Source organism: Gammaproteobacteria bacterium, from assembly GCA_030680605.1.
Classification (GTDB): domain Bacteria; phylum Pseudomonadota; class Gammaproteobacteria; order SURF-13; family SURF-13; genus JAQBXX01.
This window is the reverse complement of sequence record JAUXUQ010000001.1, coordinates 115,343-171,580: the sequence shown is the minus strand read 5'-3', so window position 1 is coordinate 171,580 and position 56,238 is coordinate 115,343. Positions and strand designations below refer to the sequence as shown.

The window sequence follows — 56,238 nt, the reverse complement described above, 5'->3', positions numbered from 1 at the left end:
GCATGGCAGGGTGAGGCCAGGCAGGACATCAGCGCCGCACAACTCTACCGGCGCCTGCGCGCCTGCAATCCGTCGCCCTTCGCAGGTCTCGCCCTGTATGGGGCCAGTGCCATCATCAGTTCATCACCGGAGCGGCTGGTCAAGGTGCAGGATGGCGTCATCGAGACCCGGCCTATCGCGGGCACACAGCCAAGGCGGGAAAATCACGCGCTGGACCAGCCGGACACCAGCGCGCTGCTGCATCATCCAAAAGAGCGCGCCGAGCACATCATGCTGATTGATCTGGAGCGCAATGACCTTGGTCGCGTCTGTGTGCCGGGGAGCGTGCAGGTAGATGAACTCATGAGCATTGAAAGCTACGCCCACGTACATCATATAGTCTCTGCTGTGCGTGGGCGGCTACGTCCCTCCATTACGCCGGGCGAGGTGATGCGTGCCATGTTTCCCGGCGGCACCATCACGGGTTGCCCGAAGGTGCGTTGTATGGAGATCATCGCCGAGCTGGAGCGCACACCGCGCGGCGCATACACCGGCGCCATGGGCTACCTCAACCACAACGGCGACATGGACTTCAATATATTGATACGTACCCTGGTCAAGACGGATACCGCCATCAGCCTGCGGGCCGGTGCCGGTATCGTCGCCGACTCGAATCCACAACGGGAGCTGGAAGAGACGCGCGCCAAGGCGCGCGGCCTGCTGCACGCACTGGGTGGCGCGCCATGATGCTGGTCAATGGCATACCTGCAGCACAGGTAAGCGCGCAGGATCGCGGCTTGCATTATGGCGATGGCGTATTCGAGACGCTGGCCGTGCGCGAGGGCAGGCCGCTGCTGTGGCAGAGACATATGCAGCGGCTGCACGCGGGGTGCGCCAGGCTCGGCATTCCTGCACCCGCAGATACATTACTTGCGGCTGAGGCAGAACAGGTCTGTGCCGGTGCTGTACATGCTGTGCTGAAAATTATTGTGACACGGGGTGAGGGCGCACGCGGCTACCGCACCGTGCCGCCGGTGCATGCAACGCGGCTGGTCGCGTTATATCCATGGCCCGACTGGCCGGAAGCAAACGCACAGCACGGGGTACGGGCGCGAGTGTGTGATACCCGTCTGGCACGCAATCCGGCGCTGGCCGGTATCAAGCATTTAAATCGTCTGGAGCAGGTGCTTGCCCGCAACGAATGGCAGGATGCCGGCATTGCCGAGGGGCTGATGCTCGACACCACAGATCACGTGATCGAAGGCACCATGAGTAATCTGTTTGTGGTGATGCACAATCGGCTCCGGACGCCGGAGATCGACAGCTGCGGTATCGCAGGCATCATGCGCGGTGCGATTGTAGAGCTTGCTGCCCGTCATTCCATCGCCTGCGAAATTACCGCACTCAGCCTGCAACAGCTGCGTGAGGCCGATGAAATATTTCTCTGCAACAGCCTCATGGCGGTGTGGCCGGTGCGTGAGCTTGATGGTGTACACTACGCGCCGGGGCCGCTCACGCAGCGTGTTGCGGCCTATGTGAATGAAATGATGAAATCATGCCAGGCAGACTTCTGAAATTATTGAGCGCCACCCTGCTCGTGCTGTTACTCGCTGCTGCTGTGGCGGGGGGCATGGCCTACCGTAATTTCATAAGTACGCCGCTCAACATAGAGGGTTCGGGTCTGACGTATGAAGTTGCAGTCGGCATGACACTGAAGATAATCGCACAGGATTTGCAACAACGCGGGGTGTTGTCACATGCACCGTATCTTGTTTGGTTGTCCTATCTTGGCAGCAAACAACACAGTGTGCGGGCGGGCGAGTACGTGCTGGAGCCTGGTACGACGCCGCCGCAACTGCTGGAGCAGCTGGCGCTGGGCAAGGTGACTGGTCATGCCCTCACGCTGGTGGAGGGCTGGACCTTTCGTCAGGTGCTGGAGGCCGTGGCACGTAACGAGAAGCTGGAGCACACGCTGACTGGACTATCGGATGCAGAGGTCATGTCGCGGCTGGGATTTTCTGGACAGCACCCTGAGGGACGCTTTTACCCGGATACCTATCACTTCCCCAAGGGAGCCAGCGATGCCGATTTTCTGAAGCGCGCGTATCGCGCGATGGAGCGACATCTGCAGGCAGCATGGGAGGGCCGCAGTGCAGACCTGCCCTTGAATACACCGGAGGAGGCCCTGATACTTGCCTCCATCGTGGAAAAGGAAACGGGTCTCGCCAGTGAACGACCACTGGTTGCAGGTGTATTCGTGAGGCGCATGCGTATCGGCATGGCGTTACAAACCGATCCGACCGTCATATATGGGTTGGGCGACAGTTTCGACGGCAACCTGCGACGCAGTGATCTGACAGCCGACACACCTTACAATACCTATACCCGCGGTGGCTTGCCCCCAACACCCATCGCCATGCCGGGGCTGGACGCTATCCGTGCCGTGCTTCATCCGGCCGAGGGTGACGCACTGTTCTTCGTCGCACGCGGGGATGGCGGGCATGTATTTTCCGCTACACTGGCAGAACACAATCGTGCAGTGTACAAATATCAAATCAATGGCGCAGCGCGCAAAAAGGCGGCACAGGAATGACGGCTCGATTTATTACTGTGGAAGGCATAGAGGGCGCCGGCAAAAGCAGCAATATCGCCTTCATCAAGCAACAATTGCTGGCTGCCAACAAAGATATCGTTGTCACACGTGAGCCCGGCGGTACGCCGCTCGGTGAGCAGATTCGTGACGTACTGCTCAGCCACCGCAATGACGGCATGGCGGTGGATACCGAACTGCTGTTGATGTTTGCCGCGCGCGCCGAGCATCTCGCCTGCGTGATTCGTCCGGCACTCGATGCCGGGCAATGGGTATTGTGCGACCGCTTCACCGAAGCCACCTATGCCTATCAGGGTGGGGGCCGGGGCATTCCGGAGCAGCGTATCGCTGCCCTGGAAGAATGGTTGCAGGGGCCGCTGCGACCAGATTTGACGCTGCTGCTCGATGTACCACCTGCACTGGGGCTGGAGCGTGCGGGCCGCCGTAATGTCAATCTGGATCGCTTCGAGAGCGAACAGCTGGCCTTTTTCGAGCGTGTGCGCGCCGACTATCTGCGCCAGGCCGAGTTGTACCGTGACCGCTACTGCGTGATTGATGCCGCACAGGAGTTGAGCGTCGTGCAGGCGTGTATCAGTCAGGCGCTGGATGGGATTCTGCATGCCTGAGGATAAGGTCGCACAGGCGTTGCGACCACTGCCCTGGCAGCAGGTGCTGTGGGCAGACATGCAGGCACGCAAGTCACTATTGCGGCTGCCACATGCGTTGCTGATGTGTGGTATCGAAGGAGTCGGCAAGCGCCACTTCGCAGATATTTTTACCCAGGCGCTGTTGTGTACCCGGCCCGGCCCCGAAGGCCAGGCCTGTCAGGTCTGTGATGCCTGCCACTGGTTCCAGGCCGGCACGCATCCGGACTATCGACTGCTGGCGCCGGCAGAGGAGGGCCGCGCCATACTGATCGACCAGATTCGCGAATTGAATGCCTACTTTGCGCTCAAGAGCCATCACGGTGGATACAAAATAGCAGTCATAGAACCCGCCGACAGCATGAACGGTGCTGCCGCCAATGCCCTGCTCAAAACCCTGGAAGAGCCTGCTCCGTACACACTGCTGCTTTTAATTACCCAGCGGCCCAGTCGGCTGCCAGCCACGGTTCGCAGTCGCTGTCAGAGATTGACAATCACACCGCCCCCGGCACAACAGGCCTTGCCTTGGCTGCGCGAACGGCTGGATACGGCAGCTGATGCGGCGCTGTTACTGACGCTGGCCGGAGGTGCTCCGCTCCGGGCACTTGATCTTGCGCAGGGTGACATTTGCGGACAACGTATCACACTGCTAGAGGATCTGGAGAGTATGCAGCAGGGGCAGAGTGATCCGGTGATCTGTGCGGCTGCATGGATGGAGCGGGGGGCGGCCTCCTCGCTGGAGTGGCTGTATGGCTATATCATCGACATGATTCGTCTGCAATCTGTGCCTCAACCACCACGGCTGAGAAATCCGGATATGCGCGACCGGCTGCAGCGTATTGCGGCGCGTATCGGGCAGTTTACACTGTATCAGCACCTCGACTGCGCAGTTGAGGGGTTACGGCTGCTGTCGACGCAGGTCAACTCCCAGGTGCTGCTTGAGGAAATTCTGGTCGGGTGGGCGCCGATGACCACAAAACCAGCTGTTGCCTAGGTGGCATATGTTAGTAGCCATGCTCATTTGCAGCTATAGTTGGGAGTGGCGGCGCGTTGAGGTAGCATATGATGATGGAGATCACAAAACCCGCAGTGCCTGCAGTGGGCCGACAAGGCATCATGTCTTTGTCGCTTAAAGACAAAGGCTCGCTGTACGCTGCTTACATGCCATTCATAAAAAACGGCGGGTTGTTTATACCAACCCCTAAAACCTATCAACTGGGTGACGAGGTATTCATCCTGCTTACGCTCATGGATGAGAGTGAGAAGATTCCGGTCGCAGGACGTATCATCTGGTCTACGCCGAAGGGCGCACAGGGTAATCGCCCTGCAGGGATAGGGGTGCAGTTCAGTGACATGGATGGTGGCGCCACGCGTAACAAGATTGAGGGTTATCTGGGCGGGTTGTTGCAGGCCGAACGCGCAACGCACACCTTGTAAGCTGCTGGCATGCTGACTGATTCCCACTGCCATCTCGACCGGCTGGATCTTGCCGCGCTGGGTGCAGATCTTGAACATGTGCTTCAAGCTGCCCAACAACAGGGCGTGGAGCGCATGCTGAGCGTCTGCGTCAATCTTGAGACTTTTCCCGCTGTGCTGTCCATCGCAGAACGCTATCCCTACATCTATGCCTCAGTCGGGGTGCATCCCGATGAGCGTGAATGCCACGAACCATCCGTGGATGAACTGTGTGAACTCGCGCAGCATCCCAAGATCGTTGCCATCGGTGAAACGGGGCTGGATTACTTCCACTGCAAGGGCGATGTCGGCTGGCAGCAGGAGCGGTTCCGCACTCACATCCGGGCGGCGCTGCGCGCGGGCAAGCCATTGATCGTACACAGCCGTGAAGCCAAGGCAGACACTATCCGAATTCTCCAGGAGGAAGGCGCCGAGCGGATTGGCGGCGTAATGCATTGCTTCACCGAAGACTGGGAAATGGCCCAACAAGCACTGTGCCTCAACTTCTATATCTCTTTCTCAGGCATCGTCACCTTCAAGAATGCGCAACAACTGCGCGATGTGGCCCTGAAAATGCCGTTGGACCGCATGCTGATAGAGACAGACTCCCCGTATCTCGCGCCGGTACCCCATCGCGGCAAAACCAACCAACCCGCTTACGTGAAGCACGTGGCTGAATGTATAGCCGGTCTGCGCTCGCTACCTCCATCTGCGGTAGAGGAGGCCACATCTGCCAACTTTACCGCCTTGTTTAAATCTGCCCAGATGGCGCAAGAGCTTTAAAGCTGAACTTTCAGCCCCGCTACGGGACAGAGCATGTGGGCTGGGCACAATCAACATCTGGCAATATCAAGGAGAATCACATGAAGCTGCTTAAAACTACGCTGATGAGTACTACACTAATCCTGTCCGGTGCCGTATACGCCGGTCCGGGCCACGGCACAGATGGGCACGAAGGCATGGTGGACATGCAAGGTATGAGTCATGACAAGATGTCAGAAGGCACGGTCAAGAAGATCAATCCTGACGCAGGTAAAATCATGATTGAACATGGCCCTCTGTACACCCTCAATATGCCGGCCATGACCATGGTGTTCCTCGTGCAGGATAGATCACTGCTTGATCAGGTGAGCGTGGGCGACAAGATTAACTTCATTGCCGAAAATATCGACGGCAAACCGACAGTCACCAAGCTCGAACCTGCAAAATAAAAAACCCATGCGCATTTCAGGCGGCTCAGAGACTACTTGATAGCCATAACTGTTCCTCTTGAGAAGGGCGGAAATGGCCCGGTAAGAGTCTGAAACTGTTCCGCGAAGTCCTGAATTGACTTCGCATAATGTATATTATGTTAAATTATAAAGCAGGTGAGAAATCACCGCTAAGCCTTTTGGTGGTCTGCTGTGTCAGAGGCCGCTACCTTACCCTCTCCCCAACTCTAGAGAACAGCAGCCCAAGGTCATGCGCAGAGAACGACGTAGGATCAGGGTTTTCGGCCCTACGATAGGTGGGTCTCGGGAATAGCGGATGATTGCGCTTGGCGGGTGCAGCTACACCGCTAGCGAGATAGTGACCTGAGGGGGGTTATACCTGAATTATATTTAGACTTACTTTTTTGGCGCCTGCTTTCTTCTGGGAACTGTTCTTTTACGAACTGGCCTCACATTTCTTTTTGCAGCATCATTGCGCGCTGCAAGCTTATGCTTAGATATTAATTCCTCAGCTAAAATGAGATCAGCATTGATAATTCCTGCTGCTTTGGCAACTGCAATTTTTGCTTCAGTAGAATGCAGATCAGTTGGTACAGATAACAACTCCCGAATGGCCTCTGACAGCGCAGCCTCTGCTGTATGTTTAAGTTTTGTACCTTTAGAGTTTTTATAAAGCGCTAGGAAGGCATCAACAATTGGCTTAACAAGGGCCGCTTCAATTCCGCTAGGCATGTTATCTCCTAAAGAATCCTAAAGAGATGCGTCAGTTTTGACCGTAGGTTTGCATAATATATAGGTATTTAAGGAAGTTAGCAGCCCCTAATAAAAAATGGCCAACAGGCGGGTAACCGGTGCGTTCTGCGAGCGTGACGTATCTCCTCAAGCATCTTGCTATGCCGTGCAGGTGCAGGCGAAGTGCGGATCAAACGACAGTCGCAGGGGTATAAGGCGTACAATGTGGGGCTGTATTTAGCTGCTGCTCATGCGGCCAAGGCAACGCACCCATGGAGATTGGCAAAGCAGCACCCTACTCCGGCCTGACCCCGGATTGCGTGCTGGATGCGCTGGAGAGTGTCGGCTTCAGAGGTGACGGCCGTCTTCTCGCACTGAACAGCTATGAAAATCGTGTTTATCAGGTGGGGATGGAGGACGGGGTTACGCGGGTGGCGAAATTCTACCGCCCCGAGCGCTGGACGGATGCCGCCATCCTCGAAGAACACGCCTTCGTGCAGGAGCTCACCGGGCACGAGATTCCCGTTGTCGCACCGCTGGCGCTGGCCGACGGCAAGACGCTGCACAACTTCGGCGACTTTCGTTTTGCCGTCTATCCGCGACAAAGTGGCCGCGCGCCGGAGTTCGATGATGGAACCACCTTGGAATGGATGGGGCGCTTCATCGGGCGTATACATGCGGTCGGCCGTGTGCGGCCATTTCAGGCTCGACCCACCCTGGATATTGTGAGCTTTGGCGAAGAGCCACGCGACTATCTGCTGTCACAGGCGTTTATACCCGATGATCTTATGGCTGCCTGGCAAAGCATCATAGAACAGGCGTTGGAGGGTGTGCGCCGCTGTTACGAGCGTGCGGGCAAACTAGAGTATTTACGGCTGCATGGTGACTGCTATGCGGGCAACGTACTGTGGGCGGCTGACGGACCGCATTTCGTCGATTTTGATGACAGCCGCATGGGGCCCGCCGTGCAGGATTTGTGGATGCTGCTTTCCGGTGATCGCGCCTCGATGCAGCGCCAACTCGCTGACGTGCTGGCCGGCTACGAGGGTTTCAGCGAATTTGATCTCCGCGAGCTGCATCTGCTTGAGGCCTTGCGCACACTGCGCCTGATCCATTATGCGGCATGGCTGGCGCGGCGCTGGGACGACCCCGCCTTTCCCGTGGCCTTCCCCTGGTTCAATACCCAGCGCTACTGGCAGGATCGTATTCTGGAGTTGCGCGAGCAAGTGGCACTCATGGATGAGGCACCGCTCATGCATGTGTAAACAGGTATGAGCGCAAATGACGCAAAAATGGTGTAGGATTTATACCAGCGTTTTGAAGTGCATCTGATTTCAGCTTAATCAAGGAAAACATCATGTTCTTAAAGCACAAAAAAACATGCGATATGGTAGAGATTATCGATGTGGATGCTCTCTTCGATCCGTGCAAATCGTCGTTACGTGGACGCTTTCACGCCGGTGAAGAAATGCCAGAGCCAGAATTATTTGACAAGAGTGATCTCGTATTTCCTTCCGACGAGAAATTACCACGCTGCTGGATAGATCCGCAATACCGCAGCGCGGCCATCATGTGATAGGAGGTGTTTGCATGTCCTCCAGGGTGTTTTTCATTGAAAAGGCAGTCATCATTGCGTGACGGCCATACGTAGTACATTTGATCACCTTCCCTTTCGCGCTGCTACCCACCCGGCCTGCGGACATAAATCAGCACTACCAGTATCACGAGGGAAATAATCCAGATCACAATATAGGCCCTGGTAGACTGGTGCGCCTTCGCCTTCTCCACCCAGGTGCGGGGTCGCAATCCCTGCGCCAGAAAACGATCTTTGCCACCAGATTTACGCAGACCACGTTCACTGCCAGCAATATGCCAGCACAGAAGGCAGGCCGGTTGTGAGTGACAACACAGCGGCGGCTCCTGATGCCAGTGCGAGCGCGATAGAATCCAGGCCCACAGCCGTGCGTGACAGCAGCTCATGGCTATAGATGCTTGAGGAAGACAGCACGCCAATCAGGATTGACATACCGATGGCCAGCCCCAGCCCGGCCGCGTTGGTGAGTGGGAACGCCTGATCAGGTGGGGTATCGCCCGCACCAATGAGCACGGCGACATTATCTTCTATCAATCCGATCGCAGCTACGACCGTTGAAAAGATTACCAGCAGTAAATAGTTGCGATTCAGGCGTGCATTTTTTTCGATCTCCTCATCTAGGGACTCGCGTGATGCAATTACGGAGCGTGTTTTTTCCTCGTCGGCATTGACTGGCGGACGCGGCAAATAGGCCTCAACCGGTGAGAGCGTGATCCGTAAAAGCCCCCGCACAAAGGAGTATACCGATTGCAGGCATGCCCTAGATGCCCATGTTGGACAAGGTGTTGCTGATGGTGTTGGCGATACTCACCAGGCGCGGGTGCGATTGCTCGAATTCACGCACAGAGGCCATCAAGCCATCGGTGGATAGCTTGGACAGATGCGGATTACGCACCTCCCTTACGGCCTCGTGTGAAGAAATATCAGCAAACCCCGCAATACTTTCAGCCTGCTCAGGGTGTGTTTTCGAAAGCTCCGTGATCTCGCTTTTAAGATCGGCGACCAGTTTTAGAAGGTCTTCCCTGCTGCCTTCATGCGCCAGTGTGGCCTGTCGGATTCTGTTTTCGATTCTGCTGATAGTGTCCTGAAGCATTGGTGCGCACTCCACGGGTTTCGCTGCGGACGCAGCGTTCTAGGAGTCATTATACCGATGTACGGCACGTTGCGTAACGTACGCTGTCGCTATTGCTTGCTTTATTTATCCTTGGCTGATGTTGGGCTTCACTAGTTCAGCCCAACCTGCCGTGCTAATTACAAGGATAGCAAGGGAACCCCTGAAAACCTGTAGTGTAGCGTGGCCGCCAAGGTATTTGCAGAGAAAATACCACCCCGCCCCACCCCCGACTGCTTTCGGAGTGCCCGTATTGGCCAATGTTGTGTTGGGCCGTAAACTTATGTCGCGCGATGAGCCATGGACGATGTGGGTGTACTGGCCTAGAATGAATCACTGGCAATGGATTATGTGGCGTTTGCGAGTGGGCAATTGGCCCGTAGCGAAGCAGTCTTTCGATCAACCTCAAGGTGGAGACTTAATCATGGAGAAATCACGTATTATTGCGGTACTGGCTGCCCTGCTGCTATTCCCGCCCCTTGCATGGTCAGATGAGGGACATCACCCCGACAACGATAAAAAACCCGCACCTGCCATGACAGATCAGAACCAACAGATGCAGATGGGCAGGATGCAGGAAAGTATGCTCAGGATGCATGAACAGATGCATAAAATCATGCAGTCCAGCGATGCCAAGGAACGCGATAAACTTATGCAAGAACATTCGAAGATGGTGCAGGACAACATGCGTATGATGCAGGGAATGATGGGCGGAGGAATGATGGGCGGAGGAATGATGGGTCGGGATGTGGGTGACAGCAAGATGGGCGGCGGGATGAAAGCTCAGTAAACACATACTGCACGCCGTAATACGCCGCGTAGTACCCATCTACGCCATGACATGGCAGACGGCGCAAGATTTGTTATAGGGGTAGCGGGCTGAACGTACTTTATATGATGGGTACACTGCTTATCCATCAATGCGAGCGTCTTGCGTCAGACAGAACCGCTCCCGGCTACTACGCCGCAGTCGGCTCTTGCTCCATTGCGGCGGTGTAACGGCCTTGGCGGGCGGCGCTGTTCAGGCGCGCGCGTTTATACAGCGCCTGCTGCACGAGGTCGCGGTTCTTCGCATCCCCGTGCCAGGCTGCCAGTGCTGGTGCCTGCAGGGCGCGTCCATAGGAAAAGCTCAAGACCCAAGGTTGCTTCACCGTGCCGATATTCATGGCATTGAGATTGGCAGTGGCCATTTGCTCGCTTTGGCCGCCGGAGAGAAAATTGATGCTCGGCATTGCCGCCGGCACCGTGCGCCGCAGGCAAGCCAGTGTTGCGGTCGCGACGTCGTCAGGCGTGGCCTGCTTCGCGCAATCGACACCGGGTACGACCATGTTGGGTTTGAGTAGCATGAGTTCCAGCGTGATGCGCTGTTGGTGAAGTGCATGGAACACGGTGTGCAACACCTCCTCACTGATTCGTGCGCAGGTCGCGATGTCGTGGTTGCCATCCATCAAAACCTCAGGCTCCACGATCGGCACCAGACCCTGTGCCTGACAAACTGCGGCATAGCGTGCCAGTGCCACCGCGTTCGCGGCGATCCCCTCCGGCGTGGGAATACCGACGCCGATGGGAATCACCGCACGCCACTTTGCAAAACGAGCGCCGAATTTCCTGTACTCTGCGAGTCGATCCGCCAGACCGTCAAGTCCCTGGGTGACTTTCTCGCCGGAAAACTCCGGCAATGCTACTGTGCCTTTATCCACTTTAATGCCGGGGACTATGCCCTGCTCCGTGAGCAGTTGCGGTAACGGTACACCCGTAGCGTTCGTTTGTTTCAGGGTTTCCTCGAACAGAATCACACCGCCTATGAATTCGCCAAGCCCGTGAGTGGTAAATAGTATTTCACGGTAATCGCGCCGACTATCCTCGGTGCAGGGCACACTCACGCTCTTGAAGCGTTTCTCGATGGTGCCAGTACTTTCGTCAGCGGCGAGTATCCCTTTGCCGGGCGCCGCCAATTCTGCCACAGTACGTTCCATTTCCTGGATAAATTTTTTCATATATGCCTTCTGGTACCGCTGGCTTTCGTCCAAGCATGCGTGCTGGTTACAGTGATTACTGTAGACGTTACGCTAGTGAACCCCTGTCACCTTCCGTTATGAACCCCGAGTAACCGAGTGATCCATTGGGGTGACCCTGCCCTTACACCGCTCAGATTTGTTTTGGTGCTCACGCACGGCCCGGCATCACCTCCGGGATGTGCTGTTTTCTCAGCTTGAAGTGCAGGTAAATGACAGCACTTAAAATCGCAGCAAAAAAACACCATACTGAAAAAAAGGCGACGGTATAGAATTCGTAGGCTACCATAAAAAGAAGCAGCGCCAGAACCCCGAAGACATTTACTATCCTGTGGCTCGAAAAGAACGAGCCAACGCACGTGGCCGCCAGGTAAAGAACCATCACCGGAACAGTATAAAAATGCAGTGAAACATAAACAATGTGCTCAGCAGCATTCGAGGTGACGGGATATCTGGCGATCATGTAAAGCAGGTATAAGCCGACTGCGACCCCGATGAACTGGAATACCCGTATCACTTTTTTACGCCAAGCCACATTTTCCACCAACCCGATGGAGAAAGGCACTAATATGGGCCACAAAACGTGCGAAAACAGCGTAAACGCATATGTCATGCTCACATTGAGCAAGGGAGCGTCGAATCGAAATGCGAGCCATAGCATACCCTCGATGATTTGCTGAACCCCGAATAAAAGTGGGATTAGCGCAAGCGGGATCTCCCTCTTTCGCTCCACCTTGGTTACAGTTGCCACACCAAGTATGGACAAAGAAGCTCCAGCGATAAAGCTTACCGTTGCCGAAAAGCACATTGAACAGGGCTCCTTGCTGGCGTTACCGTGATTGAGGGGTAACCCATCCAGTTAAGCAGCTTCTGGACAGCTTGGAAATAAGACGGAAAATCCTTCAAACCCAAACATGCCGACGCTCACCCGCTTGTCTGCCCGCTGCGCCGGCACCCCAATCATCCGGAGGCGGTGGGTTTAAGCCATTTCTGCGCAAAAACCTCAGCCGGTTCGGGGTGACCAAAGTAATAGCCCTGCGCCTCATCGCAACCCAGCGCCAGCAGGCTTTGCATTTGCGCCTCTTCCTCCACTCCTTCGGCAACCGTCCTGAGGCCGAGGGCGCGTGCCATGGCGATGATGGTGGCAACGATGGTGTAATCATTGCTGTCCTTTATCATGTCGCGCACAAAAGACATGTCAATCTTGAGCTTGTCCACCGGGAGGTGTTTGAGATACATAAGCGACGAGTGGCCGGTGCCGAAATCGTCTATTGAGAGCGAAAATCCCGCCGTCTTCAGAGCCCCCATCATCCCGATTGCCCGCTCCGGATTTTCCATCAGCCCACTCTCTGTGAGTTCCAGCGCAAGACAATTTGGTGTCAGCCCCGCCGCACGCACGATGACCCTTGTCTTGCTGACAAACTCGGCCTCTTCAAGCTGTTGTGCGGCGATATTGATGGCGAGCCGTCCGGGGGAATTCAGGCCGGTCTCCCGGACGGCTTTATTGACGGCGAGCTGCCCGGGGAAACTCAGGCCGGTCTCTTGCCAGGCCTTCAACTGGCGGCATGCCTCCTTCAGCACCCACTCTCCGAGCACCCCCATCATGCGCCGCTCTTCGGCAACCGGGATGAATTTCGCCGGGCTCACCCAGCCCCATTCGGGATCATTCCAGCGCAACAAGGCCTCGGCACTGGAGATGGCTTTTGTTTGCAGATTCACTATCGGCTGGTAATAGAGCTGTAACTGCCCAGCCTTCAGGGCGCGGCCCAGCCGCTGGGCAAGCTCCATGCGCTCGGCCAGTCCCGCGCTCATCTCCGGCTGATAGAAGCGGTAGCCGCCGCCTGCTGCCTTGGCGCGGTACATGGCAATGTCGGCCAGTTTAAGCAGGTCATCGGACGACTTTCCATCCTCAGGATAGAAGGCGATGCCGATGCTCGTCCCCACCGAAAAAGACTGCCCCCTCAACGTAAAGGGATCACCAAGCGCTTGCTGCAAACGTTCGGCGATTTGGACGGTGGAAGACTGATCGGATTCACCGGCAATGATGACGAACTCATCGCCGCCAAAGCGAGTAAGCGTGTCTGCCTGGCGCAGCACCCCCTGGAAGCGCCGCGCGACCTCGGTCAGCACTAGGTCGCCGGCATCGTGCCCCATGGTGTCGTTGATCTCCTTGAAGCGGTTGAGATCCATAAACAGGATAGCCACCCGCTGCCCGTGCCGTTCGGCATTGGCCAAAGTCTGATTCAGGCGATCCATGAACAGCGCCCGGTTGGGCAGCCCGGTCAGCGGGTCGTAGAAGGCGAGATGCTCGATGCGCGCCTCCTGATCCTTGCGTTCGGCGATATCGCTCATGATGCCGATGTAGTGGGTGACCACCCCTTTTTCATTGCGCACGGCGGCAAGCGACATCCACACGGGATGAATCTCGCCCGATTTGCGCCGGTTCCAGACTTCCCCTTGCCAGTGGCCATCTTTGGTAACGTGTTCCCATATCGCACGGAAGAAGGCCGTATCATGCCGTCCGGATCTCAGGATGCTTAACGTGTTCCCGATCACTGCTTCGGGCGCATAACCCGTCATCCGCGTGAAGGCCTGATTCGCGGTGATGACGCGCCGCTCCGTGTCCGTGATGACCACGGCATCGATGCTTTGCTCGAATACCACGGCGGCAAGGCGCAACTCCTCTTCGGCCCGCCTGCGCGCCGTGATGTCCTGGATGAGGGCTGCAAATACCGGTCGGGTTTCGTTGCGGGCGAAATGTATTCTTACCTCGACCGGATATAGGCTGCCATCTTTGCGCTTGTGCATGGTCTCAAACATTGTCAGGTCGGATATCCCCTGGCGCAGCGGCGTAACCAGATCCTCAAAGTTTTGCCGAGTGAGCAGTGGTTTGATATCCAGCGGTGTATGTGCTTTCATTTCCTCCATGGTATAGCCGAGATTGCGCAGTGCCCCTTGGTTGACTTGCAGAAAATTCAGCGTGTCGGCATCGAAGACGTAAATCTCGTTGGAGGAGCTATCGAGAATGCGGCCCAGGCGCGCGAGCATATCCTCTGTCTGTTTGTGCTCGGTGAAGTCCTCCACGACCACCAGCAGGCGTGCCGCTTCTGCAAGCTGGATTCCCGTGATGGTGAGGTGCAGCTGTTTTTTGCCCAGCACGCCATCAATGCCGTGCAAGGCCATCCTGCCGGCGAGGACGGCTTGCGCCTGTTGGCGCAAGCCGGGCAGTGGCAGGATGTCTTCGAGTTCGCGCCCGGAGACGTCCTCCCCGTCCTTCAGTCCGGATATCTCGCGGAAGGAGCGATTGACGCTTTGTACCTTGAGGGCGTTGTCTAGCACGATCAACCCAACGGGCAGGTTGGTAATGATGTCTTCGGCGTAGTGCTTGAGATCGAGGATGGCGCGCCGGTCGGCCTGGATATAGGTATCAATGGCAATCCCCATGTCCAGGAATACAATCTTCTGCAGCGCGTGGTAGGTGGCGAGAAACTTGTCCGGGTCGTCGCCAAGCAAGCGCCACAGTTCGGGCAGCAGCCCGGTAAGATACTTTCTGTAGGCGCCGAGGTACCATTTGGGTTCGAGTCCGATGCGCTGATGGGTGGCGCCTACGCGCAGACGGCTGAGGATATATTCGGAGTCATAGTGGCCTGCAGTCAGCTCGGTGAAGTAGGCCTCCTGGGACTGTTTCAGGCGTTTTATAGTATGGGGGTCGGAGATGAGGTGGTGGGTTTCCTCGAACTGGAGCAGCAGGGCGTAAAAATCGTCCACGAACCGCTGCGACGCATTTTGTAGACGTGGGTACAGCTCCGTGAGCAGTTTGACATCGGTCTGCTCGAACTCCAGGAATGCCTTGCGCTGGGCGATCTCTTGCGCGTCCATCCCGATCTCGCGGAGCAGCGTGGTGATGACTTCGTCTGTGGGCAATCGTTTCTTCATCGTGCCGTGACCCGGTTACTTATTCAAACGCATCGCGTCGGTTTCAGTGGTGGACAGGCAGTTTGTGTTTCGTTTCAAGGTGCCTGACAAAAGATCAGTAACTAATTGTTTTGGCTGGTGCCCGGGGCCGGGGTCGAACCGGCACAGCCGTAAGGCCGAGGGATTTTAAGTCCCTTGCGTCTACCAATTTCGCCACCCGGGCTTTATGGTGAGCAGTATACAACTGTACAGGATCGCCTGCCGGATGGGCAGACCAGCGCCTGACTACGCTGGCTACCTGGACCATGGCTTGAAGGGGAACTGCGTGCACCGAGGAAGTTGGAGGCTGAGGTCGGAATCGAACCGGCGTACGCGGCTTTGCAGGCCGCTGCATGACCACTCTGCCACCCAGCCGTGACGTGTTCCAGGCAGAGTAAGGCCTGTAAACCATCAAATCATGGAGCGGGAAACGAGATTCGAACTCGCGACCCCAACCTTGGCAAGGTTGTGCTCTACCACTGAGCTATTCCCGCGTCAATGAAGCTCGCTATTGTAACCGGCGTGCACCTGCTGTCAAGAAAAGGTAGCGATCAGCCTGCTTTCAGGCTGCGCCAGGCCGCATGCAAATAGACCAGCATGGACCAGAGGGTCAGCCCTGCTGCCAGATACAGCAACACCAGCCCTGCCGGGTAGACAGGAAGCCCTGCCAGGGGGCTACGGTAGAGTAGTAACACCAAGGCCAGCATCTGGGCGATGGTCTTGAGTTTCCCTATCATCGATACCGCAACGGAGGTACGCTGACCCAGTTCGGCCATCCACTCCCGCAGGGCAGAAATGGCGATCTCACGGCCGATGATGACAGCAGCGGGAATGGCGAGCCAGGGGGTGGGGTCGGTCTGCACCAGCAGGATGAGGGCGACCGCGACCATGAGCTTGTCTGCTACCGGGTCGAGGAAGGTACCGAGGGCCGATATCTGCCCCAGCCTGCGTGCGAGGTAGCCGTCGAGGATATCCGTGATGGCCGCCAGGGCAAAAATGGCCGCGCTTACCATGCGGGCGCCTTCAAAGGGCAGGTAAAAGACCAGTACGAATACCGGTATCAGGCCGATGCGCATGAAGGTCAGAATATTGGGCAGGTTCACATCACACCTCAGTGGAATACGTCATAGATTTTTTGTGCCAGTTGCTTGCTGATGCCGGGCACGTGGCTGAGGTCATCTACACCTGCCCGGGCCAGCCCTTGCAGCCCGCCGAACTGGCTCAGCAGCACGCGCCGCCGGCGTGGGCCTATGCCGGGTATCCCCTCCAGCGCCGAGGTGGTGCGCGTTTTGCCCCGCTGCTGGCGATGACCGGTGATGGCAAAGCGGTGCGCCTCATCACGCAGTTGCTGAATCAGGTGCAGGGCCGGTGCATCGGGGGCCAGCCGCAGTGGGGTGCGCCGGTTGGGCAGCAGCAGGGATTCCAGCCCGGGCTTGCGCCCCTCCCCCTTGGCTACGCCCACAACCGTCACGTCGGTGATCTGGAGCTCCTTGAGTACATTCACGGCCTCGGCCAGATGTCCTTTGCCGCCGTCGATAAACAGTATATCAGGTGGCGTGCCCTCACCCTGGGCCAGCCGTGTATAGCGGCGCAGCAGGGCCTGCTGCATGGCGGCGTAGTCGTCACCGGGGGTAATGCCCTCGATGTTAAACCGCCGGTAGGCGGACTTCAGCGGCCCCTGGCCATCAAACACAACGCAGGAAGCCACGGTGGCCTCCCCTTGGGTGTGGCTGATATCAAAGCATTCGATGCGCTGCGGGGTTTGTTTGAGCTGCAAGGCGGTACGCAATGCCTCAAAGCGTTCGCTCAGGTGGCCTTTGCTGGCCAGTTGTTGTGCCAACGCCTGCTCGGCGTTGGTGAGGGCCAGCTGCAGCCAGCGTGCCCGCTCACCGCGCACACGGCTCGAAAGGGTCACGCGTCGCCCGGAACGGGCGCTCAGGGCCTGCTGCACGAGATCTGCGTCCTCCACGGCCGGTAGCGTGATGATGCCGCCGGGGATGATCTGTTGCCCGTCACCGGCGCTTGTCTCGCCCGCGAGATAATACTGGGGCAGGAAGGCGGCAAGCAGTTCGGCCGCCGTGGCGCCCGCAGGCAGACGCGGGAAAAAGGCCTTGTTGCCGAGTGCGCGGCCGGCACGGATAAAAAACAGTTCGACACAGCCCACGCCATTTTTTACCAACGCCGCAATCACATCGAGATCGCCCTTCTCACCGCTGACATACTGATGCTCCTGTACCTGTTTCAGATGAGTAATCTGGTCGCGGTAGTGTGCCGCCTGCTCAAACTCCATCCGGGTCGCGGCTGCTTCCATGCGTGTTGCCAGTTCGCTGATGACCTCGTGGTTTTTGCCTTGCAGAAACATGGTTGTGTGGCGCACGTCCTCGGCATAGTCCTCTTTACTTATCAGACCGACGCAGGGGCCGGTGCAGCGCTTGATCTGGTGTTGCAGGCAGGGTCGTGAACGATTGCGGTAGAAGCTGTCCTCACACTGGCGCACCTGAAACAGCTTTTGCAGCAAATGCAGACTCTCTCTCGCGCCAAGCGCACTGGGATAAGGGCCAAAATAACGCCCCGCTGCACGCCGCGCACCCCGGTGCAATGCGAGGCGCGGGTATTCATGCTTGTCGGAGAGAAATATGTACGGGTAGCTTTTGTCGTCACGCAGCAGGATGTTGTAACGTGGCTTGAGCGACTTGATGAGGGTGCTTTCCAGTATCAGTGCTTCGGTCTCCGTGTGGGTAACGGTGATCTCTATGCCTTGTATGTGTGCCACCATGGCCTGGGTTTTTGCAGTATGCGGCGTTACGGCTTGGCTGCGAAAATAGCTGGTGAGGCGCTGTTTAAGATTGCGTGCCTTACCTACATACAATACCCCGCCGCTAGCATCGAGCATGCGGTAGACGCCGGGCCTGTTGGTGACGCTCTTGAGAAATGCGCGCGCATCGAAGGCAGTGGGTGTGTTTGCCATGGCGGCGGCAGGCTCAGGCCGGGGGCCAGATTCCACGCGTATTACTACCCATAAATAACATTAGAATATTATTATAACTATTTATAATTTATAGTAAAATACAGAAAATAACCCGTGCTGATCGCCAAACGGCACGTATCAGGTGAACACACCGCAAAGACCATTACGGCGCCGACAATTGCAGCCTATAATCATCGCACTCTAACACTTGGAATTAAAGCATGAAGATCGCCGCCTCCTCTGTCCGCCCTAATACCTTGCTCGACTATCAGGGCCGACTCTGGCGCGTGTCACGCGTTGAGCACGTCAAGCCCGGCAAGGGTGGAGCCTTCGCTCAAGTGGAGATGAAGGACATTGAGGCAGGTACAAAGCTGAATGAGCGGTTTCGCGCCGAGGATAAGGTGGACGAGGTTGATCTGGAGGCCCGCAAAATGGCGTATTCCTACGAAGAAAATGACGTGCTGGTGTTTATGGACAATGAGAGTTTTGAGCAGATCAGTGTGCCCATGGAATTCATGGGGCAGCAAGTCGGATACTTGCTGCCCTCCACCGAGGTGCAGGTCAGGCTTTATAACGAGCGGTTGGTCTCCATAGAGCTGCCACCCAATGTCATCCTGCAGGTGGTCGAGGCGGATCCCGTGGTCAAGGGCCAGAGCGCAACCAGTTCTTATAAGCATGCGAAACTTGAGACGGGGCTGAACGTACTGGTGCCGCAGTTCGTCGATGTAGGTGACCGCATCAAGGTCAATACCGGGAGTGGCGAGTATGTCGAGCGCGCAGGCTGAGCCGGGGTTCAGCGGCGCTTGTCAAAATGTGCCTTGAGGTCGTAGCGGTAGATGAAGCCAGGCAGTGCAAGCACCAGGAATACAAAGAAGTTGATGGCGTAGAACTCCCATGTCTGGCCATGGTGTTTTCCGGTAAGCTTTAGCTCCAGCCCCATGGCTATAAACCCCACTGCGAAATACAGTGCAAGCCACTCGAGCAGACGCATCCAGGGACTTTTGACGCCATTTTTGGGTGTGAACATAAAGAATACGCGTTCGCTCAACCACGGCAGATTGGCTGCAACCACCGCCAGTAGCAGCAATACCCAGATGAATGCAGTGCTGGCTGCCATCAGGGATTAAATACCGTAATGCAGAGCGCCAGCAAGCTGCCGGGGAACAGTCCCAGCCCAAGTATGGCGAGCCCATTCAGGCTCATGGCTACACGCATGTCTAAGCCAGCCACTACGGGTGTCATGTCATCGGACTGATCAAAGTACATCAGCTTGATGATGCGCAGGTAGTAGTAGGCACCAATGACCGAGAATATCACGGCAACCACGGCCAGCCACAGCAGGTCAGCATCGACCACTGCCTGCAGCACCGCCAGCTTGGCATAAAATCCGACGGTGGGTGGCACCCCCGCCATCGAAAACATCAGGATGAGCATCATGAACGCGAACCATGGGCTGCGCTGGTTGAGGGCCTTGAAATCATCGAGTTTATCCGCCTCAAAACCTGCACGTGAAAGCAGAATGATCATGCCGAAGCCACCCATGCTCATAAGCGCATAAACTATGACATAAAACATCGATGCAGAGTAGCCGTTCAGCGTACCGCTCAGTATCCCCAGCAACAGAAAGCCGACATGCGCGATGGTGGAGTACGCCAGCATGCGCTTGATGTTGGTTTGCGCAATTGCAATGATGTTGCCGGCAGCAATGGTGAGCACGGCCACGATAATCAGCATATCCTGCCACTGGGTATGCAGCTCACCCAGGCCATCCACCAGCAGCCGCATCAGCATGGCGAAGGCGGCAATTTTGGGCGCTGTGCCTATGAATAGCGTCACCGACGTCGGTGCACCGTGATAGACATCCGGCACCCACATATGGAAAGGTACAGCACCAAGCTTGAACAGCAACCCGACCAGTACAAACACCAGGGCGAATACCAGCACGATGGAAGGTTTTGCCGGATCCTGTTCGCTGAGCAGTGCGTTGATGGCAGCGATATCAAGGCTGCCGCTGACACCGTACAACATCGACATTCCATAGAGCAGGATGCCTGAGGCGAGCGCGCCCAGCACGAAGTACTTCATCGCTGCTTCCGAGGCGACTACGGAGTCACGTTGCAGCGCCACCATGGTGTAGAGCGACAGTGAAAGCAGCTCCAGGCCAAGGTAGAGGGTGAGCAGGCTGTGGGCGGATACCAGCACCATCATGCCGAGGGTGGCAAACAGCGCCAGCACAAAGTACTCGCCCTGATAAAGCTGGCGTGATTTCAGATAGTCACGTGAGTAGATAAATACGACGAACGTAATAAGATAAATGAAGAGCTTAAGTACCACGGACATACCGTCGCTGATAAACATCCCACTGAATGTCAGTGTTGATTCGCTACTGGCCTGGCCAAGGGTCAACAGGGCGGCAACAATCAGCGTCAGCTGGGCCAGCACATAGGTGACCATGCGGTTACGCTCGGACAGAAAGGCATCGATCACCAGAATGATGCTGGCCATGCCGAGGACGAACATCTCGGGGATGGCGGGTGCGAAATCAGGGGCAGTGAATGGCATGACCGATGTGCCTCTACAGTTTCGAATGCATCATGAGTTGCAGCAGGTTCTGCATCGTGGGATGCATGATGTCCAGCAGTGGCGCAGGCCAGATGCCTACCAGCAGTACGGCGCCAGCCAGCACACCGAGTACCAGCGCCTCGCGGGCATTAATATCCTTGAGCCCTGCTACACCGTCATTGGCTATCTCGCCGAAAATAACACGCTTGACCATCCACAGGGTATAGGCCGCACCCAGAACCAGCGTCAGACCGGCGAGCAGTGCGTACCAGAAGTTTGCCTTGAATGCGCTGAGTATCACCATAAATTCGCCGACAAAACCCGAGGTGCCAGGCAGCCCTGCGTTGGCCAGCGCAAACAGCACCATCAGCGAGGCGAAGACCGGCATGGTGTTGGCCACGCCGCCATAAGCACTGATCTCACGGCTGTGCATACGGTCGTACAATACGCCTACGCAGAGGAACAGCGCGCCTGAAACAAACCCGTGCGATATCATCTGCACCAGCGCACCTTCCAGGCCCATGATGGCCCCTTGTGTGGAGCCCGTGCGTTGCAGGATATCGAAGGCGATAAAGAAACCCAGCGTCACAAACCCCATGTGGGAGATGGATGAGTAGGCAATGAGTTTTTTCATATCCTTCTGTGCCAGTGCGACAAAACCAATATAGACAATGGCAATCAGGGACAGCAGGATCATGAACCAGTCCAGTTCCCGGCTGGCGTCGGGTGTAATCGGCAGGCTGAAGCGCAGAAAACCGTAGGCGCCCATCTTCAGCATGATGGCGGCAAGTACTACCGATCCGCCGGTAGGTGCCTCGACGTGGGCGTCCGGTAGCCAGGTATGCACCGGCCACATGGGCACCTTGACCGCAAAGGCAACCAGGAAGGCTATGAAAATGAGGGTCTGTGCAGTCATGCCGATCTGCAGCTGGTGCATATCCAGTATGCCGAAACTGCCCCCGGCAAAGTACAGGTACAGGAATGCTACCAACATCAGTACCGAGCCGAGAAAGGTATATAAAAAGAACTTGATCGAGGCATACACCCGCTTGGGCCCGCCCCAGATACCAATGATCAGAAACATCGGTATCAGCATAGCTTCCCAGAAAACATAAAACAGGATGGCATCCAGGGCAGCGAAGACACCGATCATCAGCCCTTCCATGATCAGGAAGGCAGCCATGTACTGGGCCAGCTTGTAGTTGATGACCTCCCAGCCTGCTATGACGACCAATACGGTGATGAAGCTCGTCAGAAGTATCAGCGGCAGGCTGATACCGTCAATACCGAGATGGTAACGAATATCAAATGTGGGTATCCAGTTGGCCTGCTCGACAAACTGCATGGCATGCGTAGTGGCGTCGAACTGCGTATACAGCGGGAGGGTGACAACAAGGGTAAGTAGTGAGGTCAGCAGCGCCAGCACACGCGTGAACTGTATGCGCGCCTCACTTGCAGTAGCAAGCACCAGCAAGCCACCCAGGATGGGCAGCCAGACGGCCAGGCTTAGTAATGGAAACTCTGCCAACATATGACCGCCTTAGATAAAGAGTGGCCAGCCGAGCAGCAACAGCAGCCCGATAATGATGGCAAAGGCATAATGGTACAAATAGCCGGTTTGCACGTGGCGCACTACCGAAGAGAACCAGCCGACGGCACGCGCCGTGCCGTTCACCATGACGCCATCGACAACGGTAACATCGCCGGTCTGCCAGAGCAGACGGCCAAACCAACGCCCTCCCCCTGCGAAAACGGTGTCGTTAAAGTCGTCGAACCCATACTTGTTGTCCAGCACCCGATACAGCATGGAAAAACGCTGCTTGATCCTGTCTGGCAGATCGGGTCGCTTCAGGTAGAGAAACCAGGCCACTGCTATGCCAGCGAAGGCCAGCCAGACAGGTGGCTGGGTCAGGGCATGCAGCGTAAAGGCCAGCACGCCATGGTAGTCGGCACCGATCTGTTTCAGCACGTCATGCTGGGGCAATACAAAAAGTGATTCGCCGAAAAACTCTCCGAACAGCATCGGGCCCAGGTAGATGGCGCCGATGATGACTGACGGGATGGCAAGCGCGATCAGCGGCAGGATTACTACAGCCGGGCTCTCATGCACATGTTCGCGCGTGTGCGTGTCAAGGCGTGATTCGCCATGGAATACCAGAAACAGCAGGCGGAAGCTGTATAGCGCAGTAATGAATACACCTACCAGAATCGCTACATAGGCGATACCCGCGCCCGCCAGCTGTGAGGCATGTACCGCCTCCAGGATGGCATCCTTGGAGAAGAAACCCGCGAAGCCGGGGAAGCCAATTAACGCCAGCGTACCTATCAGGAAGGTCGCGTAGGTGACGGGAAGATGCTTCCTCAAGCCGCCCATTTTGCGGATGTCCTGCTCGTGGTGCAGGGCAAGGATGACAGAGCCTGCGGCCAGAAACAGCAGGGCCTTGAAGAAGGCGTGGGTCATAAGATGGAACAGCGCGCCTGCGTAGGCTGAGGCTCCGAGCGCCACTGTCATGTATCCCAGCTGTGAGAGTGTGGAATAGGCAACCACACGCTTGATGTCATTCTGCACGATGCCGAGCAGGCCCATGAAGAGCGCCGTGGTCGCCCCAATCAACAGCACGACGGTGAGTGCTGTTTCAGAGAACTCGAACAAAGGCGACATGCGGGCTACCATGAAAATACCCGCCGTGACCATGGTGGCTGCGTGTATCAGGGCTGAAATAGGTGTCGGGCCTTCCATGGAGTCTGGTAACCAGACATGCAGCGGCACCTGCGCCGATTTGCCCATGGCGCCAATGAACAGCAGAATGCAGATCACAGTCATCAACGACCATTCATGGCCGGCAATCAGTTCTATGCTCTCACCGGCCAGTTGCGGTGCCGCGCCGAATACCTGGGCGTAATCGAGCGTGTTGAAATACATCAGTATGGCAGCGATACCCAGCAGGAAGCCCAGATCACCTACGCGGTTTACCAGAAAGGCCTTGAGATTGGCGTAGATTGCCGTTTCGCGCTTGAACCAGAAACCAATCAGCAGGTAGGAAACCAGTCCTACAGCCTCCCAGCCGAAAAACAGCTGCAGGAAGTTATTGGACATGACCAGCATCAGCATGGAGAAGGTAAACAATGCGATGTAGCAGAAGAAGCGCTGATAGCCTGGATCGTCGTGCATGTAGCCGATGGTGTAGATGTGCACCATCAAGGAGACGAAGGTCACCACAACGATCATCATGGCGGTCAGCTGATCGACCAGAAAACCAATCTCGAATTTGATGCCGTCGCTCACCATCCAGATGTAGATCGCCTCGTTGAATATTGGCGCACCATCCAGGATGATGTGCTTGAAAACCAGCAGTGAAAGTATGAAGGAGATGGCGACACCGAGCGTGGTCACCCAGTGGGCGGCGCTGCGGCCTATCTGTTTGCCAAACAGGCCGGCGATGATTGCGCCGATCAGAGGCGCCAGCACGATACCGAGATAGACGTTTTTCATCCGCTACCCCTTCAGGCTGCCGATGTCTTCGACATTGATGGCGCGCCGATTACGGAACAGCACCACCAGTATTGCCAACCCTATGGCGGACTCCGCAGCAGCCACGGTAAGTATGAAAAATACAAAAATCTGCCCGGCATCGTCACCCAGATAGTGCGAGAAGGCGACAAAATTCATGTTGACGGCAAGTAACATGAGCTCGATGGCCATCAACAGGATGATGATGTTCTTACGGTTGATGAAGATGCCCGCCATGCTGATGCAGAACAGGATGGCGCCCAATATGAGGAACTCGGATAGGGCAATCATGTCCCCTGCCCTTTCTTTTCCGAAGGCATCTTGATGATCCGCACGCGGTCAGTGCTGCGCACCAGCACCTGCTGTGCCGGATCCTGTGACTTGACCTGTGGCCGACGGCGCAGGGTCAACGCTATAGCGGCGACGATGGCGACCAGCAGAATGGTGGCCGCCAGCTCAAAGGGATATACATAAACGGTATAGAGTACGTTGCCCAGCGCCTGGGTGTTGCTGTAGTCGGCAGGATGCGGCACAGGCGGCGCGATAACGTCGAGTCCGAAGTGGGCTGGGCCGACGACCAGCACCATTTCTACAACAATCAGCGTGGCTACCAGTGCCGCTACAGGCAGGTAGCGCGCAAAGCCATCGCGCAACACCGTCAGGTTGATATCCAGCATCATGATGACGAACAGGAACAGCACCATGACGGCGCCGACGTATACCAGCACCAGCGTAATCGCGAGAAACTCGGCTTCGAGCAGCAGCCAGATGGCGGCGCTGGTGAAAAACGCAAGCACCAGAAACAGCGCCGCGTACACCGGGTTGCGGACGGTAATGACCATTAGAGCTGACAGCAGCAATATGGCGGCAAAAATATAAAAAATGATGTGTTCCATGAGCGAGGCAGTTTAACTGTTTTTATGTTGGCTAGCGATAAGGCGCATCGTGGGCGCGATCAGCGGCAATGTCTTTTTCACACTTGTCCCCTATTTCGAGCAGCCTGTCCTTGGTGATGATGTGATCGCCACGCTTTTCGAAGTGATATTCGAATATGCGTGTCTCTACGATGGCGTCGACGGGGCACGACTCCTCACAGAAACCGCAGTAAATACACTTGAACAGGTCGATATCGTAACGGGTTGTGCGGCGGGTGCCGTCACTGCGTTCCGCTGTCTCTATGGTGATGCAGGCGGCCGGACATACGGCTTCACACAGCTTGCAGCCAATGCAACGCTCCTCTCCGTTCGGATAGCGTCGCAGCGCATGCAGGCCACGGAAACGCGGCGACATGGGAGTCTTCTCTTCCGGGTACTGTACCGTGATTTTTTTGCCAAACAGGTACCTGCCGGTCAGCCTCAGGCCACCCAGCAGTTCCCACAGGAAAAGACTCTTGATGTAATTGAATGCGGTTTTCATCAGTATCAGTCGAACCACCACGGCAGTTCGTATAGAACGGCGGCAGCCACTACAATCAGCCATGCAATCGTGATTGGGATAAATATCTTCCAGCCCAGCCGCATGATCTGGTCATAACGATAACGCGGGAAGGTGGCGCGGAACCACAGGAACAGGAACAACAGTACTGAAATCTTGAGCAACAGCCAAACCATGCCCGGTACCCAGGCGAACAGGCCCTCCAGAACCGGTATGCCCTGAAACGGTGACAGCCACCCACCCAGAAACATGAGGGCGGCCAACGCGGACACCAGAATCATGTTGGCGTATTCGGCAAGGAAAAATACCGCAAACGTCATGCCGGAGTACTCGACGTGAAATCCTGCGACGATTTCTGATTCTCCTTCTGCAACGTCGAAGGGTGCGCGATTGGTCTCGGCAACGCCGGCAATAAAATAAACAAGAAACAACGGTAGCAGCGGCAGCCAGAACCAGTGCGCTACGCTGCCTGCCTGTGACCGTACGATGTCGCCCAGATTGAGACTGCCTGCTGCAAGCAGTACGCCGACCAGTGCGAAGCCCATGGCGATTTCATAGGAGACAATCTGTGCCGCAGAGCGGAGTGCGCCGAGAAAGGCATATTTTGAGTTGGAAGCCCAGCCAGCGATGATGACGCCGTAAACACCCATGGAGGTGATGGCCATGATGTACAGCAGGCCGGCGTTGATATCAGAAAGCACCATGCCTTCATCAAATGGGATCACCGCCCACGCAATAAGCGCCGGTGCAAGTGTCAGGATAGGCCCGATGATAAACAGCGAGCGATTCGCCCCGGTGGGAATGATGACTTCCTTCATCAGGAGCTTGATGCCGTCGGCAATCGGTTGCAGCAGGCCGCGCGGGCCTACCCGGTTAGGCCCAATGCGTGCCTGGATATAACCGATGACTTTGCGCTCTGCCAGCGTAAGGTAAGCAACAGCGAGCGACAACGGAATCACGATCGTCAATATCTTGATGACGATCTGTAGTGTGAGGGGCGTGGCGGCCCAAAGTGTGGTCACTAATTCCATCTAGGCGGCTGGGCTGCTAAGCCCTCTCCAGTTCAACCGGGCCGAATGCGGACCCCAGTGTACTGCTGCCGGCGAGTCCGGCCGGTATCCGCACACACCGGTCTGGCACGCGTGCATCCAGTACGATAGGCAGACGTGCCCGCATGTCACCTTGGCGAGCTTGCACAAACTGTCCTTCGACGATGCTCAGTTGTGCGGCAAGCTGTGCATTGACGTAGGCTGCAGCGGGTCGCGCATCATGTGTCTGTTGCAGTGCAGTGGCGCGACGTATCAAGGCATCCACAGCGTACATCGGCACATCACCGATACGCATCAATGTGCTGTCGGCAGCGGGTAATGACTGTATTGTGGCCCTGACCCCGACGGCGCCCCTGGATGCTTGCCGGGTGGTGGCGTGTTTCACTTCCTCGGTAACTTCCTGGCAGGTGACATACTCAAAGCCATCGGCATTGAGCAGGTTGCCGAGCACACGCAGGATTTTCCATGCAGGTCTGGCCTCGCCCAGGGCGTTGACAGCGGCTTCAAAGCTTTGCCAGCGACCTTCTGCATTGACAAATGTACCCGCAGTTTCGGTAAACGGCACGGCAGGCAGCATGACGTTGGCATAGTTGTCCATGGAGGCGCTTCTGAATGCCGTCAGCGCGACCACAAAGTCCGCGCTGGTCACTGCCTGCATGGCACGCGTGGGGTCAGCACAGTCGTACTCCGGCTCAACAGACAGCAGAAGATAGGCCTTTAATTTCGCCGCCAGCATGCCCTGTGCATCCAGACCTGTTTGCGCGGCAGGCACACCCCCTGCTTCGCGGTGCGGCAGCATCCCAGCGATCCATGCGCCAGCACTGTTGCCCGCTTCCGGCAGCATGCCAAAGCCGCTGCAGCTCAACTCGGCAACCAGCTGGCCCAGGCTCTCGAGCAGGGAGAATTGCGGGTGCGCGCTGGCGATATTGCCAAGCAGCACTACACTTTTATCTGCGTCCCTGAGATTATGGGCAATGGCGAGATGGGTGGCGTCGACCTGAATATCAGTCAGCATGGATGTTAGCGTCTTGTCAGGTGCAGCCGCATCTTTCAGCAATACCTTTGCAATGCCAGCGAGTGCATGCACCATGCCGACAGGGTCGGTAACGATTTTTTCCGCCACCGGGAAACTCATCTCGTAGTCCAGCGGGTTGAGCAGCATGAGGCGCCCGCCTCGAAGGGCGGCCTTGCGCATGCGCAGTGCAGCGATGGGCTGTTCCTTGCGTACGTTAGAGCCTATCAGCAATGCGGCATCAAGCTGTTCAAGGTCTGCGATACTGCAGTTGAGAGCGGGATGCAGTGGGGCATTGTTCTGGCCGCTGAAGTCAGTCTGGCGCAGGCGATGATCAATGTTGCTCGAGCCCAGTGCGCGCATCAGCTTTTGCAGCAGATACATCTCTTCCAGGGTGGCGATTGGGCTGGCCAGTGCGCCGATCTGCGCTGCACCCTGTGACTCGGCAATGTGTTTCAGTCCTTCCACCGTGGCTTCGAGGGCCGTTGCCCAGTCGGTTTCGTGCCAGATGCCGTTGCGCTTGATCATGGGCGCACGCAGGCGGTCATCACTGTCCAGTCCCTGATAACTGAACCGGTCACGGTCAGAAATCCAGGTCTCATTGGTCTCTTCATTCTCGCGCGGGACGACACGCATGACCTGGTTGTCGCGCACATGCACGTACAGCCCGGAGCCTATCGAGTCATGCGGTGCAATGGTGGGGCGTTGCGACATCTCCCATGCTCGTGCAGCAAAGCGCGACGGTTTTGCAGTCAATGCTCCTACCGGGCACAGGTCGATAACATTGCCCGACACCTCGGATACCAGGCTTTTTTCGATATAGGTGCCGATTTCCATGTGCTCGCCCCGCCCTGTTGCACCGAGCTCCATGATGCCCGCGATCTCCTGTCCAAAGCGAACGCAGCGAGTGCAGTGGATGCAGCGCGTCATGTCGGTAGAAATAAGCGGTCCGATATCCTTATCCTTTACTACACGTTTCTTTTCCTGGTAGCGCGACACGCCAGGCCCGTAACCCATGGCGACTTCCTGTAGCTCACACTCGCCGCCCTGATCGCAGATCGGGCAGTCGAGCGGATGATTGATGAGCAGAAACTCCATCACGCCCTTTTGCGCCATGATGGCCTTGGGCGAGTGGGTGAGAATCTTCATGCCATCGGTGACCGGGGTAGCACATGCAGGCAGCGGTTTCGCGGCCTTGTCGACATCCACCAGGCACATACGGCAGTTGGCCGCAATCGAAAGCTTTTTGTGGTAGCAGAAGCGCGGAATCGGAATGCCCGCCTCATCCGAGGCCTCGATGATCATGCTGCCATCGCGAACCTGCATCAGCTTGCCGTTGATTTCAATCGTAGCCATGTGAAAAACTCAGTGCGTGCCCGGCAGACAACTGCGGTGCGCGACGTGGTGTTCAAACTCTGCCCGGAAGTGTTTTATGAAGCTCATTACCGGCAGGGCTGCCGCATCGCCCAAGGCGCAGATGGTGCGGCCCTCTATTTTGTTGGCGACGTCCACCAGCAAGTCCATGTCCTCATGTTTGCCGTTGCCATGCTCGATACGGTGAACGACGCGTGACAGCCAACCAGTGCCTTCCCGGCAGGGTGTGCATTGTCCGCAGGATTCTTCGTAATAAAAATGGGAGATGCGCGACAGTGCACGCACCATGCAGGTAGTTTCATCCATCACGATTACCGAACCGGCGCCGAGCATGGAACCTGCCTTGGAGAGGGACTCATAGTCCATATTGAGACCCATGATGGTTTCCCCCGGTAATACGGGTACCGAGGTACCCCCGGGAATGACAGCCTTGAGTTTACGGCCTTCGAGCATGCCGCCCGCCAATTTCAGCAATTCTGAGAACGGTGTGCCTAGCGGCACCTCGTAGTTGCCAGGCTTGTTCACATGGCCGGAAACGGAAAATATCTTGGGGCCGCCGTTGTTGGGTTTGCCGATCTCGAGAAACCATTGGCCGCTGTTGCGCATGATCAAAGGAATCGAGGCCAGTGTTTCGGTATTGTTGACGATAGTAGGCCGGCCATACAGCCCAAAGCTTGCCGGAAACGGGGGTTTGAATCGGGGCAGGCCTTTCTTGCCTTCCAGTGATTCAAGCAAGGCTGTTTCTTCGCCGCAAATATAGGCGCCCGCGCCCATATGCGAATGCAGCTGGAAATTTACCCCGGAGCCGAGGATATTTTCACCCAGCAAGCCTGCGGCACGGGCTTCGTCGAGCGCTGCTTCGAACCGCTCATAGGGTTCATGGAACTCGCCGCGCATGTAATTGTAGCCAACCGTGGCGCCGATGGTATAGGCGGCTATCGCCATCCCTTCGATCAGGGCATGCGGGTTATAACGCAGAATATCCCGATCCTTGAAGGTGCCGGGTTCGCCTTCGTCTGAATTGCATACAATATATTTCTGGCCCGGTGCATTGCGTGCCATGAAGCTCCACTTCAGGCCGGTGGGGAACCCTGCCCCACCCCGCCCACGTAGCGCGGACTTTTTGACTTCGCTGATGATTTCATCGGGCGGCGTGTGCTCGCTCAGAATCCGCTTAAGCGCCTCATAGCCGCCCGTACTCTGATAGGTTTTCAGGGTCCAGGGCTGCTCAAGATGCAGATTTTGAAAGCAGACTTCGTTGGCCATGGGTTTATTCCAGTGCCGCCAGTATCTGGTCCACCTTGGCAGGTGTCAGATTCTCGTGGTAGGTCTTTCCGATCATGAACATCGGGGCGCCGCCGCAGGCAGCGAGGCACTCGACCTCCTTGACCGTGAATTTGCCATCGGCAGTTGTTTCTCCGGGACGTATACCCAGCGTTTTCTCAAGGTGATCGACAATCTTGTCAGAGCCGCGCAGCATACAGGAAATATTGGTGCACACCGAAATCTTGTGGGTGCCCACAGGCTTCAGTTCGAACATGGTGTAAAACGTAGCTACTTCGTAGACGGCGATGGCAGGCAGGGAAAGGTAGTCTGCAACGGCATCCATCAATTCACGCGTAATCCAGCCGCCGTTCTCGTCCTGTACAATAGTGAGCGCAGGAATTACCGCAGATACTTTCTGTTGTGCGGGATATTTGGCCAGCCAGTGATTGATCTTGCCCAGTGCCTCTGCGGAAATCAGCGCTGACAGCGGTGACGAGGCTTGCATTGAGGTGGCGCTCATCGGTCGACCTCACCAAATACAATGTCCTGGGTTCCGATAATGGCGACCACGTCCGCCAGCATATGTCCGCGTGACATTTCATCCAGCGCAGAAATGTGTGCAAAGCCCGGTGCGCGCACCTTGAGCCTGTAGGGTTTGTTTGCGCCATCAGAAACAAGATAGACGCCAAACTCACCCTTGGGTGCCTCAACAGCGGCATAGGCCTCGCCCTCCGGAAGGCAGAAACCCTCCGTAAACAGTTTGAAGTGGTGAATCAGCGACTCCATGTCGCCTTTCATCTGTGAGCGCTTGGGCGGCGATATTTTATGATCGTCGATCATCACCGGGCCCGGGTTGTCGCGCAGCCATGCGATGCACTGTTTGACGATGTTGTTGGATTGGCGCATCTCCTCGACCCGCACCAGATAGCGGTCGTAGCAGTCACCGGTGACGCCGACGGGGATGTCAAAGTCGAGACGATCGTAGACCTCATACGGCTGTTTCTTGCGCAAATCCCAGGCAATACCGGAGCCGCGTAACATCGGGCCGGTAAAGCCGAGCTGCAGTGCGCGCTCCGGCGTGACTACGCCGATACCGACCGTACGCTGTTTCCAGATGCGGTTATCGGTAAGCAGGTTTTCATACTCATCGACATAGGTGGGGAAACGCGCGGTGAAGTTTTCGATGAAGTCGAGCAATGAGCCGTGGCGGTTGTGGTTGCGGGCCGCGGTTTCTTTTTCATTGTGCCAGGGTGACGACCGGTATTGCGGCATGGTGTCTGGCAGGTCACGGTACACGCCACCCGGACGGTAATAGGTCGCATGCAGGCGTGCGCCGGAGACTGCTTCGTAGCAGTCCATCAGGTCTTCGCGCTCGCGGAAGGCATACAGAAATACCGTCATCGCGCCAATGTCGAGCGCATGTGCGCCCAACCACAGGAGGTGGTTCAGGATGCGCGTAATCTCGTCAAACATCACACGGATATATTGCGCGCGCAGTGGCGGCTCAATGCCGAGCAATTTTTCCATGGCGAGCACGTAGCCGTGCTCGTTGCACATCATCGACACGTAGTCGAGGCGATCCATGTAGCCGATGGACTGGTTGAAAGGCTTGCTCTCGGCGAGTTTCTCGGTGCCGCGGTGCAACAGGCCGATATGCGGATCGGCACGCTGGATTACCTCGCCATCCATTTCCAGCACCAGCCGCAACACGCCGTGGGCGCTCGGGTGCTGGGGGCCGAAGTTCATGGTGTAGTTACGAATTTCCATCGCGTTCCGCACCCTCTCTGGCTGCATCGGCCACATAGCGATGATCTTTGCGAATGACACGCGGCACCAGTATGCGTGGCTTGATGCTCACCGGCTCGTAGACTACGCGTTTCTTGTCCGGGTCATAGCGCATTTCGACCTGACCTATGAGCGGGAAATCCTTGCGCATGGGGTGGCCAATAAAGCCGTAGTCAGTGAGTATGCGCCTCAAGTCGGGGTGTCCTTCAAACAGGATACCAAAGAAATCGAATGCTTCACGCTCATACCAGTCGGCGCTGGCCCAGATGTTCACTACAGAGTCAGTTACCAGCAGGTCTTCGGAGAGGAATACCTTGAGGCGAAGTCTTTTGTTGTGCTGTATCGACAGCAGGTGATAGACGACCGCAAAACGCGGGCCTTCCCATGTCTGCTCCGGATACTCCGGAAACTCGATCACGTCTTCGGCAACCAGGCCTATTTCACCCTTGCTGCTCTGGCCATAATGCAGGTAGTCGACTCCACACAGGTCGATAAGCTGCTCGAATGCAAAGGCAGGTTCATCACGCAGTGCGGTGCACACCTGTAGCAGGTGGGCGCGCTGCAACTCTATCGTGACTTCGCCGAGCGCTTCGCGGCAATCTTTCAGGACAGTGCCAAAATGCTGCAGCAGACGCGCAGCCAGTGACTGAGTTGTATCAGGCATTTTCAGTGCACCCTTGAATCAGCGCGCGATGGTGTTGGTGCGCTTGATCTTGTTCTGTAGCTGGATAATGCCGTACAGAAGCGCTTCTGCGGTGGGCGGGCAACCGGGTACATAGATATCCACCGGCACGATGCGATCACAACCCCGCACCACAGAATATGAATAATGATAATAGCCGCCACCATTGGCGCATGACCCCATGGAAATCACCCAGCGTGGCTCGGACATCTGGTCATAGACCTTGCGCAGCGCCGGGGCCATCTTGTTGACCAGGGTGCCGGCCACAATCATGACGTCTGACTGACGCGGGCTGGGGCGAAACACGACGCCGAACCGGTCGAGGTCGTAACGGGACGCCCCTGCGTGCATCATTTCCACGGCACAACAGGCCAGGCCGAAGGTCATCGGCCAGAGTGAGCCGGTGCGTGCCCAGTTGATCACGGTGTCGAGATTGGTCGTTACCCAGCCCTTCTCGAGCACGCCTTCTAGTGCCATAGCCTTACTCCCATTCGAGCGCGCCTTTTTTCCACTCGTAGATGAACCCGATCACCAGTATGCCGAGGAACAGCAGCATGGCCATAAAGCCGAACAGACCGATGTTTTTCAGGGCTACCGCCCAGGGAAACAGGAAGGCAATCTCGAGATCAAACAGGATAAACAGGATGGCAACCAGGTAATAGCGTACATCAAACTTCATGCGTGAGTCTTCAAAGGCCTCAAACCCGCATTCGTAGGGTGAAAGTTTGGCGCTGTCAGGCTTGTTCGGTGCCAACACATAGCCGAGCGCTATCGGCAGCACGCCAAAAGCGATGCCGACAACGACGAAAATCAGTACTGGCAGATAATTATCCAACATGTGACGTTAGCGTACCTTTGCAGCATCTGCTTCTACAAATTCCGGAATAGGGGCACAGATTTCTGTGCGCACAATTCCAGGACAGTTAGCCTTCTTACTTTATGGGAATAGAGGCTTTAGTCAAGTCCTAATTTTACGTCCACTAAGGAGTTGTTGCGATTGTTGGTGCCGATGGCCGGACTCGAACCGGCACAGCTTGCGCCACAGCCACCTCAAGGCTGCGTGTCTACCAATTCCACCACATCGGCTGGGGTTTTATAACTACCGGGGTACGTCGGCAGGAGCGCCCGGTTGGGCGGGCGCCGAGGGCAGGTCATTGGCCGGTGTCTGCGGGATATCACCCAAGGGGGCCTTGGGCAGCATGGTCGCCGGTGCAATGCTGTCAGTGACGCTTTTTTTGGCAACAGGCTGGGACGAGAAATAGGCCAGCGCCAGACTGATACAGAAAAACAGCGTGGCGAGCACGGCGGTGGTACGGGTCAGGAACGAAGCGGCGCCTTGGCTGCCGAACACCGTCTGGGATGCCCCGCTACCGAAGGCGGCACCCACATCGGCGCCCTTGCCCTGCTGAATCAGTATCAATGTGACCAGCGCTATCGCTAGGATCACATCCAGTATCAATAAAGCTGTTTGCATCCGTTCACCCTGCTGCCTGACAGATCGCCAGGAACTCCTCGCTATTCAATGAAGCACCGCCGATCAGGCCACCGTCGATATCCGGCTGCCCAAACAGTTCTGCCGCGTTGGCCGCTTTGACGCTGCCGCCATACAATATGACCAACTCGGCCGCTATTGTAGCATCGTGCCGAGCCACACGCTCGCGGATAAAGGCATGCACCTGCTGCGCTTGCTCCGGTGTTGCCGTCTTGCCCGTGCCGATGGCCCACACCGGCTCATAGGCGATCACGCCCTGCTTCAGCGCGGCGACGCCAGACCCTTCCAGTAATGCATCCAGTTGGCGCCCTGCTACGGCCTCTGTCTGGCCGGCCTCGCGCTCTACCAGTTGCTCGCCCAGACAGAAAATGGGGGTGAGGCCACTCTCCAGCGCCCGGGCGTACTTGCGCGCCACCACGGCATCGGTCTCGCCATACAAGCTGCGCCGCTCGGAGTGGCCCACGATGACGTAGCGGCAGCCAAACTCACTCAGCATTTCACCCGCGATCTCGCCCGTATAGGCACCGGCGGGCTCACTGCACAGATTTTGCCCGCCCCAGGCAATGGCTGAGCCCTTGAGCAGGGCGGCGACCTCGGGGAGGAAGATGGACGGTGGACAGACCGCCACTTGGGCCGCCTTGACCGTGTTGATGCCTTGCTTGATACCCTCGACCAGGGTCTGGGCGCTGGCGCGGGAACCCTGCATCTTCCAGTTTCCCACCACGAGTTTTTGGCGCATACGTCTCCCCTTGCAGCAAGATGGGTGCTTAAAGGGTGGAAAGCTTACCGGGGTGAGGCAAAAAGATCAATTTTGGGTGTTCAGTTGACGGATGCTGTAACTACCGCTGCAAGTTGCCTGGCAAGCATTTCCACTTGCTGTTGATCCTGCCCCTCCACCATGACGCGCACCAGCGGTTCGGTACCGGAGGGGCGCAACAAGACACGCCCCTTGCCATTGAGTTGCACTTGCGCATCCTGCACAGCGTCCTGTACGGATTTTGATTTTTCAAGATCGAAGCTGTGCGCGAGCTTGACGTTGATCATGCGTTGCGGGTATTTAGTCATGCCCCTTTTCAATTCATGCAGGCTGTGGCCCGAGGTGCGCATGGCTGCAAGTACTTGCAGGGCAGAGACGATGCCATCGCCGGTGGTAGTACAGTCGAGACAAATGATATGGCCGGAGGATTCGCCGCCCAGCGTCCATCCGCCTTGCCGCAACAACTCGAGTACGTAGCGATCACCTACGGCGGCACGCTTGAGTTCGATGCCGAGTTTTTGCAGCGCCTGCTCCAGCCCCAGATTGCTCATGAGAGTGCCGACGACGACGTGCTGTGGCTGGTCGCTTTCATGACGCGACCGCGCGATGATGTAGAGCAGCTCATCGCCGTCAACGATCTCGCCCGCATGATCGACCATGATGAGGCGGTCACCGTCACCATCGAGCGCGATCCCGAGGTCGGCCTTATGCTGAAGAACGGCCTGCTGCAAGGCCGCTGGCTGTGTAGCACCGCAGTCAACGTTGATATTGAGGCCGTTTGGCTGTACCCCGACAGTAATCACGGTGGCGCCGATTTCCGTAAACACACCCGGTGCGACGTGATAAGTCGCGCCATGGGCACAGTCCACCACGATCTTCATATCCTTGAAGTCCAGCGCTGCATCGATGGTGCTCTTGCAAAATTCTATGTAGCGTCCGGCGGCATCATCCAGGCGCTCGGCCTTGCCCAGTTTGGCAGGGTCGACCGTCGTCAGCGGCTGCTCCAGCGCGGCCTCAATCGCAAGCTCGACTTCGTCCGGCAGCTTGGTACCCTGGGCCGAGAAGAACTTGATGCCATTGTCGGGATAGGGGTTATGCGAGGCACTGATCACGATACCAGCCTGAGCGTGCAGCGTGCGCGTGAGGTAGGCGACCGCAGGCGTCGGCATGGGCCCGAGCAGCAGGATGTCGACACCGGACGCAGACAGGCCGGCTTCCAGGGCCGACTCAAACATGTAGCCGGAGATACGGGTGTCTTTGCCGATGACGACCAGGTTACGTTGCTGTGTACCGAGCACCCGGCCCGCTGCCCAGCCAAGTTTGAGCATGAACTCTGCGGTAATCGGGTGCTCACCCACGCGGCCGCGGATGCCATCGGTGCCGAAGTAGCGTTTTTGCATGCGGAGCTCCGGATTAACCGGCCTGCCGTACGGCAGCGGCTAGTTTAACTGCATCCACTGTGGCCTGCACATCGTGCGCGCGCACTATCAGGGCACCTTTTAACACCGCTATAGCCGCCAGTGCAACACTGCCGTGCAACCGCTCATTCGCCTCTGCAGCCAGCAGCATGCCTATCATGGATTTGCGCGAAAGGCCGACCAGCAGCGGCAGCTGTAATTGCAGGAGTGCATCGAGATGGTTGAGGAGGGTCAGGTTGTGCGGCAGGGTTTTCCCGAAACCAAAGCCGGGGTCGATCAGCAGGCGGTCACGCGGCAGGCCTGCGTCAGTGCAGTGCTGAATGCGTTGCGCCAGAAAGTTATGCACCTCCTGCGTCACATCGTCATAGTGCGGGGCCTGTTGCATGGTGCGAGGCTCACCCTGCATGTGCATCAGGCAGACAGGAATGCTTTGCCCGTGATTAAGATCAACGACGGCCTGTAGCGCACCTTCGGCGCGCAGTGCGTAGACATCGTTTATGAATCCGGCGCCGGCCTGCACGGCGGCACGCATTACTTCAGGTTTGCTGGTATCTATGGAAATGATGACAGGCAGCTCTGCCCGGATGACTTCAATCACCGGCAATACACGGTCAAGCTCTTCCTGCACGGAGATGGGTGCAGCGCCGGGGCGGGTGGACTCCCCTCCCACATCGATGATCGCTGTGCCCTCCGTGACCATTGCGCGCGCGCGTTGCAATGCTGCAGCCACGGATAAAAAATGACCCCCGTCCGAAAAGGAGTCGGGGGTCACGTTGAGGATGCCCATAATACAGGGCTGATCCAGGAAGAGCAGCTTGTCCCGGCAGTTCAAAGCGGGGATAGCAGTAGCCATACGTGCAACCAAGTGACGAGTAGCGAGGAAAATTTATACTGACTACTAGCTACTCGCTACTGTTTTAATGCTCACTCGCCGTGCCGCCGATTTTACCCTCTGGCTTGGGGCCCTTGCTGGCGGCGGCAACGCCCTGGCCATCATCCGTGGGCGTGCTGGAGTCGCCACTGTCCTGCGGCGGCCGTGGCGGCTTGCCTGCCATGATGTCGTCAATCTGCAGGCTGTCGATGGTCTCGTACTTCATCAGCGCGTCCGCCATTGAGTGCAGCTTGTCGAGATTTGCCTCCAGCACCTGCTTGGCACGCTGGTAGTTGCGATCCACGATGTGGCGTATCTCTTCATCGATCACGTGCGCGGTTTCATCCGACACTACTTTATGGCGTGACACGCTGTGACCGAGGAATACTTCGCCCTCATCTTCACTGTAGGTGAGCGGTCCCAACCGTTCGGACAGCCCCCACTTGGTGACCATGTTGCGCGCAATCTCGGTGATACGCTGGATATCGTTGCTCGCACCGGTAGTTACCTTCTCCGGCCCGAAGATGATCTCTTCGGCGAGGCGGCCACCGAACATGCTGCAAATCTGGCTTTCCAGCCGCTGTTTGCTGTAGCTGTAGCGATCCTGTTCCGGCAGGAACATGGTGACGCCGAGCGCACGTCCGCGCGGGATGATGCTCACCTTGTATACCGGGTCGTGCGCGGGCATAAGACGACCGACAATGGCGTGTCCGGCCTCGTGATAAGCGGTAAGTGTCTTTTCTTCTTCGCTCATCACCATGGAGCGGCGTTCCGCGCCCATCATGATCTTGTCTTTGGCCTTTTCAAAGTGCTCCATGCCCACCACGCGACGGTTTTCGCGCGCAGCGAACAGCGCCGCCTCGTTCACCAGGTTGGCGAGATCGGCGCCGGAAAATCCGGGCGTACCGCGCGCAATCACGCTGGCGACCACGTTCTCATTGAGCGGTACTTTGCGCATGTGCACCTTGAGGATCTGCTCACGGCCGCGCACATCGGGCAACGGCACCACCACCTGGCGGTCAAATCGGCCGGGGCGCAGCAGTGCCGGGTCGAGTACGTCGGGACGGTTGGTGGCGGCGATCACGATGACGCCTTCGGTGCCTTCAAAGCCGTCCATCTCGACCAGCAACTGGTTGAGGGTCTGCTCGCGCTCGTCATGCCCGCCGCCGAGCCCGGCACCGCGGTGACGGCCTACGGCGTCGATTTCGTCGATGAAGATGATGCACGGCGCGTGCTTCTTCGCCTGCTCGAACATGTCGCGCACGCGCGAGGCGCCGACGCCGACGAACATCTCGACGAAATCCGAGCCGGAAATGGCGAAGAACGGCACCTTGGCCTCGCCGGCAATGGCCTTGGCGAGCAGCGTCTTGCCCGTGCCGGGCGAGCCCACCATGAGAACGCCGCGCGGAATCTTGCCGCCCAGCTTCTGGAATTTGCCCGGGTCGCGCAGGAATTCGACCAGCTCCGCAACCTCTTCCTTGGCCTCATCCACGCCCGCGACATCGGCGAACGTGATCTTGATCTGATCTTCACCAACCATGCGCGCGCGGCTCTTGCCGAACGACATCGCGCCGCGTCCGCCCGCGCCGCCCTGCATCTGGCGCATGAAGAAAATCCACACGCCGATCAGCAGCAGCATCGGGAACCAGGAAATGAAGAGTTGCATCAGCAGGCCTTGCTGCTCGGGTGGACGCGCATCAATCATGACGTTATTGCGCAGCAGGTCGCCGATCAGACCCGGGTCGCCGGGGCTGTAGCTGGTGAAGGTCTCGCCGTTTTGCATCACACCGCGGATGGTGCGGTCTTCGATGCTGACCTTCTGTACCCGGCCTTCTTTGACGTCGGCAATGAACTGTGAGTATTCCAGTGCGCGCGTCGGTGCCTGACGCGGACCGAAATTATTGAACACGGCCATCAGCACGATGGCGATGACGATCCACAGAATCAGGTTTTTTGCTATATCATTCAAAGGTGTGACCTCGGCGCTCGAATTCAATTAGAGTAACACAATTTACGGATGTTCAATATTTAGACTGCTTCAGCCCAGATAGTTGCGGGCCAGCAGATAAACCTCACGGCTACGCGGTCGAGACGCCGCCGGCTTGCGCACATGCACCTGCTTGAAAGACCCCAGCAGTTGCTTGCGCAAGGCGTCAAAGCCCTCGCCCTGGAATACCTTCATGAGCAGGTCTCCACCCGGCGCCAGTACTTTGCGCGCAAGTTCCAGGGCCAACTCGGCGAGGTAGATGGCGCGGGGTTGGTCTACAGAGCGCAGACCACTGATATTGGGTGACATATCTGACATTACAAGTCCTGCGGGCTCCTCGTGCAGGGCTTCGAGCAAGCTATCAAGGGCCGACTGCTCGGTAAAATCGCCCTGAATGAAGGTAACGCCCGGTAGCGGCTCCATAGGGAGTATATCGAGCGCAATCACACGACCTTGACTGCCGATGACCCCGGTTACCACCTGCGACCAGCCGCCGGGCGCCGCGCCCAGATCGACCACCGTCATGCCGGGATGCAGCAGGCGGTCGCGCGCGTTGATCTCAAGCAGCTTGTAGACCGCGCGTGAGCGGTAACCTGCCTGTTGGGCCTGTTTGACGTAGGGATCGGTAAAATGCTCTTTCAGCCAGCGGCCACTGGATTTAGTACGCGCCATTGCTCAAGGTTGCGACCGCTTCGGCTCCAGTCCGAAGATCACCAGGGCGAGACCCAGCAGGCTGGTCGCCAGATACAGGCTCGACGACAGGCCGTGCAACATCCCGAAGCGCTGCGCCGCTTCCGTGCCCTGAATGAAGCCTTGTGGGTGGGTGGCTTTCAGCGCCTGCATCTGGCTGGTCAGACCGAACTCCCCGATACTGATCAATGCCAGCATGAGCAGCAGCACCCAGATCTGCCACGTACCCCGCCACGCCTGCCGGGCCTGGTACAACACGGTGGCCAGCAGCAACAAGCCGCACGCCAGGCCCAGATAACTCATGATGCCAAACAGCCGACCAGCAAGCATGCCTGCCAGCTGGCGGTCATCCAGCACATGAAACAGCGTCGGGGTGACGATATAACCCACCGTCCACAATCCGCCCACCCACAGCGTGAGCAGGATGCGCTGGCCTATGGTAGTGGTGTTATACATAGCGTATGGCAACGACTTCGTATTGCTTGACGCCACCCGGTGCTTGCACCGCTGCTACCTCGCCCTCCTCCTTGCCGATCAGCGCACGCGCGATGGGCGAGCTGATGGAGATCATGCCCTGCTTGATGTCTGCCTCGTCATCACCCACGATCTGGTAGGTGACCTCTGCGCCGGTTTCCTCGTTGACCAGATCTACCGTAGCGCCAAACACCACCCGTCCCTGCACCTTGAGTGCGGTGACATCAATGACTTCGGCATTGGACAGCTTGGATTCAATTTCGGCGATACGGCCCTCGATAAAGCTCTGCTGATCCTTGGCCGCATGGTACTCCGCATTTTCCTTCAGGTCGCCATGCGCCCGCGCCTCGGCGATGGCGGCAATCACGCGTGGACGCGCCACTGTTTTCAGTTCCTGCAACTCATCGCGCAGTTTTTGCGATCCGCGTGTGGTCAGTGGCACTTTACTCATGTCATCAGCTCCTGATGCAGTTCCTGTAACCGATAAACCCTGTCTGTGCTGCGCTGTTGCAGGGCAAGGCAGATGGCCTTGGCACCCGACAGGGTGGTAGTGTAGCTTACCTTGTGCTGCAATGCCGCGCGCCTGATTTCGTATGAATCCATGATCGCCTGGCGCCCCTCCACCGTGTTCACAATGAGACTAATCTCATCGTTCTTGATCATATCCACAATATGCGGGCGCCCCTCCATGACTTTGTTGACGCAGGTGTTGGCGACCTGGGCATTCGTCAGCAGTGCCGACGTGCCCCGGGTGGCGAGTATCTCGAAGCGTTGCGCAAGCAATGCCCGCGCCACCTCCACCACATGAGACTTGTCCGAGTCACGCACACTGAGAAATACGCGCCCACCTGAAGGCAGACTGGCACCTGCGGCCTGCTGTGACTTGGCAAAGGCCTCACCAAAGCTGCGGCCCACACCCATAACCTCGCCGGTCGACTTCATTTCCGGACCCAGCAGGGTATCCACACCGGGGAATTTAATGAACGGAAATACGGCTTCCTTCACTGAATAATAAACGGGAACGACTTCCGTTGTCACACCCTGGGTTTCAAGGGATTTTCCGATCATGCAACGGGCCGCGACTTTGGCCAGCGAGCGACCCGTGGCCTTGGACACGAAAGGCACGGTGCGCGAGGCGCGCGGGTTTACTTCCAGCACATAAATATCGTCGCCCTTGATGGCGAACTGGGCATTCATCAGGCCGACCACGCCCAACTCCAGCGCCATGCGCCGCATCTGTTCACGCAGCGCGTTCTGGATATCGGCCGTGAGGCTGAACGGTGGCAGTGAGCAGGCCGAATCGCCCGAATGGATGCCAGCCTGTTCGATGTGCTCCATGATCCCGCCGATCAAGACCTCCTGACCATCGCAGACCGCATCGATATCAACCTCGATGGCATCGTCCAGAAAGCGATCCAGCAGTATCGGCATCCGTTCTGGGAAGCGGCGGGCGCTGTCCACGGCCTCCGCCATGTAGCGTTCCAGATCCGGTTCGGCGTGGATGATCTCCATCGCCCGCCCGCCCAGCACATTGCTCGGACGCACCACCAGAGGATAACCGATCTCCCGTGCCGCACCGATGGCCGCGCTCGTTGTGCGCGCCGTGCGATTAGGCGGCTGGCGCAGTTTGAGCTTATGGATCATCTGCTGGAAGCGCTCGCGATCCTCGGCCATGTCGATGGCGTCCGGCGTGGTTCCTATAATGGGAACGCCTTCCTGCTGCAGGCCATGCGCCAGCTTCAGCGGCGTCTGGCCGCCATACTGCACGATGACGCCGTACGGCTGCTCCAGTGCGACGATTTCCAGCACGTCTTCCAGCGTCAGCGGTTCAAAATAGAGGCGATCGGAGATGTCATAGTCGGTCGAGACGGTCTCCGGATTGCAGTTGACCATAATGGTCTCTAACCCTTCCTCGCGCATGGCCAGTGCCGCATGTACGCAGCAGTAATCAAACTCGATGCCCTGTCCGATACGGTTCGGCCCGCCGCCCAGCACCATGATTTTCTTTTTATCGGTCGGCTGCGCTTCACACTCTTCCTCATAGGTCGAGTACATGTAGGCGGTGCTGGCGGTGAATTCTGCGGCGCAGGAGTCCACCCGTTTGTATACAGGACGCACGCCCAGCTCGTGGCGCTTGCGCCGCACCGCCACTTCGCTCTCGCCCAGCAGGCTGGCCAGCCTGCGGTCGGAAAAGCCTTTGCGCTTCAGCAGCCGCATGCGTTCGGCATCGAGTGCGACCGCACCCTGGTTGCGTACGTCAGCTTCCAGCGCAATCAGCTCCTGTATCTGCACCAGAAACCAGAGGTCGATACGGGTTTGCGCATGCACCTCGTCAACACTCAAACCGGCACGAAAACCATCGCCGATATACCACAGCCGTTCCGCACCGGGCACGCGCAGCTCGTGATTGATCCTATCGAGCGCATCCGGAACCGATAAATCCTGTCGCTCGTTGAAACCATCCGTGCCGGTTTCGAGACCGCGTAGCGCCTTTTGCAGCGACTCCTGAAAGGTACGTCCGATCGCCATCACTTCGCCCACCGATTTCATCTGGGTGGTGAGACGCGCATCGGCTTGCGGGAATTTCTCAAACGTGAAGCGCGGCACCTTGGTCACGACGTAATCAATGGCGGGTTCGAACGAGGCAGGTGTGGCAGCGCCGGTAATTTCATTGCGCAGCTCATCGAGGGTATAGCCCACGGCGAGCTTGGCCGCCACCCTGGCGATGGGAAAGCCAGTCGCCTTGGAGGCCAGCGCCGATGAGCGCGATACACGCGGGTTCATCTCGATGATGATCATCTTGCCGTTTTCCGGGTTCACCGCGAACTGCACATTGGAACCGCCGGTATCGACGCCGATCTCGCGCAATACCGCCAGTGAGGCGTTGCGCATGATCTGGTACTCCTTGTCGGTGAGTGTCTGTGCCGGCGCCACGGTAATCGAATCACCGGTATGCACACCCATGGGGTCGAAGTTTTCGATAGAGCAGACGATAATGCAGTTGTCCCTGTGGTCACGCACCACTTCCATCTCGAACTCTTTCCAGCCGATCACCGACTCCTCGACCAGCAGCTCATGCACCGGTGACAAGGCCAGGCCTTGCTCGCAGATGGTGGCGTATTCTTCGCGGTTGTAGGCGATGCCGCCGCCGCTGCCGCCCATGGTGAATGAGGGGCGGATGATGATGGGAAAACCGATTTCGGTTTGTGCGGCCAGGGCCTCGTCCAGGTTGTGGACGATGATGGAGCGCGGCATGTCGAGGCCAATCTTGTGCATCGCGGCGCGGAACAGGCCGCGATCCTCGGCCTTGGCGATGGCTTCGCGCTTGGCACCAATCATCTCCACGCCGCACTTCTCGAGCACCCCCTCACGCGCCAGATCGAGTGCGCAGTTGAGCGCCGTCTGTCCGCCCATGGTGGGCAGCAGCGCATCGGGGCGCTCGTTTTCAATGATGCGCTCGATCACTTGCCAGCTGATCGGCTCGATATAAGTGGCGTCCGCCATGTCCGGGTCGGTCATGATGGTGGCCGGATTGGAATTCACCAGAATGACACGATAGCCTTCCTCGCGCAGGGCCTTGCAGGCCTGTGCACCGGAGTAATCAAACTCGCACGCCTGGCCGATGATGAGAATGCTTTTTATGTCTGTGCGTTTAGGCATATCAACTCAGATACAAGGGAAAAGATACAAGCAAAAAATCATGAGGCTTTTCTGTTTCTATTTTGCATCTTTCCCCTGCTGCTCCATCATTCCTGTAAATTTATCGAATAAATAGTGCATATCATGCGGGCCCGGGCAGTCCTCGGGATGGCCCTGGAAGCTGAACGCGGGCCGGTCGGTTAACTCAACGCCCTGTAGTGAACCATCGAACAGCGAGCGGTGGGTGGCGCGCACATTTTCCGGCAGCGTGGTTTCGTCGACGGCAAACCCGTGATTCTGGCTGGTGATCAGCACCCGTCCGCTGGCAAGCTCCTGCACCGGGTGATTCGCGCCATGGTGACCAAATTTCATTTTCAAGGTGCGGGCACCGCAGGCCAGCGCCAGCAACTGATGCCCAAGGCAAATACCAAACAGCGGGATACCCGTTTGCAACAGCTCGCGGATGGCCGTAATCGCGTAGTCACAGGGCTCCGGGTCACCGGGGCCGTTGGAGAGAAATATCCCGTCCGGCTTGAGGGCAAGCACCTCGCTGGCGGGCGTCCTGGCCGGGAGTACCGTCACCCGGCAGCCGCGGTCGGTCAGCCGGCTCAGAATGCCGTGCTTGATACCGTAGTCGTACGCGGCCACATGCCAGGTCAATTGATCCGCCGCCTGCGGGGCGGGCATACCCTGCTGCAAGCTCCAACTGCCTTGGCGCCACTCATGGGGCTCGGGGGTCGTGACCTCCCGTGCGAGATCCAGGCCTTTCAGGCCGGAAAAGGCACGTGCTGCGGCCACAGCGGCGGCCTCGTCGATGGCCTCGCCCGCCACGATGCAGCCATTCTGCGCGCCCTGCTCGCGCAGCAGGCGGGTAAGACGGCGGGTATCAATGCCGGCGATGGCAATGACCTGATGCTGCTGCAAATACCCCTCCAGCGTCTGCTCCGAGCGCCAGTTGCTGCCGATCATGGAGAGATCGCGGATCACCAGCCCGGCGGCCCAGACTCGGGCGGCATTTGCATCGGCGCGGTTAACACCGACATTGCCGATGTGGGGGTAGGTCAGGGTAACGATCTGCCTGCAGTAGGAGGCATCGGTCAGGATTTCCTGATAGCCGGTCATGGCGGTATTGAACACCACCTCCCCGACCGACTGGCCAATGGCGCCACAGGCCTCGCCCCGGAACAGGCTGCCGTCTTGCAAGGCTAACAGGGCGGGCATGCGCGTGTTCATTCTCACTCCGGATGTGAAAACGGGAAGGCCTATGTTGAGCGCCTTCCCGTCAGTGTCACGTCTTGAACTATGGCCTGAATTTTACTGGATGCGCCCCACAGTGTCCACCGCACAGCTAATTACTGATACGTCAACAAGTAAAGACTACACTTCCTGCTGCGCCCCCCGCCCCTGTGGGGATGGAGCAAACAGGATTGTTACTCAGGAGTCACGCCCTGAAGTAATGTAGCCTTATTTTGACTCCTGAGTAATACCCAGCACATCCTGCATATCAAACAGCCCCGACTTTTGCTGCATCACCCAGACGGCTGCCCGCAGTGCACCGCGCGCGAAGTTCATGCGGCTGGTGGCCCGGTGGGTAATTTCGAGGCGCTCGCCTTCATCGGCGAATATCACCGTGTGATCGCCGACAATGTCGCCTGCCCGGATGCTGGAAAAGGCAATGGTGCCGGGTTTACGTTCCTCGCTACGCCCGATCCCACGGCCGTAGACGGCAACATCCTGCAGCTTGCGCCCCTGCGCTTCTGCAATGACCTCGCCCATGCGCAAGGCGGTGCCAGAGGGCGCGTCAATTTTGTGCTTGTGATGTGCCTCGACGATGTCGATATCCACGCCATCACCCAGCACCTGCGTCGCCAGCGCCAACAGCTTCAGGCTCAGGGTAACGCCCGCGCTCATATTGGGCGCAAAGACAATGGCATGCTTCATTGCCGCCGCCGTAATCGTGGCCTGCTGCTCAGACGACATGCCGGTGGTGCCGATCACCATGCGCTTGCCGTGAGCCCGGCAATATTCGATATTGTCCAGCGTGACCTCGGGCAGGGTGAAGTCTATCAGCACGTCAAAATCCGCAGCCGCTTCCAGGCTGCCGGTGATGGGCACAGCCATCGACCAGACGCCGCTGCATTCACCGGCGTCCTTGTCTACAAGACTGCTGTCGGGCCGGTCTACGGCGGCGGTGAGTTTTACCGCAGGCGTCAGGCTGCAGGCTTCAATCAGTGCCCTGCCCATGCGCCCGGCAGCGCCCATGATAGCTACACGTGTGGTCATGTCTCTGTCCCTCTGTCTCAGGAGGTGCGCATGTCGTCAAAGAATTTCTTTACACCGTCCAGCCACGAGCTTGCCTGCGGGCTGTGGCGCGTGCCACCCGTTTGCAGCGATTCATCCAGTTCCTCGAGCAAGGCCTTCTGGCGGCTGTTGAGGTTGACCGGTGTTTCGACAATGACACGGCACAGCAGGTCGCCCACAGCACCGCCCCGCACCGAGCGCACGCCCTTGCCCCGCAGTTTAAACACCTTGCCGGTCTGTGTCTCGGGCGGGATCTTGAGCTTTACCCGGCCTTCCAGCGTGGGGATGTCCAGTTCGCCGCCCAGGGTAGCAGTGGCAATGCTGATAGGCATCTCGCAGTAGAGGTTGCTGTCCTGACGCTTGAAAATGGCGTGCTCGCGCACACTCACCTGCACGTAAAGATCCCCTGACGGTCCGCCCTGCTCCCCCGCTTCACCTTCACCGCTGAGGCGGATGCGGTCACCGGTGTCGACGCCGGCGGGAATCTTGACCGAGAGGGTCTTGTGCTCCTGTACGCGTCCCTTGCCGTGACAGGTTTCACAGGGATGCTGAATCAGCTTGCCGCTGCCATGACAACGCGGACACGGCTGTTGCAGGGCAAAAAATCCCTGTTGCATGCGAATCTGGCCGTTGCCGCCGCAGGTAGTGCAGGTGGTCGGACTGGTGCCTGCCTTGGCGCCCGTTCCGGCGCATGTGCCACAGGCGACATGCGCCGGGATGCGAATCTTGACGGTAGTGCCACGCACCGCATCTTCCAGGCTGAGCGCAAGGTTGTAGCGCAAATCCGCGCCACTGTAGGCGGTGCTGCTGCGCGCACCTGCGCGCCCGCCGCCGAAGATGTCACCGAACACATCGCTGAAGATGTCGCTGAAATCGGCGCCACGGGCGCCAGCCCCCGCCGCAGCGGCGGCCGAGTCTACTCCGGCATGACCAAACTGGTCATAGGCCGAGCGTTTGCGCGCATCGTTGAGTACCTCGTAAGCCTCTTTGGCCTCCTTGAATTTCTCTTCCGACTGCGCGTCGTCCGGATTGCGATCCGGATGGTATTTCATCGCAAGCTTGCGATAGGCCTTTTTCAGATCGTCTTCGCTCGCGTTGCGTGCCACACCCAGTATTTCGTAAAAGTCCCGCTTAGCCATGCTGGTGCTGTTTCCTGTGCAATTATTCTTGATTGCCTAAAACGCAAACGCAGAGCATAGGCTCTGCGCGTGCGATGTCAACCAAAGTAGAGTGCCCGATTACTGCTGTTTGTTGTTGTCCTTCACTTCCTCAAACTCCGCTTCAACGACATTGTCGTCCCCGCCGGCCTGCTGCTTGCCACCGGATTCCTCAGGTTGGGCCGCCTGCTGTTGCGCCAGGCGCTCAATCAGCTTGCCTGAGGCCTCGCTCAGGTCCTTGCTGCGAGTCTCCATGGCGGTCACGTCTTCTCCCTGCACCGCTTCTTTCAGGGCGTTGATGGCGGCCTCGATGTTCGCCTTTTCTGCGGCATCAATCTTGTCACCGGCCTCGGTCAGGGACCTGTTGACGGAGTGTATCAAGCCCTCGGCCTGATTACGCGCCGTGACCAGGGCGTGGAACTTGCGGTCATCCTCGGCATGGGCCTCGGCGTCCTTGATCATGCGGGTGACCTCGTCTTCGGACAAGCCACTGGAGGCCTTGATCACGATCGACTGACTTTTGTTGGTGGCCTTGTCCTTGGCCGACACGTTCAGAATGCCGTTGGCATCGATGTCGAACATTACCTCAATCTGTGGCATGCCGCGCGGTGCAGGCGGAATGTCGGCGAGGTCGAAGCGCCCCAGCGACTTGTTGGCCGACGCCATCTCACGCTCGCCCTGCAACACGTGCACGGTCACCGCGGTCTGATTGTCGTCTGCGGTCGAAAACACCTGGGTGGCCTTGGTCGGAATGGTGGTGTTCTTGTCGATCAGCTTGGTCATCACGCCGCCCATAGTCTCAATGCCGAGCGACAGCGGTGTCACATCCAGCAACAGCACGTCCTTGACCTCGCCACCCAGCACACCAGCCTGGATCGCGGCGCCGACAGCCACGGCCTCGTCCGGGTTCACATCCTTGCGCGGCTCCTTGCCAAACAGTTTCTGCACCGCCTCCTGTACCTTGGGCATGCGCGTCTGGCCACCGACCATGATGATATCGTCGATCTTGTCTGCGCTCAGCCCTGCATCTTTCAGTGCGGTTTTGCACGGCCCGAGGGTACGCTCGATGAGGTCATCCACCAGCGCCTCCAGTTTGGCGCGCGTGATTTTGACATTGAGATGTTTGGGCCCGCTCGCATCGGCTGTAACATAGGGCAGGTTCACATCGGTTTGCTCGCGTGAGGAGAGCTCGATCTTGGCCTTCTCGGCAGCGTCCTTCAGGCGCTGCAAGGCCAGCGGGTCTTTTTTGAGGTCGATGCCGCTGTCACGCTTGAACTCCTCCACCAGATGGTCAATCAGGCGCTGGTCGAAATCTTCGCCGCCGAGGAAGGTGTCGCCGTTGGTAGACAGCACCTCAAACTGGTGCTCGCCCTCCACTTCGGCAATCTCGATGATGGAAATATCGAAGGTGCCGCCACCCAGGTCGTAGACCGCGATCTTGGAGTCGCCGCGCTTCTTGTCCATGCCGTAGGCCAGCGCCGCGGCAGTGGGTTCGTTGATGATGCGCTTGACCTCCAGCCCGGCGATCTTGCCTGCGGCCTTGGTGGCCTGGCGCTGAGAGTCGTCAAAATAGGCCGGCACGGTGATCACCGCCTCGGTGACCGGCTCGCCCAGATAGTCCTCGGCGGTCTTTTTCATTTTCATCAGCACCCGCGCGGAGATTTCCGGCGGCGCCATCTTCCTGCCGTTCACTTCCACCCAGGCATCGCCGTTGTCGGCTGCGACAATGCTGTAAGGCACCAGCTTGACGTCTTTCTGCACCACGGCATCGGTGAAGCGGCGCCCGATCAGACGCTTGATGGCATACAGGGTGTTTTTGGGGTTGGTGACCGCCTGGCGCTTGGCCGGCTGGCCGACCAGCACTTCGTCATCGCTGGCGTAGGCCACGATAGAGGGCGTGGTGCGATCGCCTTCGCTGTTTTCAATCACGCGCGGCTTGCCGCCTTCCATCACGGCAACGCAGGAATTGGTGGTGCCGAGGTCAATGCCGATAATCTTGCCCATGGTAAAAGTCTCCGTCGTTATGGGGTGCTACGTGCCGGACGGAAATCCGGCGGGTTGCAGGGGATATGGGGCGCATCCGGGCTGGATTCAAGCCTGTTCGGTACCGGTTTCAACTGCTTTTGAAACAATCACCATGGCGGGGCGAATCACGCGCTCATGCAGCAGATAACCCTTCCGGTACACCGTCAACACGATGTTGGGCTCCACCTCGGTGCTTTCCTGGGCGGCCATGGCCTGATGCAACTGCGGGTTGAATTTTTCGCCTACGGGGTTGATTGCAGCGAGGGCGAAGCGGGAAAACGCGGCTGCCAGTTGCTTGAGGGTCAACTCCATGCCCTCGCGCAGGGCCCGGTCGGAGGTCTCGGCGGTGGCCAGCCCCAGTTCCAGGCTGTCCATCACCGGCAGCAACTCCAGCGCAAACCGCTCCAGCGCATATTTGTGGGCACTTTCCAGATCCCGCTCGTGGCGACGGCGCTGGTTTTCGAGATCGGCGCGGGCCCTCAGCACCAGGTCCCAGTGCTCATCGGCCTTGCCGCGCGCGTCTTCGAGCAGCTTGAGCACATCCGGCGCCTCGGGCTCGGTGACAGGGGCTGCCTGGGTGGCGGGTTGTTCGTCGTGTTCCATGCGGTCTCCGGAGTACAGATGTAAATGGGGGCAAGGGGCGCAAATATCCCTCTGGATATGGGGATTAACCGCGCTGATTCAAAGCGGCGCCCAGCAGTTTCGCGGTAATATCGACCATCGGGATCACGCGGTCGTACAGCATGCGCGTAGGGCCGATCACGCCCAGCACCCCGATCACCTTGCCGTCGGCCTCATAGGGCGATGTCACCACGCTGTAGTCCTGCAGTACGTTATAGCCCGATTCGGCGCCGATGAATATCTGTACCCCGCGCGCGTTCAGGCACTGGTCGAGCAGATACAGTAGATCACGCTTCTGGGTGAAGGCGTCAAAAAGCTGCCGCAGCTTGTCGATATCCAGGCCCTGCGCCTGCCGCAGCAGGTGAATCTGACCGGCCAGCAAGTAATCGCTGGGATCCTGTGTAGTGCCAAACGCCTGCTCGGCAGCCTCTATGGCCAGCGCCATCATGTTATTCATGCCCTCGCGCGTTTCGTTCAGATCCTGTAGCAGGCGGGTGCGCACGGCGTGCAGGTTCTGTCCGGAAAAAACGCTGTTGAGATAGTTGGCCGCCTGCTGCAACTCCGAAGGTGAATACTGGCGTTCGGTATGAATAATGCGGTTCTGCACCTCGCGCTCGTTGATCACCAGTATCACCAACACGCGATTATCCGACAGCGGCAGAAACTCGACGTGACGGAAAGCGGCCTGATCGCGCCGAGGCAACAGCACCACACTGGCCATGCGGGTGACCTCCGAGAGGAGGGTGGAGGCGGTTTCGAGCAGGCCGTGGGTACTCTTGTCGGGGTCAAACTGGCTCTTGATGCGCAGCACCTCGCTGCTGCCCAGTGGCTGGATATTGAGCAGGCTGTCTACAAACAGCCGGTAGCCCTGCGCGGTCGGAATACGCCCGGCCGAGGTGTGGGGCGCAGTAATGAGGCCCATGTCTTCCAGGTCGGCCATCACATTGCGGATGGTAGCCGGGCTCAGGTCCAGGCCGGCATCCCGGGCCAGCGCGCGCGAACTCACCGGCTGCCCGTCGCGGATATAACGCCCGACCAGATTCTTCAGCAGGAAACGTGCCCGCTCGCTGATGGCAGGCAACTCGGCAGCGGCCTGTCTGGATATGCTGTTAATGGACTTGTCCATATGCTAAGTTTACCGAAGAACAACACATTAACAAAGATAACCATGGCACGCGCATTTCGTTGCATCGGAATCATCGGCAAATTCGGTGACCCTGGAGTGGGGCCCGCCATTCACACCCTGGGCGAGCACCTGCGAGGGCGTGGCCTCAAAGTGCTGCTGGATGAGGCCACCGCCGAGCTGGTGCTGGAGCATGGCTTCGACACGGTGGAACGTGCCGAGATCGGCAAACAGTGCGACCTCGTCATTGCCATCGGCGGTGATGGCACCCTGCTCAATGCGGCGCGTTCACTCGCCAACTGCGACGTGCCGCTGCTGGGCGTCAACCTTGGGCGCATCGGCTTTCTGGCCGACATCTCCCCCGGCCAGATGATCGAACGGGTCGACGAAATCCTTGGCGGCCAGTATCTGGAGGAACAGCGTCTGCTGCTGCACACCGTCATCCATCGTGACGGGCAGCCGCTGGACGGCAGTGATGCCTTCAATGATGTCGTGCTGCACAAGTGGAACGCGGCGCGCATGATCGAATTCGATACCCGCATCGACGGCCACTTTGTAAACACCTACCGCTCAGACGGCCTCATCGTGGCCACACCCACAGGCTCCACCGCCTACGCGCTGTCGAGCGATGGGCCCATCCTGTATCCCACGCTGGATGTCATCGTGCTGGTGCCGATTTGTCCCCACACCATGAGCAACCGCCCGGTCGTGGTGGACGGCAACAGCCAGATCGAGATCCTCGTGCGCGATATCGCACAGTCGGGTGCCCAGCTGAGTTGTGATGGCCAGATCAACCTTGGTGTACAGCAGGGCGATTTGATCAAGATATACAAAAAGCATAAATGCGTACGACTGATTCACCCCGCCAGCCACAACTACTATGAAACGCTGCGGGCCAAACTGCACTGGGGCGAGAAACTCTAAGCTGCTGCATGCTGACGCAACTTGCCATCCGTGACTTTGCCATCATCGGGCAACTGGAAATCAACCTGCACGATGGCTTTACCGTAGTGACCGGGGAAACCGGCGCTGGAAAATCCATCATGGTGGACGCGCTCGATCTGGTGCTCGGTGCCCGCGCCGACAGCGGCATGGTGCGCCAGGGCAGCGAACGCGCCGAAATAAATGCCGCCTTTGATGTCGCAGCACTGCCCCTCGTGCAGTGCTGGCTCAAAGAGCAGGAGTTGGATAGCGGCGACTGTCTGCTGCGCCGAACCGTGGCCAGTGATGGGCGCTCCAAGGCCTACATCAACGGCACGCCGGTGACCTTGCAGACAGTGCAGGCGCTGGGCGAAATGCTGGTGGATATACACGGTCAGCATGAGCACCAGTCGCTGCTCAAGCGTGATATGCAGCGCGAACTGCTGGATGGCTATGCCGGCCACGGCGCCCTGCTCAATCAGGTGGCGGCACAGCATGCGCACTGGCGCGCCGCCCAACACGAGCTCGACAGCCTGCAGCGCACCATGGCCGAGCGCGAAGCGCGGCTTGACCTGCTCACACACCAAACCCACGAACTGGAAGTGCTGCAACTGGGTGCGGACGAACTGGCAACGCTGGACGAAGAACACGCCCGCCTTGCCAACGCGGGCCGACTGCTGGAAACCTCGCACGCCGTACTGCACGCACTGTATGAAAGTGAAACCGGCTCCAGCCTGAGCCAGCTTGCCCACAGCGCGCATCAATTGCGCGAACTCAGCGCCTTCGAAGCACGTATGGGCGCTATCACAGAGTTGCTCGACAGTGCCTGTATCCAGGTGCGGGAAGCAGCCAGCGAACTGCGCCACACCCTCGACAGCCTTGATCTCGACCCGGCCCGGCTTGAAGCCGTCGAGCAGCGACTGCGCAGTGTGCATGACCTTGCGCGCAAACATCGGGTGCAGCCTGCCGAACTGCTGCCATTGCTCACGCGTCTCGCTGAGGAGCGCGATACCCTGCTACACGCCGACACGCGCCTGGAGCAGCTGCGCAGTGATGCCGCCACGGCAGAAAATGACTATCGTGCGCAGGCCCAGAAGCTGAGCGCCAGCCGCACCCAGGCCGCCACGCAGTTAGCTGGCAAGGTGAGTGCAGGGATGCAGCAGTTGGGCATGCCGGGCGGGTGTTTTGATATTGCCTTCGAGGCACTGGATGCTGCCGCTGCCACGGGACTGGAACGGGTAGAGTTTCTGGTCAGCGCCAACCCCGGTCAGGCGCTGAAGCCGCTCAACAAGGTGGCCTCCGGCGGCGAACTGTCGCGCATCAGTCTCGCCATCCAGGTCATCGCCGCGCAAAGCGGGCGCATTCCGACCTTGGTTTTTGACGAGGTGGACGTCGGCGTCGGCGGAGGCGTAGCGGAGATCGTGGGGCAGCAGTTACGCGCGCTGGGTCAGAGCCGTCAGGTGCTGTGCGTCACCCACTTGCCGCAGGTCGCGGCCCAGGGGCAGCAGCATCTTCAGGTCAGCAAGCAGAGCAGCAAAGGCACAACACAGATCAGCGTCAGCGAACTTGCGGCGGATCAGCGCCGTGATGAAATCGCCCGCATGTTGGGCGGTGTGACCATCACCGGCCAGACCCGGGTGCATGCTGAAGAAATGCTGGAACACGCCCAGAGTACCCCCCTGCGCAAGAAAAAAGGCGGGGCGCAAAAATCACGGGGGGACGCCTGACTTACGTGCGCAGCACGCACGCCGCCATTATTTACCAATACCGCACACGCCCAACATCCACATGCACGAAGTCGGAGCGCGGATAATAGCCGACGCCACCGCCTTGCAACGCCAGTGCGACTTTACGCACCTGTGCGAGGTCACGTCCTGGCACGCGGATGTCGATGGCCTCGCCCTGCAGGTGCAGGCTGCGCTTGGCTACACCGTTGCCGCGTTTCGCCAGCATGGCATTGCTTTCCTGTGAGCGGAAGCCTGAGATTACATGCAAGGGCTCATCGGTGCGCAATGTGGTCTGGATGTTGTGCAGCAGATCGAGCAAGCGTTCATCCATGCTGCAAATCTCGTCATTGCGGTGATCGCGCAGGATGTGGTTGATCTCGGTCAGCGCCTGCGGAATATAGGCATCGTGCACGCGATACAACGTGCTCAACCGCTCACCCGTGTGGGTGTTATAAAAAGACAGGCGGCGCTCCACCATGCCTGCGTCTGGTTTCGCTTCGACAGCAAAAGGCGCCAGACCGGCGATACCGGCCAATGCGCCCAACTTCAGAAACTGCCGACGGCGCATATCGAGCACGTTTGGCGCACGCACGGGTGCGCTTTTTTTGATCCACTCTCTCATTGTTCGGTCTCCTCTGTCCCGGCGGTGCGCAGATGCACTGCGCGCGCCAGGCCTGCCTTGTCCTTAATCGCCTGCAAGACCTGTTCCCAGTCGATCAGGTCGGTAATGCCGGCCTGTGCAGCCAAATCCTGCGCCCTTTTTAACGGATTACCCCCCCGCTTGTAAACATCGCGATGCACCTCGAGCATGATGCGGCCATCCGCCAGTTGCGCGAGCAACACCGGCAGATAGATGATTTTGCCCGTCTCCTGCGCGCCGATGCGCGGGAAAAGTTCAGCAATATCATCTGCATGCAGGCGGATACAGCCGTGGCTGCGAAACTTGTAGACACTGCTGGGGGCGATAGTGCCGTGGATGCCGATGCCAGGCAGGCTCAGTCCCAGCCAGTAGTGCCCGAGTGGATTATCCGGCCCCGGCGGTACGCGGGTGACGACCTCCTTGCCTTCGCGCCGCATCTCCTCCTGAATCGAGACCGGCACGTCCCAGGTCGGGTTTTCCTCCCTTACCAGCACCGTAAAGCTGCCGCGCGGGGTCTCCCAGTCCGGCCTGCCCAACCCCACCGGATAATGCGCGGCCAGCTGGCCGGACTGAAAGTAGTACAGCATGCGCTGGGGCACGTTGATGAGTATGCCCGTCTCGAGTGATTCCGGCACGATGTGGCGGTTGTCAATTTTCAGCGTATCACCGGGCTTGAGGTGTGCAGTCGCCGACAGGCCATTCAGGCGCGCAATGCCCGCCACCTCGGTTCCAAAACGGGCACCGATACTGCTGAGCGTATCGCCCGCCTGCACCGTATAGTCGGTCTCGCCGCCCACCATCCGTGTCGCCAGGGCAGCGGTTTCCGAAGCCGCAGCAGTTTGCGCCGCTGAACAAGCCAGCAGTAACAGGCACAAGCCTACATGTCGCATGGAGATAGCCGGGATCCGTGATGCTGCAGCCGGGATAGGACTGTTACGCTTTTCTCTTGTGCTGGCAGTTGCTGCACACACCGTAGATGTGGAGTGCGTGATCGGTCATCGAAAAACCCTTCTTCTTGGCGATTGCGCGCTGACGTTCCTCGATCACCTCATCGACAAACTCTTCCACCTTGCCGCATTTGACGCACAGGATGTGGTCGTGGTGCTTGCCTTCATTGAGCTCAAACATCGAGTGACCACCCTCAAAGTGATGGCGCGACACCAACCCGGCAGATTCAAACTGGGTCAGCACGCGATACACCGTGGCCAGTCCCACATCCTCGCCGCCTTCAAGCAGGGTTTTATAGACGTCTTCCGCGCTCATGTGACGCGTTTCACTGCCTTCCAGCATTTCGAGTATCTTGATGCGCGGTAAGGTGGCCTTGAGTCCGGCCTTTTTTAAATCGTGAGCTTCCATGGTTCCCCCTGCCATAGCGGCATTTCATCAAGACGGTAGTTGGAGTATCATGCGCGACACCATGTTTACGCCAGCCCTGATGCAAAAGCTTCTCATTACTACAGTACTGTG

Annotated in this window: 56 protein-coding genes and 4 tRNA genes (2 of these 60 only partly in view); 15 read left to right on the top strand and 45 right to left on the bottom strand. The window is 58.0% G+C overall.

The window, feature by feature from the left end; all coding sequences use genetic code 11:
• The 8 genes from Q8L89_00855 to Q8L89_00820 form a co-directional block, all read left to right on the top strand.
• Window positions 1–726 carry the 3' portion of an aminodeoxychorismate synthase component I gene (locus Q8L89_00855; protein MDP1707616.1) on the top strand. The gene continues 633 nt to the left of window position 1, outside the view, so the window shows 726 of its 1,359 coding nt (coding positions 634–1,359); the start codon falls outside the window, past its left edge; its stop codon occupies window positions 724–726.
• Window positions 723–1,553: an aminodeoxychorismate lyase gene (gene pabC / locus Q8L89_00850; GenBank protein ID MDP1707615.1), complete on the top strand. Its 831-nt coding sequence runs from the start codon at window positions 723–725 to the stop codon at window positions 1,551–1,553. The genes Q8L89_00855 and pabC overlap by 4 nt, the downstream gene beginning before the upstream one ends.
• Window positions 1,535–2,572, top strand: a complete 1,038-nt coding sequence (mltG, locus tag Q8L89_00845) for an endolytic transglycosylase MltG (protein MDP1707614.1) — start codon at window positions 1,535–1,537, stop codon at window positions 2,570–2,572. The genes pabC and mltG overlap by 19 nt, the downstream gene beginning before the upstream one ends.
• Complete coding sequence (tmk, locus tag Q8L89_00840) at window positions 2,569–3,195, top strand: dTMP kinase (protein ID MDP1707613.1); 627 nt, start codon at window positions 2,569–2,571, stop codon at window positions 3,193–3,195. The genes mltG and tmk overlap by 4 nt, the downstream gene beginning before the upstream one ends.
• The gene (locus Q8L89_00835; GenBank protein MDP1707612.1) at window positions 3,188–4,207 is read left to right on the top strand and encodes a DNA polymerase III subunit delta'; all 1,020 of its coding nucleotides are present in this window, start codon (window positions 3,188–3,190) and stop codon (window positions 4,205–4,207) included. Before tmk ends, Q8L89_00835 begins: the two co-directional genes overlap by 8 nt.
• 74 nt (window positions 4,208–4,281) lie before the next feature.
• Window positions 4,282–4,650, top strand: a complete 369-nt coding sequence (locus Q8L89_00830) for a PilZ domain-containing protein (GenBank protein ID MDP1707611.1) — start codon at window positions 4,282–4,284, stop codon at window positions 4,648–4,650.
• A gap of 9 nt (window positions 4,651–4,659) precedes the next feature.
• Window positions 4,660–5,451 carry a TatD family hydrolase gene (locus Q8L89_00825; GenBank protein MDP1707610.1) on the top strand — a complete coding sequence of 264 codons (792 nt, stop codon included), beginning with the start codon at window positions 4,660–4,662 and terminating at the stop codon, window positions 5,449–5,451.
• Window positions 5,452–5,531: 80 nt separating this feature from the next.
• Entirely contained in the window at window positions 5,532–5,879 is a 348-nt protein-coding gene (locus Q8L89_00820; GenBank protein MDP1707609.1) for a copper-binding protein, read from the top strand.
• Between the two features lie 396 nt (window positions 5,880–6,275).
• Here Q8L89_00820 and Q8L89_00815 read toward each other — a convergent pair whose 3' ends face one another.
• Window positions 6,276–6,611 carry a hypothetical protein gene (locus Q8L89_00815; protein ID MDP1707608.1) on the bottom strand — a complete coding sequence of 112 codons (336 nt, stop codon included), beginning with the start codon at window positions 6,609–6,611 and terminating at the stop codon, window positions 6,276–6,278.
• 272 nt (window positions 6,612–6,883) lie between these two features.
• On the opposite strand from Q8L89_00815, the gene Q8L89_00810 reads away from it, so the two are divergent.
• Together Q8L89_00810 and Q8L89_00805 are read left to right on the top strand one after the other, a co-directional pair.
• A complete protein-coding gene (locus tag Q8L89_00810; GenBank protein MDP1707607.1) occupies window positions 6,884–7,876 on the top strand; it encodes a serine/threonine protein kinase in 993 nt (330 codons plus the stop codon).
• A gap of 92 nt (window positions 7,877–7,968) precedes the next feature.
• Window positions 7,969–8,187, top strand: coding sequence for an acetyltransferase (locus Q8L89_00805; GenBank protein ID MDP1707606.1), 219 nt, complete (start codon window positions 7,969–7,971; stop codon window positions 8,185–8,187).
• 279 nt (window positions 8,188–8,466) lie between these two features.
• On the opposite strand, the gene Q8L89_00800 is transcribed toward Q8L89_00805, so the two are convergent.
• Complete coding sequence (locus tag Q8L89_00800; protein MDP1707605.1) at window positions 8,467–8,892, bottom strand: DUF389 domain-containing protein; 426 nt, start codon at window positions 8,890–8,892, stop codon at window positions 8,467–8,469.
• A 73-nt stretch (window positions 8,893–8,965) separates the two neighbouring features.
• Complete coding sequence (locus Q8L89_00795; protein MDP1707604.1) at window positions 8,966–9,298, bottom strand: DUF4404 family protein; 333 nt, start codon at window positions 9,296–9,298, stop codon at window positions 8,966–8,968.
• 442 nt (window positions 9,299–9,740) lie between these two features.
• Between Q8L89_00795 and Q8L89_00790 the strand changes: the two genes are divergently transcribed.
• Window positions 9,741–10,106, top strand: a complete 366-nt coding sequence (locus Q8L89_00790) for a hypothetical protein (protein ID MDP1707603.1) — start codon at window positions 9,741–9,743, stop codon at window positions 10,104–10,106.
• A gap of 169 nt (window positions 10,107–10,275) precedes the next feature.
• Here Q8L89_00790 and Q8L89_00785 read toward each other — a convergent pair whose 3' ends face one another.
• From Q8L89_00785 to uvrC, 8 genes are all read right to left on the bottom strand, one after another.
• Window positions 10,276–11,313: a class I fructose-bisphosphate aldolase gene (locus tag Q8L89_00785; protein MDP1707602.1), complete on the bottom strand. Its 1,038-nt coding sequence runs from the start codon at window positions 11,311–11,313 to the stop codon at window positions 10,276–10,278.
• A gap of 169 nt (window positions 11,314–11,482) precedes the next feature.
• Window positions 11,483–12,139 (bottom strand): hypothetical protein, encoded by a 657-nt coding sequence (locus tag Q8L89_00780; GenBank protein ID MDP1707601.1) that lies wholly within the window; start codon window positions 12,137–12,139, stop codon window positions 11,483–11,485.
• 152 nt (window positions 12,140–12,291) lie between these two features.
• Window positions 12,292–15,267 (bottom strand): EAL domain-containing protein, encoded by a 2,976-nt coding sequence (locus Q8L89_00775; protein ID MDP1707600.1) that lies wholly within the window; start codon window positions 15,265–15,267, stop codon window positions 12,292–12,294.
• Window positions 15,268–15,382: 115 nt separating this feature from the next.
• A tRNA-Leu gene (locus tag Q8L89_00770) sits at window positions 15,383–15,469 on the bottom strand.
• 117 nt (window positions 15,470–15,586) lie between these two features.
• Window positions 15,587–15,660 (bottom strand) — tRNA-Cys (locus Q8L89_00765).
• Between the two features lie 44 nt (window positions 15,661–15,704).
• Window positions 15,705–15,779 (bottom strand) — tRNA-Gly (locus tag Q8L89_00760).
• Window positions 15,780–15,836: 57 nt separating this feature from the next.
• Window positions 15,837–16,388, bottom strand: coding sequence for a CDP-diacylglycerol--glycerol-3-phosphate 3-phosphatidyltransferase (pgsA, locus tag Q8L89_00755; protein ID MDP1707599.1), 552 nt, complete (start codon window positions 16,386–16,388; stop codon window positions 15,837–15,839).
• 8 nt (window positions 16,389–16,396) lie between these two features.
• On the bottom strand, window positions 16,397–18,253 hold the full coding sequence (uvrC, locus tag Q8L89_00750) for an excinuclease ABC subunit UvrC (GenBank protein MDP1707598.1): 1,857 nt from the start codon (window positions 18,251–18,253) through the stop codon (window positions 16,397–16,399).
• A gap of 221 nt (window positions 18,254–18,474) precedes the next feature.
• Between uvrC and efp the strand changes: the two genes are divergently transcribed.
• Window positions 18,475–19,038, top strand: a complete 564-nt coding sequence (efp, locus tag Q8L89_00745; GenBank protein ID MDP1707597.1) for an elongation factor P — start codon at window positions 18,475–18,477, stop codon at window positions 19,036–19,038.
• An 8-nt stretch (window positions 19,039–19,046) separates the two neighbouring features.
• Here efp and Q8L89_00740 read toward each other — a convergent pair whose 3' ends face one another.
• From Q8L89_00740 to hrcA, 31 genes are all read right to left on the bottom strand, one after another.
• Window positions 19,047–19,370 (bottom strand): DUF2818 family protein, encoded by a 324-nt coding sequence (locus Q8L89_00740; GenBank protein MDP1707596.1) that lies wholly within the window; start codon window positions 19,368–19,370, stop codon window positions 19,047–19,049.
• Window positions 19,370–20,815 (bottom strand): NADH-quinone oxidoreductase subunit NuoN, encoded by a 1,446-nt coding sequence (gene nuoN / locus Q8L89_00735; GenBank protein MDP1707595.1) that lies wholly within the window; start codon window positions 20,813–20,815, stop codon window positions 19,370–19,372. The genes Q8L89_00740 and nuoN overlap by 1 nt, the downstream gene beginning before the upstream one ends.
• A 13-nt stretch (window positions 20,816–20,828) precedes the next feature.
• Window positions 20,829–22,346 (bottom strand): NADH-quinone oxidoreductase subunit M, encoded by a 1,518-nt coding sequence (locus Q8L89_00730; protein ID MDP1707594.1) that lies wholly within the window; start codon window positions 22,344–22,346, stop codon window positions 20,829–20,831.
• A gap of 9 nt (window positions 22,347–22,355) precedes the next feature.
• Window positions 22,356–24,308, bottom strand: a complete 1,953-nt coding sequence (nuoL, locus tag Q8L89_00725; protein ID MDP1707593.1) for an NADH-quinone oxidoreductase subunit L — start codon at window positions 24,306–24,308, stop codon at window positions 22,356–22,358.
• Window positions 24,309–24,311: 3 nt separating this feature from the next.
• Window positions 24,312–24,617: an NADH-quinone oxidoreductase subunit NuoK gene (nuoK, locus tag Q8L89_00720; protein MDP1707592.1), complete on the bottom strand. Its 306-nt coding sequence runs from the start codon at window positions 24,615–24,617 to the stop codon at window positions 24,312–24,314.
• On the bottom strand, window positions 24,614–25,222 hold the full coding sequence (locus tag Q8L89_00715) for an NADH-quinone oxidoreductase subunit J (protein MDP1707591.1): 609 nt from the start codon (window positions 25,220–25,222) through the stop codon (window positions 24,614–24,616). The genes nuoK and Q8L89_00715 overlap by 4 nt, the downstream gene beginning before the upstream one ends.
• A 31-nt stretch (window positions 25,223–25,253) precedes the next feature.
• Window positions 25,254–25,742 carry an NADH-quinone oxidoreductase subunit NuoI gene (nuoI, locus tag Q8L89_00710; protein MDP1707590.1) on the bottom strand — a complete coding sequence of 163 codons (489 nt, stop codon included), beginning with the start codon at window positions 25,740–25,742 and terminating at the stop codon, window positions 25,254–25,256.
• Window positions 25,743–25,747: 5 nt separating this feature from the next.
• A complete protein-coding gene (gene nuoH / locus Q8L89_00705) occupies window positions 25,748–26,791 on the bottom strand; it encodes an NADH-quinone oxidoreductase subunit NuoH (GenBank protein MDP1707589.1) in 1,044 nt (347 codons plus the stop codon).
• A gap of 16 nt (window positions 26,792–26,807) precedes the next feature.
• Window positions 26,808–29,177 carry an NADH-quinone oxidoreductase subunit NuoG gene (gene nuoG, locus Q8L89_00700; protein ID MDP1707588.1) on the bottom strand — a complete coding sequence of 790 codons (2,370 nt, stop codon included), beginning with the start codon at window positions 29,175–29,177 and terminating at the stop codon, window positions 26,808–26,810.
• A gap of 9 nt (window positions 29,178–29,186) precedes the next feature.
• Window positions 29,187–30,461 (bottom strand): NADH-quinone oxidoreductase subunit NuoF, encoded by a 1,275-nt coding sequence (nuoF, locus tag Q8L89_00695; protein ID MDP1707587.1) that lies wholly within the window; start codon window positions 30,459–30,461, stop codon window positions 29,187–29,189.
• Window positions 30,462–30,465: 4 nt separating this feature from the next.
• Entirely contained in the window at window positions 30,466–30,981 is a 516-nt protein-coding gene (gene nuoE, locus Q8L89_00690) for an NADH-quinone oxidoreductase subunit NuoE (GenBank protein ID MDP1707586.1), read from the bottom strand.
• Window positions 30,978–32,228 carry an NADH-quinone oxidoreductase subunit D gene (locus Q8L89_00685; protein MDP1707585.1) on the bottom strand — a complete coding sequence of 417 codons (1,251 nt, stop codon included), beginning with the start codon at window positions 32,226–32,228 and terminating at the stop codon, window positions 30,978–30,980. The genes nuoE and Q8L89_00685 overlap by 4 nt, the downstream gene beginning before the upstream one ends.
• Window positions 32,215–32,910, bottom strand: a complete 696-nt coding sequence (locus Q8L89_00680; protein MDP1707584.1) for an NADH-quinone oxidoreductase subunit C — start codon at window positions 32,908–32,910, stop codon at window positions 32,215–32,217. The genes Q8L89_00685 and Q8L89_00680 overlap by 14 nt, the downstream gene beginning before the upstream one ends.
• An 18-nt stretch (window positions 32,911–32,928) precedes the next feature.
• Complete coding sequence (locus Q8L89_00675) at window positions 32,929–33,405, bottom strand: NADH-quinone oxidoreductase subunit B family protein (protein ID MDP1707583.1); 477 nt, start codon at window positions 33,403–33,405, stop codon at window positions 32,929–32,931.
• A 4-nt stretch (window positions 33,406–33,409) separates the two neighbouring features.
• Entirely contained in the window at window positions 33,410–33,766 is a 357-nt protein-coding gene (locus Q8L89_00670; GenBank protein MDP1707582.1) for an NADH-quinone oxidoreductase subunit A, read from the bottom strand.
• Between the two features lie 163 nt (window positions 33,767–33,929).
• Window positions 33,930–34,014 (bottom strand) — tRNA-Leu (locus Q8L89_00665).
• Between the two features lie 13 nt (window positions 34,015–34,027).
• Window positions 34,028–34,402: a preprotein translocase subunit SecG gene (gene secG / locus Q8L89_00660; protein ID MDP1707581.1), complete on the bottom strand. Its 375-nt coding sequence runs from the start codon at window positions 34,400–34,402 to the stop codon at window positions 34,028–34,030.
• Between the two features lie 4 nt (window positions 34,403–34,406).
• Window positions 34,407–35,159, bottom strand: coding sequence for a triose-phosphate isomerase (tpiA, locus tag Q8L89_00655; GenBank protein MDP1707580.1), 753 nt, complete (start codon window positions 35,157–35,159; stop codon window positions 34,407–34,409).
• A gap of 80 nt (window positions 35,160–35,239) precedes the next feature.
• On the bottom strand, window positions 35,240–36,577 hold the full coding sequence (gene glmM / locus Q8L89_00650) for a phosphoglucosamine mutase (GenBank protein MDP1707579.1): 1,338 nt from the start codon (window positions 36,575–36,577) through the stop codon (window positions 35,240–35,242).
• A 13-nt stretch (window positions 36,578–36,590) separates the two neighbouring features.
• Window positions 36,591–37,448, bottom strand: a complete 858-nt coding sequence (gene folP / locus Q8L89_00645; protein MDP1707578.1) for a dihydropteroate synthase — start codon at window positions 37,446–37,448, stop codon at window positions 36,591–36,593.
• A 64-nt stretch (window positions 37,449–37,512) separates the two neighbouring features.
• A complete protein-coding gene (gene ftsH / locus Q8L89_00640; GenBank protein MDP1707577.1) occupies window positions 37,513–39,435 on the bottom strand; it encodes an ATP-dependent zinc metalloprotease FtsH in 1,923 nt (640 codons plus the stop codon).
• A gap of 69 nt (window positions 39,436–39,504) precedes the next feature.
• Window positions 39,505–40,125, bottom strand: a complete 621-nt coding sequence (gene rlmE / locus Q8L89_00635; protein ID MDP1707576.1) for a 23S rRNA (uridine(2552)-2'-O)-methyltransferase RlmE — start codon at window positions 40,123–40,125, stop codon at window positions 39,505–39,507.
• A 3-nt stretch (window positions 40,126–40,128) separates the two neighbouring features.
• Window positions 40,129–40,599: a DUF4149 domain-containing protein gene (locus Q8L89_00630; protein ID MDP1707575.1), complete on the bottom strand. Its 471-nt coding sequence runs from the start codon at window positions 40,597–40,599 to the stop codon at window positions 40,129–40,131.
• Window positions 40,592–41,068 carry a transcription elongation factor GreA gene (greA, locus tag Q8L89_00625; GenBank protein MDP1707574.1) on the bottom strand — a complete coding sequence of 159 codons (477 nt, stop codon included), beginning with the start codon at window positions 41,066–41,068 and terminating at the stop codon, window positions 40,592–40,594. Before greA ends, Q8L89_00630 begins: the two co-directional genes overlap by 8 nt.
• Window positions 41,065–44,277, bottom strand: a complete 3,213-nt coding sequence (carB, locus tag Q8L89_00620; protein ID MDP1707573.1) for a carbamoyl-phosphate synthase large subunit — start codon at window positions 44,275–44,277, stop codon at window positions 41,065–41,067. The genes greA and carB overlap by 4 nt, the downstream gene beginning before the upstream one ends.
• 57 nt (window positions 44,278–44,334) lie before the next feature.
• Window positions 44,335–45,477: a glutamine-hydrolyzing carbamoyl-phosphate synthase small subunit gene (gene carA, locus Q8L89_00615; protein ID MDP1707572.1), complete on the bottom strand. Its 1,143-nt coding sequence runs from the start codon at window positions 45,475–45,477 to the stop codon at window positions 44,335–44,337.
• A gap of 243 nt (window positions 45,478–45,720) precedes the next feature.
• Window positions 45,721–46,539: a 4-hydroxy-tetrahydrodipicolinate reductase gene (gene dapB, locus Q8L89_00610; GenBank protein ID MDP1707571.1), complete on the bottom strand. Its 819-nt coding sequence runs from the start codon at window positions 46,537–46,539 to the stop codon at window positions 45,721–45,723.
• A 17-nt stretch (window positions 46,540–46,556) separates the two neighbouring features.
• Window positions 46,557–47,696, bottom strand: a complete 1,140-nt coding sequence (gene dnaJ / locus Q8L89_00605) for a molecular chaperone DnaJ (GenBank protein MDP1707570.1) — start codon at window positions 47,694–47,696, stop codon at window positions 46,557–46,559.
• A 99-nt stretch (window positions 47,697–47,795) separates the two neighbouring features.
• The gene (gene dnaK, locus Q8L89_00600) at window positions 47,796–49,718 is read right to left on the bottom strand and encodes a molecular chaperone DnaK (GenBank protein MDP1707569.1); all 1,923 of its coding nucleotides are present in this window, start codon (window positions 49,716–49,718) and stop codon (window positions 47,796–47,798) included.
• A gap of 87 nt (window positions 49,719–49,805) precedes the next feature.
• Window positions 49,806–50,342 (bottom strand): nucleotide exchange factor GrpE, encoded by a 537-nt coding sequence (gene grpE, locus Q8L89_00595; protein ID MDP1707568.1) that lies wholly within the window; start codon window positions 50,340–50,342, stop codon window positions 49,806–49,808.
• A 64-nt stretch (window positions 50,343–50,406) separates the two neighbouring features.
• A complete protein-coding gene (hrcA, locus tag Q8L89_00590; GenBank protein MDP1707567.1) occupies window positions 50,407–51,486 on the bottom strand; it encodes a heat-inducible transcriptional repressor HrcA in 1,080 nt (359 codons plus the stop codon).
• Between the two features lie 42 nt (window positions 51,487–51,528).
• Here hrcA and Q8L89_00585 point away from each other — a divergent pair, with 42 nt between their 5' ends.
• Both Q8L89_00585 and recN read left to right on the top strand, forming a co-directional pair.
• The gene (locus Q8L89_00585; GenBank protein MDP1707566.1) at window positions 51,529–52,407 is read left to right on the top strand and encodes an NAD(+) kinase; all 879 of its coding nucleotides are present in this window, start codon (window positions 51,529–51,531) and stop codon (window positions 52,405–52,407) included.
• An 8-nt stretch (window positions 52,408–52,415) separates the two neighbouring features.
• Complete coding sequence (gene recN / locus Q8L89_00580) at window positions 52,416–54,131, top strand: DNA repair protein RecN (protein MDP1707565.1); 1,716 nt, start codon at window positions 52,416–52,418, stop codon at window positions 54,129–54,131.
• A 31-nt stretch (window positions 54,132–54,162) separates the two neighbouring features.
• Here the strand turns inward: recN and Q8L89_00575 are convergent, their stop codons facing one another.
• Genes Q8L89_00575 through fur form a run of 3 tightly spaced genes read right to left on the bottom strand, consistent with a single transcriptional unit; the run spans window position 54,163 to window position 56,127 of the window.
• Entirely contained in the window at window positions 54,163–54,753 is a 591-nt protein-coding gene (locus Q8L89_00575; GenBank protein MDP1707564.1) for a DUF882 domain-containing protein, read from the bottom strand.
• Window positions 54,750–55,661 carry a L,D-transpeptidase family protein gene (locus Q8L89_00570; GenBank protein MDP1707563.1) on the bottom strand — a complete coding sequence of 304 codons (912 nt, stop codon included), beginning with the start codon at window positions 55,659–55,661 and terminating at the stop codon, window positions 54,750–54,752. Before Q8L89_00570 ends, Q8L89_00575 begins: the two co-directional genes overlap by 4 nt.
• Before the next feature lie 43 nt (window positions 55,662–55,704).
• Window positions 55,705–56,127: a ferric iron uptake transcriptional regulator gene (gene fur, locus Q8L89_00565; GenBank protein ID MDP1707562.1), complete on the bottom strand. Its 423-nt coding sequence runs from the start codon at window positions 56,125–56,127 to the stop codon at window positions 55,705–55,707.
• A gap of 49 nt (window positions 56,128–56,176) precedes the next feature.
• Here fur and Q8L89_00560 point away from each other — a divergent pair, with 49 nt between their 5' ends.
• On the top strand, window positions 56,177–56,238 hold the 5' portion of the coding sequence (locus tag Q8L89_00560; protein MDP1707561.1) for an outer membrane protein assembly factor BamE. It continues 328 nt past the right edge of the window; only the first 62 of its 390 coding nucleotides appear in the window; it begins with the start codon at window positions 56,177–56,179; the stop codon falls past the right edge of the window.

What these genes read in the sequence shown, in the direction of transcription:
- mltG (MDP1707614.1), top strand. Translation starts at nt 1,535, where the DNA reads ATGCCAGGCAGACTTCTGAAATTATTGAGCGCCACCCTGCTCGTGCTG.
- nuoE (MDP1707586.1), bottom strand. Translation starts at nt 30,981, where the DNA reads ATGAGCGCCACCTCAATGCAAGCCTCGTCACCGCTGTCAGCGCTGATT.
- nuoG (MDP1707588.1), bottom strand. Translation starts at nt 29,177, where the DNA reads ATGGCTACGATTGAAATCAACGGCAAGCTGATGCAGGTTCGCGATGGC.
- Q8L89_00815 (MDP1707608.1), bottom strand. Translation starts at nt 6,611, where the DNA reads ATGCCTAGCGGAATTGAAGCGGCCCTTGTTAAGCCAATTGTTGATGCC.
- Q8L89_00820 (MDP1707609.1), top strand. Translation starts at nt 5,532, where the DNA reads ATGAAGCTGCTTAAAACTACGCTGATGAGTACTACACTAATCCTGTCC.
- uvrC (MDP1707598.1), bottom strand. Translation starts at nt 18,253, where the DNA reads ATGGCAAACACACCCACTGCCTTCGATGCGCGCGCATTTCTCAAGAGC.
- glmM (MDP1707579.1), bottom strand. Translation starts at nt 36,577, where the DNA reads ATGCAAAAACGCTACTTCGGCACCGATGGCATCCGCGGCCGCGTGGGT.
- dapB (MDP1707571.1), bottom strand. Translation starts at nt 46,539, where the DNA reads ATGACCACACGTGTAGCTATCATGGGCGCTGCCGGGCGCATGGGCAGG.
- tmk (MDP1707613.1), top strand. Translation starts at nt 2,569, where the DNA reads ATGACGGCTCGATTTATTACTGTGGAAGGCATAGAGGGCGCCGGCAAA.
- Q8L89_00730 (MDP1707594.1), bottom strand. Translation starts at nt 22,346, where the DNA reads ATGTTGGCAGAGTTTCCATTACTAAGCCTGGCCGTCTGGCTGCCCATC.
- Q8L89_00740 (MDP1707596.1), bottom strand. Translation starts at nt 19,370, where the DNA reads ATGGCAGCCAGCACTGCATTCATCTGGGTATTGCTGCTACTGGCGGTG.
- Q8L89_00675 (MDP1707583.1), bottom strand. Translation starts at nt 33,405, where the DNA reads ATGGCACTAGAAGGCGTGCTCGAGAAGGGCTGGGTAACGACCAATCTC.
- nuoN (MDP1707595.1), bottom strand. Translation starts at nt 20,815, where the DNA reads ATGCCATTCACTGCCCCTGATTTCGCACCCGCCATCCCCGAGATGTTC.
- folP (MDP1707578.1), bottom strand. Translation starts at nt 37,448, where the DNA reads ATGGCTACTGCTATCCCCGCTTTGAACTGCCGGGACAAGCTGCTCTTC.
- Q8L89_00825 (MDP1707610.1), top strand. Translation starts at nt 4,660, where the DNA reads ATGCTGACTGATTCCCACTGCCATCTCGACCGGCTGGATCTTGCCGCG.
- Q8L89_00790 (MDP1707603.1), top strand. Translation starts at nt 9,741, where the DNA reads ATGGAGAAATCACGTATTATTGCGGTACTGGCTGCCCTGCTGCTATTC.
- Q8L89_00715 (MDP1707591.1), bottom strand. Translation starts at nt 25,222, where the DNA reads ATGGAACACATCATTTTTTATATTTTTGCCGCCATATTGCTGCTGTCA.
- nuoL (MDP1707593.1), bottom strand. Translation starts at nt 24,308, where the DNA reads ATGAAAAACGTCTATCTCGGTATCGTGCTGGCGCCTCTGATCGGCGCA.
- nuoK (MDP1707592.1), bottom strand. Translation starts at nt 24,617, where the DNA reads ATGATTGCCCTATCCGAGTTCCTCATATTGGGCGCCATCCTGTTCTGC.
- Q8L89_00785 (MDP1707602.1), bottom strand. Translation starts at nt 11,313, where the DNA reads ATGAAAAAATTTATCCAGGAAATGGAACGTACTGTGGCAGAATTGGCG.
- recN (MDP1707565.1), top strand. Translation starts at nt 52,416, where the DNA reads ATGCTGACGCAACTTGCCATCCGTGACTTTGCCATCATCGGGCAACTG.
- tpiA (MDP1707580.1), bottom strand. Translation starts at nt 35,159, where the DNA reads ATGCGCCAAAAACTCGTGGTGGGAAACTGGAAGATGCAGGGTTCCCGC.
- Q8L89_00775 (MDP1707600.1), bottom strand. Translation starts at nt 15,267, where the DNA reads ATGAAGAAACGATTGCCCACAGACGAAGTCATCACCACGCTGCTCCGC.
- Q8L89_00830 (MDP1707611.1), top strand. Translation starts at nt 4,282, where the DNA reads ATGGAGATCACAAAACCCGCAGTGCCTGCAGTGGGCCGACAAGGCATC.
- nuoH (MDP1707589.1), bottom strand. Translation starts at nt 26,791, where the DNA reads ATGGAATTAGTGACCACACTTTGGGCCGCCACGCCCCTCACACTACAG.
- Q8L89_00805 (MDP1707606.1), top strand. Translation starts at nt 7,969, where the DNA reads ATGTTCTTAAAGCACAAAAAAACATGCGATATGGTAGAGATTATCGAT.
- dnaK (MDP1707569.1), bottom strand. Translation starts at nt 49,718, where the DNA reads ATGGGCAAGATTATCGGCATTGACCTCGGCACCACCAATTCCTGCGTT.
- carB (MDP1707573.1), bottom strand. Translation starts at nt 44,277, where the DNA reads ATGCCTAAACGCACAGACATAAAAAGCATTCTCATCATCGGCCAGGCG.
- Q8L89_00795 (MDP1707604.1), bottom strand. Translation starts at nt 9,298, where the DNA reads ATGCTTCAGGACACTATCAGCAGAATCGAAAACAGAATCCGACAGGCC.
- Q8L89_00585 (MDP1707566.1), top strand. Translation starts at nt 51,529, where the DNA reads ATGGCACGCGCATTTCGTTGCATCGGAATCATCGGCAAATTCGGTGAC.
- rlmE (MDP1707576.1), bottom strand. Translation starts at nt 40,125, where the DNA reads ATGGCGCGTACTAAATCCAGTGGCCGCTGGCTGAAAGAGCATTTTACC.
- Q8L89_00810 (MDP1707607.1), top strand. Translation starts at nt 6,884, where the DNA reads ATGGAGATTGGCAAAGCAGCACCCTACTCCGGCCTGACCCCGGATTGC.
- Q8L89_00570 (MDP1707563.1), bottom strand. Translation starts at nt 55,661, where the DNA reads ATGCGACATGTAGGCTTGTGCCTGTTACTGCTGGCTTGTTCAGCGGCG.
- nuoF (MDP1707587.1), bottom strand. Translation starts at nt 30,461, where the DNA reads ATGGCCAACGAAGTCTGCTTTCAAAATCTGCATCTTGAGCAGCCCTGG.
- carA (MDP1707572.1), bottom strand. Translation starts at nt 45,477, where the DNA reads ATGCCCGCCCTGTTAGCCTTGCAAGACGGCAGCCTGTTCCGGGGCGAG.
- dnaJ (MDP1707570.1), bottom strand. Translation starts at nt 47,696, where the DNA reads ATGGCTAAGCGGGACTTTTACGAAATACTGGGTGTGGCACGCAACGCG.
- Q8L89_00670 (MDP1707582.1), bottom strand. Translation starts at nt 33,766, where the DNA reads ATGTTGGATAATTATCTGCCAGTACTGATTTTCGTCGTTGTCGGCATC.
- grpE (MDP1707568.1), bottom strand. Translation starts at nt 50,342, where the DNA reads ATGGAACACGACGAACAACCCGCCACCCAGGCAGCCCCTGTCACCGAG.
- hrcA (MDP1707567.1), bottom strand. Translation starts at nt 51,486, where the DNA reads ATGGACAAGTCCATTAACAGCATATCCAGACAGGCCGCTGCCGAGTTG.
- Q8L89_00685 (MDP1707585.1), bottom strand. Translation starts at nt 32,228, where the DNA reads ATGGAAATTCGTAACTACACCATGAACTTCGGCCCCCAGCACCCGAGC.
- Q8L89_00630 (MDP1707575.1), bottom strand. Translation starts at nt 40,599, where the DNA reads ATGTATAACACCACTACCATAGGCCAGCGCATCCTGCTCACGCTGTGG.
- Q8L89_00780 (MDP1707601.1), bottom strand. Translation starts at nt 12,139, where the DNA reads ATGTGCTTTTCGGCAACGGTAAGCTTTATCGCTGGAGCTTCTTTGTCC.
- secG (MDP1707581.1), bottom strand. Translation starts at nt 34,402, where the DNA reads ATGCAAACAGCTTTATTGATACTGGATGTGATCCTAGCGATAGCGCTG.
- fur (MDP1707562.1), bottom strand. Translation starts at nt 56,127, where the DNA reads ATGGAAGCTCACGATTTAAAAAAGGCCGGACTCAAGGCCACCTTACCG.
- efp (MDP1707597.1), top strand. Translation starts at nt 18,475, where the DNA reads ATGAAGATCGCCGCCTCCTCTGTCCGCCCTAATACCTTGCTCGACTAT.
- Q8L89_00835 (MDP1707612.1), top strand. Translation starts at nt 3,188, where the DNA reads ATGCCTGAGGATAAGGTCGCACAGGCGTTGCGACCACTGCCCTGGCAG.
- greA (MDP1707574.1), bottom strand. Translation starts at nt 41,068, where the DNA reads ATGAGTAAAGTGCCACTGACCACACGCGGATCGCAAAAACTGCGCGAT.
- nuoI (MDP1707590.1), bottom strand. Translation starts at nt 25,742, where the DNA reads ATGAAAACCGCATTCAATTACATCAAGAGTCTTTTCCTGTGGGAACTG.
- Q8L89_00575 (MDP1707564.1), bottom strand. Translation starts at nt 54,753, where the DNA reads ATGAGAGAGTGGATCAAAAAAAGCGCACCCGTGCGTGCGCCAAACGTG.
- Q8L89_00680 (MDP1707584.1), bottom strand. Translation starts at nt 32,910, where the DNA reads ATGCCTGATACAACTCAGTCACTGGCTGCGCGTCTGCTGCAGCATTTT.
- pabC (MDP1707615.1), top strand. Translation starts at nt 723, where the DNA reads ATGATGCTGGTCAATGGCATACCTGCAGCACAGGTAAGCGCGCAGGAT.